At 73.9% G+C, this 44,480-nt stretch carries 41 protein-coding genes; 19 read left to right on the forward strand and 22 right to left on the reverse strand.

The features are described from left to right. Positions 1-33 precede the first annotated feature (33 nt). A complete protein-coding gene (locus ACFVHB_RS33295) occupies positions 34-1,044 on the reverse strand; it encodes a gluconolaconase (protein WP_380329661.1) in 1,011 nt (336 codons plus the stop codon). A 115-nt stretch (positions 1,045-1,159) separates the two neighbouring features. On the opposite strand from ACFVHB_RS33295, the gene ACFVHB_RS33300 reads away from it, so the two are divergent. Beyond that, a complete protein-coding gene (locus tag ACFVHB_RS33300; protein WP_380329662.1) occupies positions 1,160-2,008 on the forward strand; it encodes a helix-turn-helix transcriptional regulator in 849 nt (282 codons plus the stop codon). Positions 2,009-2,113: 105 nt separating this feature from the next. Here ACFVHB_RS33300 and ACFVHB_RS33305 read toward each other — a convergent pair whose 3' ends face one another. The 3 genes from ACFVHB_RS33305 to ACFVHB_RS33315 form a co-directional block, all read right to left on the reverse strand. Beyond that, positions 2,114-3,784 (reverse strand): DEAD/DEAH box helicase, encoded by a 1,671-nt coding sequence (locus ACFVHB_RS33305; protein WP_380329664.1) that lies wholly within the window; start codon positions 3,782-3,784, stop codon positions 2,114-2,116. A gap of 157 nt (positions 3,785-3,941) precedes the next feature. Continuing rightward, entirely contained in the window at positions 3,942-4,145 is a 204-nt protein-coding gene (locus ACFVHB_RS33310) for a cold-shock protein (protein WP_148645627.1), read from the reverse strand. A 298-nt stretch (positions 4,146-4,443) separates the two neighbouring features. Continuing rightward, positions 4,444-6,621 (reverse strand): MMPL family transporter, encoded by a 2,178-nt coding sequence (locus ACFVHB_RS33315; RefSeq protein WP_380329667.1) that lies wholly within the window; start codon positions 6,619-6,621, stop codon positions 4,444-4,446. Positions 6,622-7,172: 551 nt separating this feature from the next. On the opposite strand from ACFVHB_RS33315, the gene ACFVHB_RS33320 reads away from it, so the two are divergent. Both ACFVHB_RS33320 and ACFVHB_RS33325 read left to right on the forward strand, forming a co-directional pair. Next, the gene (locus tag ACFVHB_RS33320; protein WP_380329734.1) at positions 7,173-9,416 is read left to right on the forward strand and encodes an MMPL family transporter; all 2,244 of its coding nucleotides are present in this window, start codon (positions 7,173-7,175) and stop codon (positions 9,414-9,416) included. 67 nt (positions 9,417-9,483) lie between these two features. Next, positions 9,484-10,416 (forward strand): phosphotransferase enzyme family protein, encoded by a 933-nt coding sequence (locus ACFVHB_RS33325; RefSeq protein WP_380329736.1) that lies wholly within the window; start codon positions 9,484-9,486, stop codon positions 10,414-10,416. Positions 10,417-10,500: 84 nt separating this feature from the next. On the opposite strand, the gene ACFVHB_RS33330 is transcribed toward ACFVHB_RS33325, so the two are convergent. After that, complete coding sequence (locus ACFVHB_RS33330) at positions 10,501-11,019, reverse strand: hypothetical protein (RefSeq protein WP_380329668.1); 519 nt, start codon at positions 11,017-11,019, stop codon at positions 10,501-10,503. Between ACFVHB_RS33330 and ACFVHB_RS33335 the strand changes: the two genes are divergently transcribed. Next, the gene (locus ACFVHB_RS33335) at positions 11,012-11,614 is read left to right on the forward strand and encodes a polysaccharide deacetylase family protein (RefSeq protein WP_380329670.1); all 603 of its coding nucleotides are present in this window, start codon (positions 11,012-11,014) and stop codon (positions 11,612-11,614) included. The two genes, ACFVHB_RS33330 and ACFVHB_RS33335, sit on opposite strands and share 8 nt — an antisense overlap. Before the next feature lie 2 nt (positions 11,615-11,616). On the opposite strand, the gene ACFVHB_RS33340 is transcribed toward ACFVHB_RS33335, so the two are convergent. The 4 genes from ACFVHB_RS33340 to ACFVHB_RS33355 form a co-directional block, all read right to left on the reverse strand. Next, positions 11,617-11,790, reverse strand: a complete 174-nt coding sequence (locus ACFVHB_RS33340) for a hypothetical protein (protein WP_380329672.1) — start codon at positions 11,788-11,790, stop codon at positions 11,617-11,619. Positions 11,791-11,912: 122 nt separating this feature from the next. Further along, entirely contained in the window at positions 11,913-12,614 is a 702-nt protein-coding gene (locus tag ACFVHB_RS33345) for an exonuclease domain-containing protein (protein WP_380329674.1), read from the reverse strand. Positions 12,615-12,755: 141 nt separating this feature from the next. After that, positions 12,756-13,286: a GNAT family N-acetyltransferase gene (locus ACFVHB_RS33350; protein ID WP_380329676.1), complete on the reverse strand. Its 531-nt coding sequence runs from the start codon at positions 13,284-13,286 to the stop codon at positions 12,756-12,758. Between the two features lie 85 nt (positions 13,287-13,371). Beyond that, positions 13,372-14,652 (reverse strand): SAV2148 family HEPN domain-containing protein, encoded by a 1,281-nt coding sequence (locus ACFVHB_RS33355; RefSeq protein WP_380329678.1) that lies wholly within the window; start codon positions 14,650-14,652, stop codon positions 13,372-13,374. A gap of 384 nt (positions 14,653-15,036) precedes the next feature. Between ACFVHB_RS33355 and glgX the strand changes: the two genes are divergently transcribed. The 3 genes from glgX to treZ all read left to right on the forward strand — a co-directional run bounded on the left by glgX (position 15,037) and on the right by treZ (position 21,481). Then, on the forward strand, positions 15,037-17,187 hold the full coding sequence (gene glgX / locus ACFVHB_RS33360; protein ID WP_380329680.1) for a glycogen debranching protein GlgX: 2,151 nt from the start codon (positions 15,037-15,039) through the stop codon (positions 17,185-17,187). Positions 17,188-17,276: 89 nt separating this feature from the next. Continuing rightward, complete coding sequence (gene treY, locus ACFVHB_RS33365) at positions 17,277-19,739, forward strand: malto-oligosyltrehalose synthase (protein WP_380329682.1); 2,463 nt, start codon at positions 17,277-17,279, stop codon at positions 19,737-19,739. Continuing rightward, the gene (treZ, locus tag ACFVHB_RS33370; RefSeq protein WP_380329684.1) at positions 19,736-21,481 is read left to right on the forward strand and encodes a malto-oligosyltrehalose trehalohydrolase; all 1,746 of its coding nucleotides are present in this window, start codon (positions 19,736-19,738) and stop codon (positions 21,479-21,481) included. The genes treY and treZ overlap by 4 nt, the downstream gene beginning before the upstream one ends. Positions 21,482-21,520: 39 nt before the next feature. On the opposite strand, the gene ACFVHB_RS33375 is transcribed toward treZ, so the two are convergent. Beyond that, complete coding sequence (locus ACFVHB_RS33375; protein WP_380329686.1) at positions 21,521-22,414, reverse strand: transketolase family protein; 894 nt, start codon at positions 22,412-22,414, stop codon at positions 21,521-21,523. Positions 22,415-22,479: 65 nt separating this feature from the next. Continuing rightward, on the reverse strand, positions 22,480-23,190 hold the full coding sequence (locus ACFVHB_RS33380; RefSeq protein ID WP_380329688.1) for a transketolase: 711 nt from the start codon (positions 23,188-23,190) through the stop codon (positions 22,480-22,482). Between the two features lie 56 nt (positions 23,191-23,246). On the opposite strand from ACFVHB_RS33380, the gene soxR reads away from it, so the two are divergent. Beyond that, entirely contained in the window at positions 23,247-23,780 is a 534-nt protein-coding gene (gene soxR, locus ACFVHB_RS33385) for a redox-sensitive transcriptional activator SoxR (protein ID WP_380329690.1), read from the forward strand. Positions 23,781-24,118: 338 nt separating this feature from the next. Next, the gene (locus ACFVHB_RS33390; RefSeq protein ID WP_380329692.1) at positions 24,119-24,598 is read left to right on the forward strand and encodes a cupredoxin domain-containing protein; all 480 of its coding nucleotides are present in this window, start codon (positions 24,119-24,121) and stop codon (positions 24,596-24,598) included. Positions 24,599-24,616: 18 nt separating this feature from the next. On the opposite strand, the gene ACFVHB_RS33395 is transcribed toward ACFVHB_RS33390, so the two are convergent. Further along, on the reverse strand, positions 24,617-25,141 hold the full coding sequence (locus tag ACFVHB_RS33395) for a GNAT family N-acetyltransferase (protein ID WP_380329694.1): 525 nt from the start codon (positions 25,139-25,141) through the stop codon (positions 24,617-24,619). 38 nt (positions 25,142-25,179) lie between these two features. Then, the gene (locus ACFVHB_RS33400) at positions 25,180-25,620 is read right to left on the reverse strand and encodes a DoxX family protein (RefSeq protein WP_380329696.1); all 441 of its coding nucleotides are present in this window, start codon (positions 25,618-25,620) and stop codon (positions 25,180-25,182) included. A gap of 63 nt (positions 25,621-25,683) precedes the next feature. On the opposite strand from ACFVHB_RS33400, the gene ACFVHB_RS33405 reads away from it, so the two are divergent. After that, positions 25,684-26,298 carry a TetR/AcrR family transcriptional regulator gene (locus ACFVHB_RS33405; protein WP_380329698.1) on the forward strand — a complete coding sequence of 205 codons (615 nt, stop codon included), beginning with the start codon at positions 25,684-25,686 and terminating at the stop codon, positions 26,296-26,298. 111 nt (positions 26,299-26,409) lie between these two features. Here the strand turns inward: ACFVHB_RS33405 and ACFVHB_RS33410 are convergent, their stop codons facing one another. Next, positions 26,410-26,694: a hypothetical protein gene (locus tag ACFVHB_RS33410; protein WP_380329700.1), complete on the reverse strand. Its 285-nt coding sequence runs from the start codon at positions 26,692-26,694 to the stop codon at positions 26,410-26,412. After that, complete coding sequence (locus tag ACFVHB_RS33415; protein ID WP_380329702.1) at positions 26,691-27,134, reverse strand: ATP-binding protein; 444 nt, start codon at positions 27,132-27,134, stop codon at positions 26,691-26,693. The genes ACFVHB_RS33410 and ACFVHB_RS33415 overlap by 4 nt, the downstream gene beginning before the upstream one ends. A gap of 260 nt (positions 27,135-27,394) precedes the next feature. On the opposite strand from ACFVHB_RS33415, the gene ACFVHB_RS33420 reads away from it, so the two are divergent. From ACFVHB_RS33420 to ACFVHB_RS33435, 4 genes are all read left to right on the forward strand, one after another. After that, positions 27,395-28,246 (forward strand): helix-turn-helix domain-containing protein, encoded by an 852-nt coding sequence (locus tag ACFVHB_RS33420; protein ID WP_380329703.1) that lies wholly within the window; start codon positions 27,395-27,397, stop codon positions 28,244-28,246. Next, entirely contained in the window at positions 28,243-28,434 is a 192-nt protein-coding gene (locus ACFVHB_RS33425; protein ID WP_380329705.1) for a DUF397 domain-containing protein, read from the forward strand. The genes ACFVHB_RS33420 and ACFVHB_RS33425 overlap by 4 nt, the downstream gene beginning before the upstream one ends. A gap of 299 nt (positions 28,435-28,733) precedes the next feature. Further along, positions 28,734-29,471, forward strand: coding sequence for a class I SAM-dependent methyltransferase (locus tag ACFVHB_RS33430; protein ID WP_380329707.1), 738 nt, complete (start codon positions 28,734-28,736; stop codon positions 29,469-29,471). Positions 29,472-29,624: 153 nt separating this feature from the next. Beyond that, positions 29,625-30,041, forward strand: coding sequence for a hypothetical protein (locus ACFVHB_RS33435; RefSeq protein WP_380329709.1), 417 nt, complete (start codon positions 29,625-29,627; stop codon positions 30,039-30,041). Between the two features lie 25 nt (positions 30,042-30,066). On the opposite strand, the gene ACFVHB_RS33440 is transcribed toward ACFVHB_RS33435, so the two are convergent. Then, entirely contained in the window at positions 30,067-30,948 is an 882-nt protein-coding gene (locus tag ACFVHB_RS33440) for a LysR family transcriptional regulator (protein ID WP_380329711.1), read from the reverse strand. A gap of 76 nt (positions 30,949-31,024) precedes the next feature. Here ACFVHB_RS33440 and ACFVHB_RS33445 point away from each other — a divergent pair, with 76 nt between their 5' ends. Further along, positions 31,025-31,762, forward strand: a complete 738-nt coding sequence (locus tag ACFVHB_RS33445) for a hypothetical protein (RefSeq protein WP_380329713.1) — start codon at positions 31,025-31,027, stop codon at positions 31,760-31,762. 60 nt (positions 31,763-31,822) lie between these two features. Here the strand turns inward: ACFVHB_RS33445 and ACFVHB_RS33450 are convergent, their stop codons facing one another. The 3 genes from ACFVHB_RS33450 to ACFVHB_RS33460 form a co-directional block, all read right to left on the reverse strand. Next, complete coding sequence (locus tag ACFVHB_RS33450) at positions 31,823-32,362, reverse strand: GNAT family N-acetyltransferase (RefSeq protein WP_380329715.1); 540 nt, start codon at positions 32,360-32,362, stop codon at positions 31,823-31,825. A gap of 38 nt (positions 32,363-32,400) precedes the next feature. Continuing rightward, entirely contained in the window at positions 32,401-32,997 is a 597-nt protein-coding gene (gene coaE, locus ACFVHB_RS33455) for a dephospho-CoA kinase (RefSeq protein ID WP_380329716.1), read from the reverse strand. A gap of 94 nt (positions 32,998-33,091) precedes the next feature. Then, on the reverse strand, positions 33,092-33,733 hold the full coding sequence (locus ACFVHB_RS33460) for an MBL fold metallo-hydrolase (protein ID WP_380329718.1): 642 nt from the start codon (positions 33,731-33,733) through the stop codon (positions 33,092-33,094). A gap of 62 nt (positions 33,734-33,795) precedes the next feature. Between ACFVHB_RS33460 and ACFVHB_RS33465 the strand changes: the two genes are divergently transcribed. Together ACFVHB_RS33465 and zapE are read left to right on the forward strand one after the other, a co-directional pair. After that, positions 33,796-34,233 (forward strand): MarR family winged helix-turn-helix transcriptional regulator, encoded by a 438-nt coding sequence (locus tag ACFVHB_RS33465; protein WP_380329720.1) that lies wholly within the window; start codon positions 33,796-33,798, stop codon positions 34,231-34,233. A gap of 91 nt (positions 34,234-34,324) precedes the next feature. After that, positions 34,325-35,389, forward strand: a complete 1,065-nt coding sequence (gene zapE / locus ACFVHB_RS33470) for a cell division protein ZapE (RefSeq protein WP_380329722.1) — start codon at positions 34,325-34,327, stop codon at positions 35,387-35,389. 84 nt (positions 35,390-35,473) lie between these two features. Here the strand turns inward: zapE and ACFVHB_RS33475 are convergent, their stop codons facing one another. Together ACFVHB_RS33475 and rpsA are read right to left on the reverse strand one after the other, a co-directional pair. Continuing rightward, the gene (locus tag ACFVHB_RS33475; protein WP_380329724.1) at positions 35,474-37,693 is read right to left on the reverse strand and encodes an MMPL family transporter; all 2,220 of its coding nucleotides are present in this window, start codon (positions 37,691-37,693) and stop codon (positions 35,474-35,476) included. Positions 37,694-37,944: 251 nt separating this feature from the next. Continuing rightward, positions 37,945-39,435 (reverse strand): 30S ribosomal protein S1, encoded by a 1,491-nt coding sequence (gene rpsA, locus ACFVHB_RS33480; protein WP_380329726.1) that lies wholly within the window; start codon positions 39,433-39,435, stop codon positions 37,945-37,947. Between the two features lie 410 nt (positions 39,436-39,845). Between rpsA and ACFVHB_RS33485 the strand changes: the two genes are divergently transcribed. Both ACFVHB_RS33485 and hrpB read left to right on the forward strand, forming a co-directional pair. Further along, positions 39,846-40,700: a class I SAM-dependent methyltransferase gene (locus ACFVHB_RS33485; protein ID WP_380329728.1), complete on the forward strand. Its 855-nt coding sequence runs from the start codon at positions 39,846-39,848 to the stop codon at positions 40,698-40,700. A gap of 110 nt (positions 40,701-40,810) precedes the next feature. Then, positions 40,811-43,324, forward strand: a complete 2,514-nt coding sequence (hrpB, locus tag ACFVHB_RS33490; RefSeq protein ID WP_380329730.1) for an ATP-dependent helicase HrpB — start codon at positions 40,811-40,813, stop codon at positions 43,322-43,324. Between the two features lie 271 nt (positions 43,325-43,595). Here hrpB and ACFVHB_RS33495 read toward each other — a convergent pair whose 3' ends face one another. Further along, a complete protein-coding gene (locus tag ACFVHB_RS33495) occupies positions 43,596-44,357 on the reverse strand; it encodes a GNAT family N-acetyltransferase (RefSeq protein ID WP_380329732.1) in 762 nt (253 codons plus the stop codon). Positions 44,358-44,480: the final 123 nt, after the last annotated feature.

The following is a 44,480-nucleotide window of genomic DNA, read 5'->3' on the forward strand; positions in this document are numbered from 1 at the left end:
GGCGTGGTCCTCGGCCGGGCGCCGCGCCGCCGGTCAGATCCGGCGCAGGGTGAACGCGTCGGTGGGCTTGCCCCCCAGGGCCAGGTCGAGGCGGGCGGACAGCACGTAGGTGGCACCGGCGGGGCCGGGTGTCACCGCCGTGGGGGCGGGATCGGCGGAGGGACGGACCGCGGCCAGCCGGGCGGTGCGCCAGTGGTCGTCCGAGCGCAGCTCGACCTCCGCGTCCCGGCCGGCGCCGAGCAGGGCGTTGGTGACGCCGGCGATCCCGCCGTCCGGGCGGCCGGTCAGGCCGTCCAGGTGCAGCAGCGCTCCCGCGTCACCGCGCACCTCGACCTGCCGCAGCGCGTCCGGGCGGTGGACCGGGACCTGCCAGAGCGTGCCGTCGTCCCACTTGCCGATGACGAGCCGGCCGTCCCGGTGGACGATGCCGTTCAGGCCGTAGCCACCGGGCCGCGGGGCCAGCCGCTCGTCGCGGAGCAGCACGGAGGCCGTACCGTCCACCGCGACCCGGTAGACGATCGGCGCGAGCGAGTCGGTGACGTACGCGGTGCCGTCGGGGCCGAAGGCCACGTCGTTGGCGAAGTGCGGCCCGCCGTCGCCGGCCACCGCGGCCAGGTCGACGTAGAACAGCCGCCGGCCGGTCCCGGTGTCGTAGGCGCCGAGGCCGGCCAGCCGGCCGGCGGTCGCGGCGGACGTGCGCTCGCTGACGCCGTTGTCGCCGTTGGCGAGCAGGACCCGGCCGCGGGCCTGGTCCACGTGCAGGCCGATCACCGAGACCAGGGTGCCCGGCTCGTCGACCAGGGTGTGGACGGAGCCGTCGGTGCCCACGGCGGAGACGGTACCGTGCCGCAGCGACCCGAGCAGGAAGCGGTGGTGGGCCTGGTCCCAGGTGGCACCCTCCGGGACGAGCGTCGGGGCGTGGCCCTCGATCACCGCCGGAGCCCGGTACGCGGGGGCAGCCGCGGCGGGCAGGGCCGCGGTGGTACCGAGCAGGACGGCGGTCGCCGCGGCGGCGACCAGGGTGCGGCGGAACTGACGGTTCATCGGAAGTCCCCTCTGCGTGTGATCCGTTGACGGGATCAAGCCTCGCGGGGCCGGAAGAGCCGCAGCAGTGCGTGGGAATACTGGTAGTCCGACTACCAGGGAGGGACGGGGAACGATGAGCGACGCGGAGGTCCGCCGGAAGGCGCTGTCGAGCTTCCTGCGGAGCCGGCGGGCCCGGCTGACGCCGGAGGAGGTCGGCATGGCGCCGGGGGTGCGGCGACGCACACCCGGGCTGCGGCGCGAGGAGCTGGCGCTGCTCGCGGGGGTCGGGGTCACCTGGTACACGTGGCTCGAACAGGGGCGGGCGATCAACCCGTCTCCGGAGGTGTTGGCCTCGCTGGCGCGGACCCTGCGACTGGACCGGGCCGAGACCGCGTACCTGTTCCGGCTGGCCGGGAGCCACCCCCGGGAGGCCGGGATCGAGGTGCCCGAGGAGGTCCCGGCGCCGCTGCTGCGGCTGATGCACGCGCAGTGGCCGGCGCCGGCGTTCGTCATGGACGCGGACTGGGACATCCGGGCGTGGAACCCGGGCGCGGAGGCGCTGTTCCGGCTGTCCCGGAGGGAGCCGGCGGACTGCAACCTGGCCTGGGTGGTCTTCACCAACCCGGTCCACCGGGCCCGGACGGTGGACTGGGAGTACCACGCCCGCCGGATCCTGGCCCAGCTGCGGGCGGCCTACGCCGAGCGCGGCGGCGACGGCGGCCCGGCGGCGCAGCGGCTGGCCCGGCTGATCAAGCGGTTGCGTGCGGAGTTCCCGGAGGCGGACCGCTGGCTGGACGAGCACGAGGTGCAGGAACGCGCGGGCGCCGAAAAAGACCTACTGCACGAGGAGTTGGGCCTGCTGCGGCTCGATCAGGTGGTGCTCCAGGCCCCGGGCGGCCTGCAGTTGGTCGTCCTGTCCCCGCGCGATGCGGAGACCGGCGAGCGCCTGCGCCGGCTCGCCCCGGCCGCCGCGCACGCCTGAGGCAGGCGAAGCGGCGGACGCCCGAAGCGGCGGACGCCCGCAACGGTGAACGGCCCGGCCCCCTCGTGGCGAGGGGGCCGGGCCGCGTCACGTCACGACGTGCCGTCAGTCGGCCTTGCGGCGCTGGCGGCCGGTGCCGTAGTTGGAGCCGGACTTGGAGCCCGAGCCGGGCTTGGCCCGGCCCGAGGAGCGGCCGATGAACCCGGCGGCCTGACGGCGCCCGCCGTTCTCGCCGCCGCCGGCGCCACCGGCGCCGAGGCGCTGCTTGGGGCGGGGGCGGCGCGGGTTGCCGTTCATGTCGACGTCGGTGGGCAGTCCGGAGCGCTTGCCGGGGCGGCGGCGCGGGGCGGACCCGGCGGTCTTGGCCTCGGTCTTGGCCTCGGCGGGCGGGGCCGCGACCGGCACGGCGAGCGTGACGGGCACGCCGCTGGGGGTGCGGGCGCCGGTGATCCGGGTCAGCTCGGCGTCGCCCGGGCGGATCTTGGTGGTGGTCGGGCGGATGCCGGCCACCGTCATCAGCCGGTTGACCTCGCGCCGCTGGTCGGGCAGGACCAGGGTGACCACGGTGCCGGACTCGCCGGCCCGGGCGGTGCGGCCGCCGCGGTGCAGGTAGTCCTTGTGGTCGATCGGCGGGTCGACGTTCACGACCAGGTCGAGGCCGTCGATGTGGATGCCGCGGGCGGCGACGTTGGTCGCGATCAGCGCGGTCACGTGGCCGTCGCGGAACTGGTCGAGCACCCGGTTGCGCTGCGGCTGGGACTTGCCGCCGTGCAGCGCGGCCGCCTTCACGCCGTTGGCCAGCAGCTGCTTGGCGAGGCGGTCGGCGCCGTGCTTGGTGTGCACGAACATGATCAGCCGGCCGTCGCGGGAGGCGATGTGCGCGGTGGCGGACGCCTTGTCGGCCGGCTCCAGCTGGAGGACGTGGTGGTCCATGGTGGTGACCGCCCCGGCCGAGGGGTCGACCGAGTGGGTCACCGGGTCGGACAGGAAGCGCTTGACCAGCCGGTCGACGTTGCGGTCCAGGGTGGCGGAGAACAGCATCCGCTGCCCGCCCTCGGCGACCTGCTCCAGCAGCTTGGTGACCTGGGGCAGGAAGCCCATGTCGGCCATCTGGTCGGCCTCGTCCAGGACGGTGATCGCCACGTCGGAGAGCTGGACGTCGCCGCGGTTGATCAGGTCGTCCAGCCGGCCGGGGGTGGCGACCAGCACCTCGGCGCCGCGGCGCACCGCGTTGGCCTGCCGGGTGATGGACATGCCGCCGACGACGGTGGCGATCCGCAGGTTGACGGCGGTCGCGTAGGGCGTGAGCGCCTCGGTGACCTGCTGGGCCAGCTCGCGGGTGGGGGTGAGGACGAGCGCCAGCGGGTGCCGGGCGTCCGCGCGCTTGCCGGCGGTGCGGGCGAGCAGCGGCAGGCCGAAGGCGAGCGTCTTGCCGGAGCCGGTGCGGCCGCGGCCGAGCACGTCGCGGCCGGCGATGGAGTCCGGCAGGGTGGCGGCCTGGATCGGGAAGGGCTCGGTGACGCCCTCACGGGTGAGCGCGTTCAGGATGCCCTTGGGCAGCTCCAGCTCGGCGAAGCTCGCGGCCGGCGGCCGGGCCGGGGTGCCCTCGACGACGGTGAAGTCGGCGGGCGGCTGGGCGGCGGCACGCGGGGTGCCGCGGCGGGGGCCGCGGGGGCTTTCGGCGCGGGAGCCGGCGGTGCGGGCGGCGCCGCCGTTGCGGCTGCGGGGCTTGCGGGTGCGGTCGCCGTCGCGCGGCGGGCGGGCAGGGGTGGTCACGGAGTCTCCGTCCAGTGGGAGGCACAGCCCGTGCGGGGCTGGTCGGCCGTCGGGAAGGAGTTCGCCGCCCCGGCCGTTCGGCGGCATGGGCGAGGGCCCGCACCGTGCGGTGCGGGCCCTCGCTGCGCGAGATCGCGAGTCAGCTCGGAGGCTGGACTCAGATGACGCGGATGTTCTCGGCCTGCGGGCCCTTCTGGCCCTGGGTGACGTCGAACTCGACCTTCTGGCCCTCGACGAGCTCACGGAAGCCCTGGGCGTTGATGTTCGAGTAGTGGGCGAACACGTCGGCGCCGCCACCGTCCTGCTCGATGAAGCCGAAGCCCTTTTCGCTGTTGAACCACTTCACGGTGCCGGTAGCCATAACCGTCTCCTCATAAAACTGGGGCATCAGGGCCCACACGTCGTGGACCCCAAGTAGCCGCGATCCCCATCCGGAGACTGAAACACCGGACAAAACAAATGCGCCTGTTGGTTGGAACCAGCAGGCGCACACAAACGTTCATGGGAACCAAAACTGCAACTGCTTCGACTGTAGCACGGTGGCACCCCGATTGACCGGGGACTTTTTGCCCAGCACGTCACGTTTGGCTCCGCACCCGAAGGGGCAGGCGGCGCCCGCCGGGAGCGGACGCCGCCTGCCTGCCGTGGAACGGGGACGGTCAGTGCCGTCCGGCCGGCTCCGGCATGCCGTGCGCGCCGGCCAGCGGGGCCGCCGGGCCGCTGCTGTGGCCGCCGGTGTCCCCGTGGCCGGGCCACCAGGCGGCACGGCCGATCAGCGCGGTGAGCGCCGGGGTGAAGAACATCGCCATCACGAAGGCCGCCAGGAAGATGCCGAAGGCCATCGCGAAGCCGAACTCCAGCATGAAGATGTTGCCCGCGAGCATGAAGGTCGCGAACGACACCGCCAGGATGAAGCCGGCCGCCGCGACGGTCGGACCGCCGTGGCGCACGGCCTCGCGGGCCGCCTCGCGGGGGTTGCGGCCCTCGCGGGCCTCCTCGCGCAGGCGGGCGATGATCAGGATGTTGTAGTCGGTGCCGATCGCCACCACGAAGAGGTAGATGAGGATCGGCAGCATGAACATCATGCCGTGCTCGCCCTTGATGTTCTGGAACAGCAGGGTCGAGGAGCCGAGGGTGGCGCTGAAGCCGAGGCCGACCGACGCCATCAGGTACCACGGGGCGACCACGCTGCGCAGCTGGAGGCCCAGGATGAGCAGGATCAGCAGGCCCGCGACCGGGAACACCAGCTTGTAGTCGTGGCTCATCGCCAGGTTGATGTCCTTGTAGATCGCGGTCAGACCGCCGACCTTGGCCTCGGTGCCGGCCGGTGCCTGCGCGTGGGCGACCTCGCGCAGCTCGGTGACGGTGTCGATCGCGTCGTTGCTGGCCGGCTCGTTCTTGAGCAGGACGGTGAAGTCGGCGGTCGCGCCGTCCTGGCTGACCTGCGGCTTCGGCGCCGCGCTGGCCACGCCGGGGACGGCGCCGAGCTTGGCGACGAACCCGTCGAACTTGCCCTCGTCGAGCTTGCCGCCGCCGGTGGCGGACAGGTAGACGTGCGTCGGGTCGGCGGCGCCCGCGGAGAAGCCGTTGACCAGCCTGTCCTGGACGACCATCGACTCCTTGTCCTTGGGCATGGAGCTGCCCGCGAGGTCGAAGGTGCCGTTGTAGCCGAGGGCGCCGGCGGTCAGGGCCACCAGCACACCGCCGGAGGCGATGGCGACCAGGGCCGGGCGCTTCTGGACCATGCGGCCGAGCGCGGCGAAGCGGGCGTTGGCGGGCTCCGCCATCCACTTCTTGCCGGGCCAGAAGACGCCGCGCGCCGGGATGACCGCGAGGACGGCCGGGGCCAGGGTGACCGAGGCGAACGCCGTGACGACGACCGCGATGGCCAGCGCCGGGCCGAGCGCCTTGAACATGCCGAGGCTGGAGAGGATCAGCGCGGCGAAGGCGACGGTGACCGCGCCGGCGGCCGAGGCGATCGCCTCGCCGACCCGGCCGACCGCGTTGGCCACGGCCTCCTTGCGGTCGTCACCCGCGCGCAGCCGCTCGCGGTAGCGGAACGCCAGGAAGAGGAAGTAGTCGGTGCCGACACCGAGCACGACGACGATCAGGATGGCCGACAGGATCGGCGTGCTCTCCAGGTCGAAGGCCTTGGTGGCGTAGGCGATCAGGCCGTTGGACGTCGGCATGGCGACGACCAGCGAGAGCAGCACCGGCAGCAGGCCGGCGAGGATGCTCCGGAAGATGATGCCGACGATGATCGCGACCAGCAGCACGCTGCTGAGCGCGATGATGGCGTCGGCCGCGCCGGAGGCCTCCTTCTGGTCCAGCGCCTGGGCGGCGGCGCCACCGAGCTGGAACTTCAGGTCGGTGCCCGAGGTGAGCGCCTTGCCCTCCTCGCGGAGGTGCTTGGCGGTCTCGCCGAAGGCGTCGGACTGCTGGGTCGTCTTGTCGATGGCGATCGGCGCCAGCGCGTACTTGCCGTCCTTGGACGTCGTCTGCTCGCTGACCGGGATGATCTTCTCGACGTGCTCGATCTTCTTGTCCGTGAGGCCCTGGACGATCTTGGTCATCGCGGCCTTGTCGGCGTCGCCCATCGGGGCGCCGTCGTTGCGTTCGAACAGCGCGAGCGCCGAGGGCGTGAAGCTGGCCGGGAAGGCCTTCTCCTGGACCTGTGCGGCCTGGATCGATTCGTAGTGCTTGGGGAGGAAGGCGGCCTCGTCGGTCTGCGCGGCGATCTTCGGCGCGCTCGCGGCGATCGCGATCATCGCGACGACCCACGCCGCGATCACCCACCAGGCGCGGCGGACGACGAAGTGTCCTAGTCGGTGGAACATGCTCGTGATGCCTCCTGGGCATGGTTCACCGCAGCCCTTGGGGGACGGGACATCGGGCGACGGAGGACCGGCAGGGCATGGGCGAAGGAGCCCGCCCCTAGCCGGTCGGCAGGTAAGTGTTCTGAGGACGTCATCTTACGAGAACTTGCTAGCCGCCCGGCAAGCAGCCCCCGTGATCAAACCCCCTCGAAGGGACACCGCGAGGTGGCCCCGCACCATCTTGGCCCGCCGACAGGTCGATTGACCTCGTGCTCCGGGTGGAGACCGCTCCCCCTCAGGGTGGAGTTCGCACCCGCCGCAGGGAGGAGAAATCAGGGTTCTCCGGTAGGGAAAACCCCACCCCGCCCCCGAGGAGGACCCCCGGGAGAACTCCCCCGCCAGCTGGATACCCCGTCAACCTGCCGTTTTCTACTGTCGGTTGGGACGCCGGGCGCTCGACCGGCACCGGGCCGGCGGTCGACCGCCGCCCGCTCCCACCACCGCTCACCCGGCGACGACCGCCGCTCTCCCAGGGGGATTCCGTGAAGACCAAGCTCGGCACGGCTGCCGCCATGGGCGCCTGGAGCGCCCGGCACAGAAAGACCGCCGTCTTCGGCTGGCTGATCTTCGTCGTCCTCGCCGCCTTCCTCGGCGGCGTGCACGGCAGCACCGAGGTCAAGCAGTCCGAGGCGATGCCCGGCCAGGTCTCCCGGGCCGCCCGGATCCTGGACGACGCCGGGCTGAAGTCCCCCTCCAGCGAGACCGTCCTGGTCCAGAGCGCCACGCTCGCCGCCGACGCCCCGGCCTTCCGGGCCGCCGTCGACCAGGTGATCGCCGGCGTCAACGCCACCGGCAAGGCCACCGACGTCCGCTCCCCCTACGACACCAGGGCGGTCTCGGCGGACGGCCACTCGGCGCTGGTCCTGCTGAACGTCAAGGGTGAGGACAAGGAGGCCCTCGACAACGTCCCCGCCGTCCTGGACGCGGTCGCCGCCGTGCAGAAGCGGCACCCCGAGCTGACCGTGGTCGAGCTCGGCGACGCCAGCTCCGGCCGGTGGATCGAGGACCAGTTCTCGGACGACTTCGCCCGCGCCGAGTGGACGGCCGTCCCGCTCGCCCTCGGCATCCTGCTGGTCGCCTTCGGCGCCCTGGTCGCCGCCGTCCTGCCGGTGGTGCTCGCCATCACCGCCTTCGTCGCGGCCGGCGGACTGGTGGCGCTCAGCAGCGGTCTCCTGCACACCAGCAACAGCGCCAGCTCGGTGATGCTGCTGGTCGGCCTCGCCGTCGGCGTCGACTACTGCCTCTTCTACCTGCGCCGCGAGCGCGAGGAGCGGGCCGCCGGGCGCGACCCGGACACCGCGCTGCGGATCGCCGCCGCCACCAGCGGCCGGGCCGTCCTGGTCTCCGGCGTCACCGTGGTGGTCGCCATGGCCGGCATGTTCCTCACCGGCATCGCCGAGTTCCAGGCGATGTCCTACGCCACCATCGTGGTCGTGATCACCGCCGTGCTCGGCTCGCTCACCGTGCTGCCCGCACTGCTGTCGATGCTCGGCGACAAGGTCGAGAAGGGCCGCGTCCCGCTCCTCGCCAGGCTGCGCCGCCCCGACGCGTCCGCCACCGGCGGCCGGGTCTGGAACGCCGTCCTCACCCCGGTGCTGCGCCGTCCGCTGGCCTCGGCCGTGCTCGCCGGCGCGCTGCTGGTCGGACTGGCCGCGCCGCTGGTCACCATGCACACCGCCAACCTGACCTTCCAGCAGCAGCTGCCCGCGGGCAACGAGCTGGTCGCCGCCTCGCAGAAGATCGAGGCGGCCTTCCCCGGCAGCCCGGCCCCGGCCAGCGTGGTGATCAAGGCCACCGACATCGACTCCCCGGCGATGACCGCCGCCATCGCCGACCTCAAGGCGAAGGCGCTGGCCAGCGGCAAGATGCACGGGCCGGTGGACGTCACCGTCCACCGGGACGAGAACATCGCCACCGTCGACATCCCGCTCAACGGCACCGGCAACGACTCCGTCAGCAACGACGCGCTCAGGACCCTGCGCACCGAGCTCGTCCCGGCCACCGTGCTCAAGGTGCCCGGCACCGAGGCCCCGGTCACCGGGCGCACCGCCGGGTCGTACGACTTCAACCACAAGATGACCGGCTCGATGCCGCTGGTCCTCGGCTTCGTGGTGGCCTTCGCCTTCGTGCTGATGCTCGCCTCGTTCCGCTCGCTGGCCGTCGCCGCCACCGCCGTGGTGCTCAACCTGCTCTCGGTCGGCGCCGCGTACGGGGTGCTGACGCTGGTCTTCCAGCACGGCGTGGGCGCCTCGCTGCTGGGCACCGCCGGGGTCGGCGCGGTCGAGTCCTGGGTGCCGCTCTTCCTCTTCGTGATCCTCTTCGGCCTCTCGATGGACTACCACGTCTTCGTGGTCTCCCGGATCAAGGAGGGCCGCGACCGCGGCCTGCCGACCCGGGCCGCCATCGCGCACGGCATCCGCTCCACGGCCGGGGTGGTCACCAGCGCCGCGGTGATCATGGTGGCGGTGTTCGCGGTCTTCGGCACCCTCTCGATGCAGGCGATGAAGCAGATGGGCGTCGGCCTGGCGGTCGCCGTGCTGATCGACGCCACGGTCATCCGCGCGGTGCTGCTGCCCTCGGTGATGACCCTGCTCGGCGAGCGCAACTGGTACCTGCCGTCCTGGCTGCGCTGGCTGCCCGACCTCTCGCACGGCGAGTCCCTCCCGCCGGCCGGCCCCCACGGCGCGGCGGCCGTCCCGCCCCCCGTCCCCGTCCCCGCCCCCGACGGCGCCCGGCACCGCCGGATCGGGGTCTGACCCCCCGACAGCCCGCACACGCCCGCCGGGCCCCGCATCGCGCGGGGCCCGGCGGGCGTGCGTCATGATGATCACCGTCCCGGTCGCCGCACGGAACGGACTCCCCATGCTCCCCTTCGACGAGGGCCGCGCCCGACTGCTGCTCGCCCACGCCTGCGAGTCCGCCGGCCTGCCCGGCCCCGGCGACGCCCGGCTGCTCGCCCTCGGCGAGAACGCCGTCTTCGACCTCGGCGACCCGGCCGTGGTCGCCAAGGTCGGCCGCGGCCCCGAGCTGTACGACCGGGCGCACCGCGAACTCACCGTCGCCCACTGGCTGGCCGGCCAGGGCGCCCCGGCGGTCCGCCCCCACGACGGCGTGCCGCCCGAGCCGCAGCTCGCCCACGGACACCCCGTCACCTTCTGGCAACGGCTCGCGCCCGCCGTCCGCCCGGCCCGGCCCGCCGACCTCGCGCCGCTGCTGCGCGCCCTGCACCGGCTGCCGCTGCCACCGTTCCCGCTCGACCGGCGCGACCTGCTCGCCCCGGTCGAGCGCTGGCTCGCCTCCGCCGAGGGGCACGTCGACCCGGCCGACGTCGCCTTCCTGCGGCACCGCCGGGACGCCTTCGCCGCCGCGCTGCCCGACCTCGCCCCGCACCTGCCGACCGGGGTCATCCACGGCGACGCGCTGCCGCGCAACGTCCACGTCGGCCCGGACGGGCCCGTCCTGCTCGACCTGGAGAACGTCTCGCACGACCTGCGCGAGCACGACCTGGTGGTGCTGGCGCTCAGCCACGACCGGTACGGCGTCCCGGCCGAGGAGTACCGGGAGTTCACCGAGGCCTACGGCTGGGACGTCCGGGACTGGCCCGGCTTCGCGGTGCTGCGCGGGGCCCGGGAGACGGCCAGCGCCTCCTGGGTCGCGCAGCAGGCGCCGGGGAATCCGGCCGCGCTGGCCGAGTTCCGCCGCCGGGTGGAGTCGCTGCGCGCGGGGGCGACCGACGTGCGCTGGTACCCGTTCTGAGGCCGGTTCGACTCTTGGCCCGGCGCAACCGGATGTGGTCGGATCGGCGTCCTATCCGACAGTCGGACTGAACTCGGCCCGGGCTCAGTCCGCTTCAAGGACCGGCATCCACCTCCGCATCCGAGGAGTCGCAGCCATGTCCGTGCACGCCACCTCGCAGCGTCCCTCGTCGCCGCCCGCCCGGCGCCGCCGACGGCCTCTGGTCGCGGGCTGCGTCGCGGTGGTCGCCGCGCTGGGCCTGGCCGCCTGCGGCACCGCCAACGGCGCGCTCCAGCCGCAGCCCGGCGTCACCACCTCCACCCCGGCGACCCCCAACGGCCCTACCCCGTCAGCCGCTTCGCCGTCGTCGCCCTCGTCGCCGCCCTCGCCCTCGTCGCCGTCGTCGCCCTTGCCGTCGCCGTCGGCCGCGTCGCCCTCCTCACCCGGGAGCGCCACCCCGGCGCCCGGCACGACGACGCCGACCGGTCCGAAGCCGGCCACGCCCGGGCCCCCGGAACCGAGCACCGCCAAGCCGCCGGCGCACCCGCCCGTCACCCCGTCGGCCACCCAGCCGCCCGCGGCGACGCCGGCCCCGCCACCGCCGCCCGCCGGCGGGGTGTCCACCTCGATCGTCCGCTCCACCGCCTCCGGCGGCCGCACGGTCGCGCTCACCTTCGACGACGGCCCCGGCCCGGCGACCGGCCAGGTGCTCGACCTGCTCGCCCAGTACGGCGTCAAGGCGACGTTCTGCCAGGTCGGCAACCAGGCCGCGGCGAACCCGGCGATGGTCCGGCGGATCGTCGCGGCCGGCCACCGGCTCTGCGACCACAGCGTGGACCACCCGCAGCCGTTCGCCGCGCTCTCGCACGACCGGGCGGTGTACGAGATCGCCCACGCCGAGGAGCAGATCGTCCAGGCCGCCGGGCCGGGTGCCAAGGTGTCCTGGTTCCGCGCCCCCGGCGGCGGGTTCACCGCCGACAACCAGCGGGTCGCCGCCGGCCTCGGCCTGCGCCCGCTCGGCTGGTCGGTCGACCCGCGCGACTGGTCCCGCCCCGGCGTCGCGTCGATCGTCTCCACCGTGCAGAGCCAGCTCAAGCCCGGTGGCGTGGTCCTGCTGCACGACGGCGGGGGCGACCGCAGCCAGACCGTCGCGGCGCTGAAGCAGTTGCTGCCCTGGCTGGCCGCCCAGGGCTACCGCTTCGACTTCCCGGCGGCCTGAGCTCAGCCGGTCCGCGGCCGGCCGAGCCTGCGGTAGGTGAGGAACGCCTGCGCACCGGCCGCCGGCAGCAGGGCCGGCAGGAAGCCCCACGGCACGCCCCGGCCGATGAGCAGGACCGAGAGCAGCACGGGCAGGACGGCGAGCATGGCGACGGCGACGCGGACACGGCGGGTCACGGTGGCGTGACGAACCGGCCGCGATGTCCGGTGATCCGGCGGCCCCGGCCGGCGCCTGGCACCTGACGTCGCGTGAGGTGCACGCCCGGGCCCGCACCGCCCGCCGGAGGCGCCGGGCGCGCTCAGCGGAGCGGCCAGCGCGGGTCGATGACGGCCTGCGGGTCCTTGCCGCGGCGCAGCCAGGCCTGCAGCCCCTCGGCCCAGTCGCGGTACCAGTCGACCTGGCGGGCGTGCAGGCCGGCGAGCGGGACGGTGCCGACCTCGGCGGGGTAGCGCTCGGCGAGGGCGACGGCGACCCGGACGGCGGCCAGGGCGTCGCTGCCGGCCTCGTGGGCGTCGGTCAGCTCGACGCCGTAGACCTCGCAGACCCGCTGGAGCGTCCGCGACCCCTTGCGGTACTTGTCGACGGCCCGGTCGATGACGAGGGCGTCGAGCACCGGGGCGACCGGCCCGCCGAGCCGCTCGGCGAGCGGGGCCAGGCCGTGCCGGTGCAGCTCGGCGTCGAGCAGCGAGAGGTCGAAGGGGGCGTTGAAGGCGACGACGGGCCGGCCGGCGGCGAGCCGCTCGCAGAGGGCGGCGGCTATCTCGTCCACCGCCTCCTTGGCCGGTCGGCCCTTGCCGCGGGCGAGGTCGTCACCGATGCCGTGGATCGCGGTGGCCTCGGCGGGGATCGGGACGCCGGGGTCGAGCAGCCAGCCGGTGACGCTCAGCCGGCGGGCTCCGACGGTGTCCACGAGGGCGGCCGTGACGATGCGGTCCACGGCCGGGTCGGTGCCCGTGGTCTCCAGGTCGAAGCCGACCAGTGGCTGCTGCCACCAGCTCATAGGGGTGTGTCCTTCCGTCCTGCTGGTCGAAACAGCCCCTATCATCACCCGCCCCACCGACAACCCGGCCGGTGGGGCGCACGGACCACCGGCGCGCACCCCGGCGCGCACCCCCCGGCGCGCCCCCGGGAGGCCGCGGTGTCAGGCCCCGGTGACCGACCCCGCGACCGCCCCGGTCTCGGACCCCGCGACGGCTCCGGCGTCAGGCCGCGGCCCGGCCGGCCGGACCATGACCACGTCGATCCGGTCCTCGGACTCCCGGACGAAACCGTGCCGCTCGTAGAGGCGGCGGGCCGCGCTGCCCTGGACGACGACCAGCCGGACCGGTTCGCCGGCCGCGTCGGCCTCGGCCAGGACGTGGCGCAGCACGGCCGAGCCGAGTCCGCGGCCCTGCCGTCCGGTGGCGAGGTAGAAGTGCTCCAGCAGCCGGCCGCCCTGCTCGGCGGGACGGACGGTGACGGAGCCGGCGAGGACGCCGTCGACCTCCACCACCGAGGTGTACCGGTCGGAGCAGGTCTCCCGGAAGCGCCGGCGGACCCGGTCCTCGTCGTAGCGGCCGAGCCGGACGAGGTCGGGGCGCATGACCTCGGCGCGCAGCTCGGCGATCGGCTCGACGTCGGCCGGACGGATCGGCCGCAAGGTCCATGCGAGCGGGCTGGTGCGGTTCTCCACGGCCGCAGTCTTCCAGCCGCGGCACCGCCCGACCAGCGGTTTCCCTGAGCGGCAGGGGCGGCAGGGGCGCCAGCGGCGTCAGGGGTCAGGAGACCGGCCGGGAGTCCCCCCAGACCCCCTCGAACTCCTCGCGGTAGACCTCCAGCAGTCCGGGCTCGGTGCCGCCCGGCTGCTGGCCGGCCCCGCCGCGCAGCACCAGGGCGGGCGACTCCATGCCGCGGGAGCGGCGCAGGTAGGGCTGGACGACGCCGAGGTCGCGGGTCTGCCGGCGGGGGCCGCCGGTCTGGCCGGCCGGGCGCGGGCCCTCGACCAGGTAGGCGGTGAAGCGCGGGGTCTCGTCGAAGACGCGGATCTCGAAGCCGCCCTGGTCGCGCAGCCTCGCCCGGACCCGCCGCACGTGCATGATGTTCATCTCGATCGAGCGGGCCAGTTCGCCGCGTCCGAGACCGAGTTCGCGTTCGCGGCGGCGGACGGCGCTGCTGGCGGGGTTGAGGAAGAGCAGCCGGACCCGGCAGCCGTCGCCGGCGAGCCGGACGAGCCGCTTGCCGGTGTAGTTCTGGCAGAGCATGCCGAGGCCGATGCCGAGCGCGTCGAGCCGCCGGGCGCCGTCGAGCAGGTCCTCCACCGGCAGGTCGCGCTGGAGCCGGACCCGGTCGGCGTGCACGGCGACCACGTCGGCGTAGCGGCCGGCCACCAGGGACTCGACCACGTCGGCGGGGACGCCGCCGCTGCCGCCGTCCAGCAGGGCGAGCAGCCGGGCGGCGGCGCGCTCGGTCTGGGCGAGCACGGTCTGGGTGAGGACGCGGTTGCGGGAGACGACGTGCCGGGCGACCTCCAGCTCGTCGAGGGCCAGCTCGATGTCCCGCCGGTCGGCCAGGTACGGCTCGAAGCAGGGCCAGTGCTGGACCATCAGCTCGCGCAGCTGGGGCAGGGTGAGGAAGACCAGCGGGTCGTCGTCGGCGGGGTCGAGCAGGTAGCCCTTGCGGCGGCTGACCTCGCGGACGGCGCCGGCCCGGTGGGCCCACTCCTCGCCGGCCGGGCCGGCCGCGGCGGTGACCCAGTCCTCGCCGTGCGCGGGCGCGTAGATGGGGTGCAGGACCTCGTCGACGAGGGAGCGCAGCCGCTGCTCGACCAGGTTGAGCCAGACGTACGCCCGCCCGGTGAGCCGGACGCGCTGGTAGGCGTCCTCCCACTCGGCGCCGGACCAGGCGAGGGCCGGTACCTCGACCGGACCGCCCTGGGCGGGCACCAGCGCCCCGCGGCCGGTCAGGGTGGGGCGCATGACGACCGTCGGGGCCTCGCTGCGGGCGCTGCCCCGGTCGGGGCCGCCGGGCCCTCCGCCACGGCCGCCGGCGGGGAACACCATGCGCCACCTCACCTGGTTCCTGATGGAGCTCTTGCTGTCTGGTCTTCTGATGGATCGCCACGAGCGCGGGGGCGGCCGGACGATCAAGGGTACTGCCCGCCGCGAGCAACCCGCAGCCGGTTGACCGAGGGGATGCGCGACGCCCCTGGCGCCCCGGGCGTCCCACCCGTCCCGGGAGACCCGCCGGACACCCGTTCGGGCGAACACACGCCGAATGGCCCCGCTGTCGGGGAAAGCGTCGGGGAGTATGCGGACTGTGCCGTACATCACGGTGCGCGACCGCCGCACATGCCCGGCCACCCCGCCGGGAAGAGAGCGTCGAGGTCCGGGCTGATTGTCGGACTGTCTATCAGTTTCTGCTCGACGCAAGGAAGTTGAGGACTCATGCAGGTCTGGCCAGGGACGCCCTACCCCCTCGGTGCCACCTACGACGGGGCCGGCACCAACTTCGCGGTGTTCTCGGAGAGCGCCGACCGGATCGAGCTCTGCCTGCTCGACGAGGACGGTTCGGAGACCGCCGTCGAACTGCGCGAGACGGACGCCTTCGTCCGGCACGCCTACCTGCCCGGCGTCCAGCCGGGCCAGCGGTACGGCTTCCGCGTCCACGGCCCGTACAACCCGGGGCTCGGCCAGCGGCACAACAGCGCGAAACTGCTGCTGGACCCGTACGCCAAGGCGATGAGCGGCCACATCGACTGGGACGAGTCCGTCTACGGCTACCACTTCGGCGCCCCCGAGCGCCGCAACGACCTGGACTCCGCCCCGCACACCATGCACTCGGTGGTGATCAACCCGTACTTCGACTGGGGCACCGACCGGCCGCCGCGCACCGACTACCACCGCACCGTGCTCTACGAGGCCCACGTGAAGGGCTTGACCAGACTCCACCCGGGCATCCCCGAGGAGATCCGCGGCACGTACGCGGGCCTGGCCCACCCCGCCGTGATCGAGCACCTGGCCAAGCTCGGCGTCACCGCGATCGAGCTGATGCCGGTGCACCAGTTCGTCCGCGACCACCGGCTGCGCGACCTCGGCCTCGCCAACTACTGGGGCTACAACACCATCGGCTTCTTCGCCCCGCACTCCTCCTACTCCTCCACCGGCGACCGGGGCCAGCAGGTGCAGGAGTTCAAGTCGATGGTGAAGGCGCTGCACGCGGCCGGCATCGAGGTGATCCTGGACGTCGTCTACAACCACACCGCCGAGGGCAACCACCTCGGCCCCACGCTCTCGCTGCGCGGCCTGGACAACGTCTCCTACTACCGGCTCGCCCAGGACCAGCGGTTCTACGAGGACACCACCGGCACCGGCAACAGCCTGCTGATGCGCAGCCCGCACGTGCTCCAGCTGATCATGGACTCGCTGCGCTACTGGGTCACCGAGATGCACGTGGACGGCTTCCGATTCGACCTCGCCGCCACCCTGGCCCGGCAGTTCCACGAGGTGGACCGGCTCTCCTCCTTCTTCGACCTGGTCCAGCAGGACCCGGTGGTCTCCCAGGCCAAGCTGATCGCCGAGCCCTGGGACCTCGGCGAGGGCGGCTACCAGGTGGGCAACTTCCCGCCGCTGTGGACGGAGTGGAACGGCATGTACCGGGACACCGTCCGCGACCTGTGGCGCGGCGAGAACGCCACCCTCGCCGAGTTCGGCTCCCGGCTCACCGGCTCCTCCGACCTCTACCAGGACGACGGCCGCCGGCCGATCGCCTCGATCAACTTCGTCACCTGCCACGACGGCTTCACCCTGCGCGACCTGGTCTCCTACAACGAGAAGCACAACGCGGCCAACGGCGAGGACAACCGCGACGGCGAATCGTTCAACCGCTCCTGGAACTGCGGCGTCGAGGGCCCCAGCGAGGACCCGGCCGTCGAGGAGCTCCGGGCCCGCCAGCAGCGGAACCTGATCGCCACCCTGATGCTCTCCCAGGGCGTGCCGATGCTCTCGCACGGCGACGAACTCGGCCGCAGCCAGCAGGGCAACAACAACGCCTACTGCCAGGACAACGAACTCACCTGGGTGCACTGGCCCGAGGGGGACGGCCCGGCGGCCCGGCTGCTGGAGTTCACCCAGGGCATGATCTGGCTCCGCCGCGACCACCCGGTCTTCCGGCGCCGCCGCTTCTTCCACGGCCGCCCGGTCTCCGGCCGCCCCGCCTCCGGCCCGCACGCCCCCTCCGGCGGCTACGAGGACCTCACCGACATCGCCTGGTTCACCCCCGGCGGGGAGGAGATGACCAAGCGCAACTGGGGTGCCAGCTACGCCAAGTCGCTCACCGTCTTCCTCAACGGCTACGCCATCTCCGAGCCGGACAGACGCGGCGGGCGGATCGTCGACGACTCCTTCCTGCTGATGTTCAACGCGCACTTCGAACCGCTGGAGTTCACCGTCCCGGCCGGCCACGGCCAGGAGTGGCGGGTCGTCGTCGACACCGCCCTGCCCCGGCTGCCCGCCCCCGGCACCGGCTCCCGGGTCAAGGCCGGCGACACGCTCTGGCTCACCGACCGCTCGCTCATGGTGCTGCAACGGCCGGCCTAGCCCGGCGGCCCGCCCGGGCGACCCCCCGGTCACCTGTTCGGATCAGCAACGGGTCTTGGCGGCGGGCTCGCGCGGGTACTCATGGACACATGACCTCCGCCGCCGAGCCCGCGCAGCCCCGCCCGGCCGCCACCACCCCCACGCCCGGCCCCGCGTCCACCCCCACGGCCACCCCCACGGCCAGCTACCGGCTCCAGCTCCAGCCCGGCTTCACCCTCCGCGACGCCACCGCCGCCGTGCCCTACCTCGCCGCGCTCGGCGTCTCCCACCTGCACCTCTCGCCGCTGCTGGAGGCCGCCCCCGGCTCCACCCACGGGTACGACACCGTCGACCACGGCCGGATCAGCGAACAGCTCGGCGGCGAACCCGCGCTGCGCGCCCTGGCCGCCGAAGCCGGCCGGCACGGCCTGCGGCTGATCGCCGACGTGGTGCCCAACCACATGGCCGTCCCCGTCCCCGAGCAGCTCAACCAGCCGCTCTGGCAGGTGCTGCGGGACGGCCCCGACTCGCCGTACGCGCGCTGGTTCGACATCGACTGGGCCGCCCAGCCGGGGCCCGCGGACGCCCCCGACCGCGGCCGGGTGCTGCTGCCGCTGCTCGGCGACCGGCTCGGCGCCGTCCTCGACCAGCTCGTCGTGGACGGCGAGGTGCTGCGCTACCACGACCACGCCCTGCCGCTGCGCCCCGGCACCGCCGGCCTGCCGCTGCCCGAGCTGCTCGGCCGGCAGTGGTACCGGCTCGCCTGGTGGCGGCTGGCCCGGACGGAGCTCAACTACCGGCGCTTCTTCACCGTCAACGAGCTGATCGCCGTCCGGGTCGAGATCCCCGAGGTCTTCGAGGCCACCCACGGCGTGCTGCTGCGGCTGCACCGGGACGGCGTGCTCGACGGGTTCCGGATCGACCACCCCGACGGCCTCGCCGACCCGCGCGGCTACCTGCAGCGGCTCGCCGAGGCCACCGGCGGCGCGTACACCGTGGTCGAGAAGATCCTCACCGGCGAGGAGCGGCTGCCCGCCGACTGGCCCTGCGCCGGCACCACCGGGTACGACGCGCTGCGCCGGATCGACGGCGTGCTCACCGACCAGGCCGGCGCCCGGCGGCTGGCGGAGCGCTACGAGCACTTCGTGGGCGCGCCCGCCGGCCCGGACCCGGCCGGCGCCGCCGCCCGGCGCGGGCGGGCCGACATGACCGGGCCGCGCGGCGAGCTGGCCACCGAGGTCGGACGGCTGGTCCGGCTCGCCGTCCGGATCGGCGCCGCCGAACCCGCGCACGCCGACCACGCGCCCTGGCAGCTGCACGACGCCCTGCAACGGCTGCTCACCGGCTACCCCGCGTACCGCCCCTACGTCCGGCCGGGCGAACCGGCGCCGGCGGTCTCGGCGGAGCAGCTGCGGGCCGCGCTCGGCGACGGCTCCGCCGACCCGACCGAGCGGCTGGTCGCGGAGCTGGCCCTCGGCCGCCTCGGCCGCAGCCCCGAGAAGGACGAGTTCTGCGTGCGGTTCGCCCAGACCGCCGCCGCCGTCGCCGCGAAAGGCGTCGAGGACACCGCGTACTACCGCTGGAACGCGCTGCTGAGCCTGAACGAGGTCGGCGGCGAACCGGCCCGGCCGGGCCTGCACCCGGAGGAGTTCCACGCCTGGTGCCGGTACGCCGAGGCGCACTGGCCGGCCGGCATGACCGTGCTCTCCACCCACGACACCAAGCGCAGCGCCGACGCCCGCGCCCGCCTCGCCGTCCTCGCCGAGCAGCCGGACGTCTGGGCCGCGGTGGCCGCCGCCTGGTCCGCCGCCGCCGGCCCCGGCGACGACCCGGACGGCGACTGGGCGCTCTGGCAGACCCTCGTCGCTGCCTGGCCGATCACCCCGGACCGACTGGTCACCGCCCTGCTGAAGGCCGCCCGCGAGGCCAAGCTGCGCACCTCGTGGACCTCCCCGGACCCCGGGTACGAACAGGCCCTCGCCGACCGCGCCCGTGCCGTCTACGACGACCCCGCGCTGCTCTCCCGGATCGAGGAGTACGTGCGGGCGCTCGCGCCGTACGCCCGGGCCAACACCCTCGCGGCCGCCCTGCTGCACCTCACCGTGCCCGGCGTGCCCGACCTCTACCAGGGCAGCGAGGAGCCGCTGCACACCCTGGTGGACCCGGACAACCGGGGCGTGGTGGACCTCGGCGCGCTCGCCGTCCGGCTCACCGACGCGGCGACGCCCCGGCCCGGCGACCTCGCCCGGGAGAAGCTCCACCTCACCGCCACCGCCCTGCACCTGCGCCGCGACCGCCCGCTGGGCGCCTACCGGCCGCTGACCGTGACCGACCTCGCCGCCGAGCACCTGCTCGCCTTCGCGCGCGGGGACGACGTGGTCACCGCGGTCACCCGGCTGCCGTACGGCCTGGAGCGCTCCGGCGGCTGGCGGGACACCGTGGTGGAGCTGCCCTCCGGCCGCGAGTGGCGGGACGAACTGACCGGGCGCCGGTTCGCGGCGGGCCTCGTGCCGGCGGCCGAGCTGCTGGCCGGCTCCCCGGTGGCACTGCTGACCAGGAAGGGCGGGGCATGACGGCCCAGGACGCGCGGACGTACGAGGTCTGGGCCCCGGCGGCCGCCGAGCGGGTCGAGGTGGAGGTCCACGGCGACCGCCACCCGCTGGCCCGGGACACCGCGCGGGCCGGCTGGTGGCACGGCGAGGCGCCCGCCGGGGACTACGCGTTCCGGCTGGACGGCGGCCCGCCGCTGCCGGACCCGCGCTCCGCCCGGCAGCCGCACGGCCCGGACGGGCCCAGCCGCCCCGTCGACCACGCCGCGTTCCGCTGGTCGCAGAGCGGCTGGCGGGGCCGCCCGCTGCCCGGCGCCGTCCTGTACGAGCTGCACATCGGCACCTTCACCCCCGCCGGCACCTTCCGGGCCGCCACCGAACACCTCGACCACCTGGTCGAACTGGGCGTGGACTTCGTCGAGCTGATGCCGGTCTGCCCGTTCCCCGGCCGGCACGGCTGGGGGTACGACGGGGTCTCGCCGTGGGCCGTGCACGAGCCCTACGGCGGGCCGGAGGGGCTGAAGCGCTTCGTGGACGCCGCGCACCGCAAGGGCCTCGGCGTCGTGCTCGACGTGGTGCACAACCACCTCGGGCCGTCCGGCAACCACCTTCCGGCGTTCGGCCCGTACTTCACCGACCGGCACCACACCCCGTGGGGATCGGCGGTCAACCTGGACGCGCCGGGCTCGGACGAGGTGCGCGCCTACCTGATCGGCAGTGCGCTGGCCTGGCTGCGCGACTACCGGATCGACGGCCTGCGGCTGGACGCGGTGCACGCCCTCGCCGACGACCGGGCCGTCCACTTCCTGGAGGAACTCGCCTCAGAGGTCGAGAAGTTGGCGATCGCCACCAACCGGCCGCTGTTCCTCGTCGCCGAGTCCGACCTCAACTCGCCCCGCACCACCGCCCCGCGCGAGGCCGGCGGCCAGGGCCTCACCGCCCAGTGGAGCGACGACTTCCACCACGCCCTGCACACCGCGCTCACCGGCGAATCCCAGGGATACTACGGCGACTTCGCCCGCGCGCCGCTGGCCGCCGTGGCCAGGACGCTCACCCGGGGGTACTTCCACGACGGGACGTGGTCCTCCTTCCGCGGCCGCAGCCACGGCCGCCCGTTCCCGCCCGCCCACGGCCACCGGCTGCTCGGCTACCTGCAGACCCACGACCAGATCGGCAACCGGGCGCTCGGCGACCGGCTCTCCGCCCACCTGTCGGCCGGCCAACTCGCCTGCGGCGCCGCACTGGTGCTCACCTCGCCGTTCACCCCGATGCTGTTCATGGGCGAGGAGTGGGGCGCCACCACGCCCTGGCAGTACTTCACCGACCACACCGACCCCGGACTGGCCGAGGCCGTCCGGCAGGGCCGGCGGCGGGAGTTCGCCGAGCACGGCTGGCAGGCGGAGGACGTCCCCGACCCGCAGGCACCCGCCACCGTGCTGCGCTCCGTCCTCGACTGGACCGAGCCGAGGCGCGCCCCGCACGCCGGACTGCTCGCCTGGTACCGGACGTTGCTCCGGCTGCGGCGCGAACGGCCGGAGCTCGCCGACCCGGACCTCGCGGCCGTCCGGGTCGCGTACGACGAGGCGGCGCGCTGGCTGGTGGTGCACCGGGGGCCGTACCGGGTGGCGGTCAACCTGGCCGACGCCGCGGCCGTGCTGCCGCTGGGGGCGACGGGGCGGGAGGTGGTGGCGTCGTTCGGCGCGTGCGCGCTCGACCACGCGCAGCTGCGGCTCGGGGAGCACGCGGCGGCGGTCGTCCGGGTGTGACCGGCCGCCGGCGCGGTCGCCGGAGAGCCACCGGCGCCGTCACCAGAGGAAGGTGGCGATCCGCTCCCGCAGCGAGGCCGCGTCCAGGCCGTAGGCGGCCAGGTGCTCGGCGATCGAGCCGTAGTGCCGGTGCTCCTCGCGCGGCACGCCCAGGCCGAGCACCCGGTGCGGCCTGTCGTTCAGGGCCGCGTGCGCCTCGTCGGCGGACGTCCCGGCCAGGTACGGCTCGACCAGCACCACGTCCGCCCGGGCGCCGACGGCCGCCCGCAGCCCGGCCACGTCGAACGGGCGCACGGTGGCCGCGTACACCACGGTGACGTCCAGGCCCTCGGTGGCCGCCAGCACCGCGTCCAGCATCGGGCCGACCGCGAGCACCACGCCCTTGGCGCCCGTGCGCACGGTGGTGAACCGCCCGGCCTCGACCGGCACCGCGGCGGAGTTCCGGTGCTCGGAGAGCCGCACGTAGACGTTGCGGTCGCCGTCCGCCACCGCGTGGCGCAGCAGCCGTTCGGCCTCGTCCGGGTGCCCGGGCACGTGGACCGTCCAGTCCGGGAGGGTGTCCAGCAGGGCGACGTCGCCCGGGGACATGTGGGTGCGGCCGCCGGCCGGCCAGTCGTACGAGCCGGCCGCGCTCACCAGGACGGCACCGACGCCCTGGTGCACCAGGTCCAACTTCACCTGCTCGAAGGGGCGTTCGATCAGGAAGCTGGCGAAGGTGTGGGCGATCGGCCGCATCCCGGTCAGCGCGAGGCCGCCGGCGGCGCCGATCAGCAGCTGCTCGCGGATGCCGACGTTGATCACCCGGTCCGGGTGGCGCTCCGCGGCCCCGACGAAGCCGGCCGCGCTGATGTCGGCCAGCACCACGGCCAGTCGGGGGTCGTCGTCCAGCAGGCGGGTGGTGACGTCGAGGAAGCGCTCGCGCATCGTGTCCATCGGTGAAGCCCTTGGCCTTTCGGGTGTTCGCTGCGGTGGGTGGTCGGTCGCCGGGGGCGCGGCGGTCAGTGGGTCTTCGGCTCGACCCGGGCGACCACGGCGCGCGGGCGGCCCGGGTGCGCGGCCGTGAAGGCCGCGTACAGCGCCTCGTGGTCGCGCCCGTCCACGGTCTCGGCCGACCAGCCCTCCGCGGCGAAGCGCGCCGCGATGCCGCCCTGCCAGCCGTGCGTGGCCGAGGAGTTGTCGATGACGACGACGTGCAGCCGGTCCAGCCCGGTCGCGCCGGCGAAGGCGACCGCCTCGTGGTTGGAGCCCTCGTCGAACTCGGCGTCCCCGAGCAGCACCCAGACCGCCGGGTCGGTGAGGCCCTGGGCGCGCAGCCCGAGCGCGGTGCCGACGCCGAGCGGCAAGCCGTGGCCGAGCGAGCCCGAGGCGATCTCCACCCCGGGCACCAGCATCCGGTCCGGGTGGTGGCCGAGCGGCGAGTCGTACCCGCCGAAGCCGGGCAGCACCGCCGGGTCGAGGAAGCCCTTGGCGGCGAGCACGGCGTAGTACGCCATCGGGCCGTGGCCCTTGGAGAGCAGGAAGCGGTCGCGGCCCTGGTCCTCGGCGGTGGCCGGGGTGACCCGCAGCACGCGGTCGTAGAGCACCCAGAGGGCGTCCAGGGTGGAGGTGGCGGCCGGGCCGTGCTTCTCGTCGCCGGTCATCAGGCTCATCAGGCCCGGGAGGTCCGCGAACCCGGTCGCGGCAGGGGCGTTCTCCGTCTGCGTCGTCATGCCCACGATGCTGCAACTTGAAGTCGACTTGAAGTCAAGCCCGCTACAGTGAGCCCATGAGCGCACCCGAGCCCGCCATCGCACCGAACCGGCACGACCTGCTCACCATCGGCCAGCTCTCCGAGCGCAGCGGCCTCGCCACCTCGGCCCTGCGCTACTACGAGAAGCTCGGCCTGATCCACGCCGGCCGCACCACCGGCGGCCAGCGCCGCTACACCCGCGGCACCCTGCGCCGGGTCGCCTTCGTCCGCGCCGCCCAACGGGTCGGGCTCTCGCTGGAGGAGGCCAAGGCCGCCCTCGACCGCCTCCCCGAGCACCGCGCCCCCACCGGCACCGAGTGGGACGGCGTCGCCGCGTCCTGGCAGAACCGCATCGACGAGCAGATCGCCGGACTCGAACGCCTGAAGGCCAAGCTCAGCGGCTGCATCGGCTGCGGCTGCCTCTCCCTCAACCGCTGCGCCCTCTACAACGCCGGCGACCGCGCCGCCGACGGCGGCCCCGGCGCCCGCTACCTCCTCCCCGAGCCCGGCGCGGAGCCCGCCCGCGGGTCCGGCTCCTCCCCGGCCGCGCAGGGCGCCTGCGCCGGCTGAGGCACCCGTCGGCCGACCGCGCCGCCATCGGCGGACTCCGGCGTTCGGGTGATCCTCCGTCCGGGCTGACCGGCGGACGGCCCGGCAGGCTCTAGGGTCTGTCTTCAAGCTCCCGTCGTCCGCCCGGAGGGCGGGCGGGGCGGCGTCGGGGTGCGTGCATCGCAAGGCGGAGGAGGGAGCCACTGCGGTGGGGGCACCTCCCGGCCGAAGGCTGGGGGCCACTGGCGACCGACGACAACGCGGCGAGGTGCGTGCCCCGGCGTCGCCCCGCAGGCGGGAGCTTGAAGACAGACCCTAGCGTGGGCGGGTCGCCGCAGGTAGCGAAGCTGGAGCAGCTGATGACCTTCCGTTCTTCCCGTGCATGGCGGACCACCCTCGCCGTCGGTGCGGCCGTGTGGCTGCTGCTCGGCACCGCCGGCTGCTCCAGCGACGGCGGCGGGGGCGGGACCGCGAGCGCCTCGCCGTCGGCGCCGGCGTCGGCACCGTCTTCCCCGTCCGCGACCCCGTCCTCCCCGGTCTTCACCTCCGCGACGCCCGCCCCCGCGACGTCCGCCCCCGCGACCGCGGTGACCGTGACGATCAAGGACTTCCTGTTCCACCCCGACACCCTCACCGTGGCACCCGGCACGAAGATCACCGTCACCAACCAGGACAGCGCCGAACACACCCTGACCGCCGTCACCCCCGGCAAGGAGTTCGACACCGGGCTGCTCGCCAAAGGCCAGTCGGCGACGATCACCGCGCCGTCCACCCCCGGCTCGTACCCGTTCCACTGCGACGTCCACCCGAACATGAAGGGCACGCTCGTCGTCCGATGACGGCCGGCCGGCGCCGGCTCACTCCGGGCGCGGGTCGGAGCGGAGCAGGCTGTAGCGGACGATGTCGCGCCACTGGCCGTCGCGGAAGACCAGGCTGCGCTGCACGCCCTCGCGACTGAAGCCGCACTTCTCCAGGGCGCGTTGCTCGGCGAGGTTGGCGGTCTCGGTGTCCGCCTCCAGCCGGACCACCGGCGAATGCGCGAACAGGTAGTCCACGAGCAGGCGTTGGGCCCGCGTCCCGATGCCCCGGCCGCGCGCGTCCGGCGCCAGCTGGATGCCGATGTTCCAGTACGGCGCGGCCGGCACCACCGCCGCCCGCCGCCAGGCGACGAACCCGCGGAACTCGCCACCGGTGACCACCGCCAGCTGGGACTGCTCCGCGCCCAGCAGCCCGTTCTCCGCCCAGGTGCGCCGCAGTCGCCCGGGATCCGACCACCCGTACCACTGCAGCGGCCCGATCGCGGCGGGGTCGTGGACGAGCCGTTCGAGAGCCGTCAGATCGGCCTCGGATATCGGGCGCAGGAGCACCTGTTCGTCAGTCATGCGGCCACCGTAGAACGCCGGTTGGGGTGCCGGCGGGCTCAGAGCGCCGCGGCGACGGCCGCGGCGACGAAGACCACCTGCAGCGCGGTGCGGGCCGGCAGCGGGGTCACCGGCTTCCCGGCGAGGGTCAGCCCACTGCGGGCCGCGTGCACGTTGGCCGGGAACATCGCGAGCATGAGCAGCGCCAGACCCGCGGCGGCGAACGGCGCGAGCGGGGGGAGGAGCAGCCCGGCCGCGCCGGCCAGTTCCAGGACGCCGGTGAGCGTGATCAGCAGCTCGGGGCGCGGGAGCGCGGGCGGGACCATGGCGGCGAAGTCCCGCCGCCACGCCGGCAGGAAGTGCGGCACACCGGTGGTGACGAACATCAGCGCGAGGCCGCCGCGTAGGGCGGGCTGCCAGGCGTCGAGGCCGTCGACGGCGACCAGGCCGAGCACGCGCAGCACGGCGAAACCACCGACGAGAGCAATGAGCGGGACCATCCCGAACCTCCGATCGAGCCATCTTGTCACTGGCAAGATTGGCGTGGGCGGGTAATCTTGTCAATGCCTAGATACGGGTGGACTGCCACCCCGAGCGACTGGAGAGCAGCGGTGGGACAGACCGATCAGCCGAGTTATCACCACGGGAACCTGCGCCGCGCCGTACTGGACGCCGCCCTGGAGGCCATCGCCGAGTCCGGCCCGTCCGGGTGGAGCCTGCGCGAACTCGCCCGGCGCGCGGGCGTTTCGCACGCGGCGCCGGCGCATCACTTCGGGGACAAGACGGGCGTGCTGACGGCGGTGGCCGCGGAGGGCTTCGAGCTGTTCGCGGACAGTCTGGAGCGGGCGGCCGGCGACCCGTTCGGCTCGGGCGTGGCGTACGTGCGGTTCGCCGTCGACCACCGGCCGTATTTCGAGGTGATGTTCCGGCCCGAGCTGTACCGGGCCGACGACCCCACCATGGCGGCGGCCCGGGAACGCGCGGGCGCGGTGCTGGCCGCCAGCTCGCGCAAGCTGTCCCCGGGCGAGGGCACCGACCGCACGACGACGATCGCCGCTTGGTCGCTGGCCCACGGCTTCGCCGGCCTCTGGCTGAGCGGCGCCCTCCCCGAGAGCGCGGACGGCGACGTCGAGGAGCTCGCCCGCGCAGTGCTCCGGCTGGTGTTCGCCCGCGAGTGAGCACCGGCGCGCGACGGCCCCCGGAGCAGGAAGTCGGCCGGTCCGACTTCCTGCTCCGATTCCTGCTCCGAGCCGTGGGCGCTCAGCGGGGGTGGGAGCCGATGCGGCGGATCACCGGTCACCCTCCCCGGTGGTCCAGCGGATGCGCAGGTGGTGGGCGCTCCCGGGGAGGATGACCGGGAGGGAGAGCGGACCCGTGCGGTCGAGGTACTCGGCGACGAAGCGGTCGGCGGACGGGCCGGTGAGGTAGCGCTCGAACCACTGCCACTGGGGTCTGCCGAGCGGGTGGAACTGGAGGGCGGCCCAGAGGGAGTCGAGGGCCGTGCCGAGAAGCGGGTGGGTCGTCGGCGGCATGATCCCGGTGATCTCGACCGTGACGAGGCGGGCCTCCCTCACGCGGCACGCTCCCCGGCGGTGAGGTCGTCCGGGCCGATCTCCGCCCAGACGATCTTTCCGACGCCCACCCGGGGGCAGCAACCCCAGCGGCTGGACAGGGACTTGACGAGGATCAGGCCGCGTCCGCACTCGTCCTCGGCGCCGGCGGAACGGAGGACGGGCTCGCGGTCCGCCCGGGCGTCGTGGACCTCGATCCGGAGCCGGACCGGGGTGAGGTCGAGCACCAGCAGCACCCTGTTCCCGGGCGGCGTGCCGTGCGTGATGGCGTTGGTCACCAGCTCGGAGACGAGCAACAGCCCGGTGTCGGCGAACCGTTGACCGTCCGGCGCGTCGGCGAGCAGCTTTTCGAGCCGGCGCCGCGCCTCGACCGGCGAGCGATGGCTGCGCGGCAGCCAGCAGTCGGCCCGGGCGACGGGGGGCGGGGCGGTGATTTCGGACATGGGGGAGCCACCTTCCAGGCGCAGTGGAGTGAAGGCGAGTTGGCGGAGCAGGACGACCGGGAGAAGACAAAGGAATGCCCGGCGAGCAACCGCCCTTGATCACTCAGACGAACCGTCGAGCTACTCCCTGTAGCATGCTCCGCGATGGCGCCACTTCGCAAGCGCCAGTCTGCGCAATTGCGCGCCATCGCAAGACTCTTGTGATCACAGAGGGAGGTGGCAGACTGTGACTCGACGTCAACCAAGAGGGAGCTTCGACAGTGGACAGTCCGACTGTGCTGCGGCGTAGGCTCGGCTCTGAGCTGCGACGCCTACGCGAGCGCGCCGGACTCCAGGCCAAGACCGCAGCCGACACACTGCGGTTCAGCGCGACGAAGATCTCCCGAATCGAGTCCGGTCAGACGACGCTGAAGGAATCGGACGTTCGCGCCATGCTCGAACTGTATGGCGTCACTGACGAGGCGGAGTTGCGACAGTTCATCTCGCTGACCCGTCGGAGCACGCAGCGGGGCTGGTGGCACGACTACGGCGACGCCCTCCCAGACTGGTTCCAGACGTACGTCGGAATGGAAGCGGATGCCTCAGGCATTCGGGCCTATGAAACCGAGTTGGTTCCAGGGCTCTTCCAAACGCCTGACTACGCCCGCGCCTTGTTCCAGATCGCACCGTCCGGGCACACCGCGGAAGAGATCGAGCGCCGCGTCAAGCTTCGGATTCAGCGGCAAGAAGTATTCAAGCGGCCCGATCCACCCACAGTCCGAGCGATCCTCAACGAATCAGTCCTTCGCCGACCGGTCGGCGGGGCGGAGACCATGCGCGGACAGATCAAGCACCTCATCGAGCTCGCAGGGAATTCGAGCGTCACGGTCCAGATACTTCCGTTCAGTGCCGGGACTCACGCCTCCATGAGCATGGCGTTCCACATTCTCTCCTTCGCCGATGTGCCTGGCGACATCGTCTACGTCGAGGCCTTGACGAGCAGCCTCTACATCGAGAAGGAGTCGGACATCGCCCGCCATGAGCGTGTGTTCAACCAGCTCGCTGCAGCTGCGATGAGCGCCGACGATTCCCTGTCCTGGATGCACGAGCTAGTTACGGAGAGGCAAAAATGACAACTCACCCGGCATGGCGCAAGAGCAGCTACAGCGGCAGCGAGGGCGGAAACTGCATCGAGGTCGCCGATGGCGTGCCCAACGCCGTCCCCGTCCGGGACAGCAAGGACCCCGGTGGGCCCGTCCTCACCTTCGCCGCCGACGCCTGGCAAGCCTTCATCGACGCCATCCGCGCCGGCGAGCTCTGATCCGGCGCACAGCCCCCGCGCCTTGTTCGGCGCGGGGGCTGTAGTGAAAGCGTTATCCGGCCCCTCGAAAACAAGTCCTCGCCGCCCACCCAGAACGGCCCTTTGACGGCCCTTCAGTCGGGTCGCGCGGAGCGCACGGGGTGCCCCCGAGGAGACGGATCCGGCGCCGCGCAGGAGCGGCTTCTCGGCCCTCCACAGGCACCCCCACCACCACCCCTGACCAGGGATTTCCCCCTCCCCACTCACTAAAATTCACAGCAGCGGACAACCACGCGTCCGCCCGTGCAAGGGGGCTGTGAATGCATCGCGACATCCGTACCACCGAAGACGTCCTGCGCCTGCTGGACCGGCTCTTCCTCCCCGAGGCCGACCGCTGGACGGCCGACGCCTCCGGCTGGTGGGACACCTTCTACTCCGACCGCACCGCCGACCGCCCCTTCTTCGTCCCCAAGCCCGACGAGAACCTCGTCTCCTACCTCGATCGCGGCCTGCTCGCCGCTCCCGGCCGCGTCCTCGACCTCGGGTCGGGCCCCGGCCGCAACGCCATCCACCTCGCCTCGCTCGGCTTCGACGTCGACGCCGTCGACCTCTCCCCCACGGCCGTCGCCTGGGCCGAGGAGCGGGCCAAGGAGGCAGGCGCCGACGTCCGGTTCCACTGCGGCAACATCTTCGACGTCGAACTCCCGCACGCGCAGTACGACCTGGTGTACGACTCGGGCTGTCTGCACCACCTGCCGCCGCACCGCCGGGTCAGCTACCTCGCCCTGCTGGACCGCGTGCTGGCGCCCGGCGGCCACTTCGTGGTGAACGCCTTCGCCGCCGGCCGGATGGGCTCCGAACTCCCGGACGAGGAGCTGTACCGCAACGGCCGGCTGGACGGCGGGCTCGCCTACAGCCCGGACGAACTGCGCCACCTCTTCTCGGACTTCACCGAGGTCGAGCTCCGCCCGATGGAGCCGCAGCCCGCCGAGTCGCCACTGTTCGGCATCCCGGTGCTGCTCACCGCCCTCTTCCGGCGCCCCACCGCCGCCGACTGATGCCCGGCACCCTCCCAAGCCCCACCTCAAGGACGGCACCGTCATGGCCCTGGTCCGGGGCGTCCCGGCGGGCGCGGCTGATCACGCGGCGCCACCGCCCCGCTGCTTCCACTCGCGGTGATGCCCTAGCGTGATCCACGAAAGGGGGCCGCCATGACGATCGAACAGATACCGAACCCCGTCGCGCCCACCGGCAATTCCCTCCTCCTCGACCCCGCCCTGCCGTTCCCCGAGCGGGTCGCCGCGGCGGCCCGCGCCTGGGTGGACGGGGGCCGTGGCACGGCCGGGCTGGTGGACGGGCGGGCCTTCTTCGCCCTCCGCTGCTGGCAGGTGGCCGGGGTGGACCGGGGCGAGACGTTCGGCGAACCGACCCTGTCCTACCTGAAGCACGCCTACGACGCCCTCGGCGGCCGCTTCGGCTGGGACCTGATGCTGCGACAGCGGGTCGTCTGCGCCTGCCACGGCGACACCTGGCGGCTGGAGAACATCGAGGTCTGCCTCGGGTGCCTGCGCTTCCTCTGCTACCAGCTCGACGGCCCGTGCTGCGCGGGCGCCGAGATCGTCGGCTGAGGCCCGCCCGCCGGCCGGCCGGTCGTCAGCCGGCCAGCAGCCGCGCCAGCAGCGCCGCCGGCCCCTCCGGGAGGCTGCCGTGCACCAGCTCCGTGCGGTGGACCAGCCGCGGCTCCCGGACCGGGACCGCCGCGACGCCCGCCGCGCCGTCGAGCGCCGTCGCGGGCAGCACCGCCAGCCCGTGGCCGGCCGCGACCAGCGCGAGCAGCCCCCGGACGTCGGTGCCCAGGTAGCGGGCGGCGGGCCGGAAGCCGTCGACCCCGGTGGCCGCGCGCAGCCGGGCGGCGGTGGGGGCGAGGTCGGGGGCGTCCAGCCAGCGGGCGGCGGAGAGGTCGGCCAGGGCCAGTCCGCGGTGGCCGGCCAGCGGGTGGCCGGCCGGGAGGGCGACGGCGAGCGGCTGCTCGCCCACCGCGACCGTGCCGAGCGGGCCGACGTCCGGGAGCGGCAGCGGGTCGCTGGGGGCGGCGAGGCCGTCGATCAGGGCGAGGTCCACCTCACCGGTGGCGACCAGGGCGGGCAGCACCTCCTGCGCCACCACCCGGACCACGAGCTCCACCCGCGGGTACTCCCGGCGCACCTCGGCGAGCACGCGCCCGAGTTCCGCACCGACCGCCAGCGGGGTGGCGCCGAGCAGCAGACGGGCGCTCGGGGCACCGGCCAGGCGGGCGACGTCCGCGCGCGCCGCGTCCAGTCGCACCAGCAGCGGGCCGGCGTGCTCCAGCAGGCGCGCGCCGGCCTCGGTCGGGCCGACCGGCCGGCGGACCAGCAGGCTCGTACCGAGGTCCGCCTCCAGCGCCGCGATCTGCTGCGAGACGGCGGACTGGGTGTAGCCGAGCTCGCGGGCCGCCTCGGAGAAGGAGCCTAGCCGGACCACGGTGACGAAGGTGCGCAGCTGCTGCGGATCCACGGTTATCAGAACCTCTGATCGACGAGTCAGAAATCATCGTTGGCGCTGATGCCCAGCGCGGGGCCAGGATAGCCGCATGACCTACCAGACCCCCCGCATCGCCCTCGTCGGCGACCGCTCTCCCGCCGTCCGCTCGCACGCCCGCATCCCCGGTCTGCTCGACGCGCTCGCCACCCGCGACCAGCTCGTGCTGGACGCCTACTGGATCCCCACCGAGGACGCGGAGACGCCCGGCGTCCTCGACGGCTTCGACGCGATCTGGCTGCTCCCCGGCAGCCCGTACCGCAGCGAGGCGGGCGCGCTGGCCGCCGTCCGGACGGCCCGCGAGCGCGGCATCCCGTTCCTCGGCACCTGCGCCGGCTTCCAGCACGCGGTGGTGGAGTACGCGCGCAACGTCTGCGGCATCGACGGCGCCGCGCACGGCGAGAACCAGCCCGAGGAGGACGACCTGGTGATCGTGCCGCTCAGCTGCTCGCTGGTGGGGCACGAGGGCGCGGTGGAGATCGCGCCGGGCACGCTCGCCGAGCGCGTCCTCGGGACGACCCGCACGCAGGAGCGGTACCACTGCGCGTACGGGCTGAACTCCGCGTACCTGGACCGGCTGCGCGAGGGCGGCCTGCGGTTCAGCGGCGCGGACGACGCGGGCGACCTGCGGGTGCTCGAACTCCCGGGGCACCCCTTCTTCCTCGCCTCGCTGTTCCAGCCCGAGCTGGCCGGGGACGGCACCCGCGTCCACCCCGTCATCCGCGCCCTCGCCGCGGCGGCGGTCGAGTACGCGACCGCCCGGCAGGCTCCCGTGGCCGCCGGAGCCTGACCGCCGGGGCCGGGCCGCCGGTCTTGCGCGGCGAGGCCCGGCCGCCGCGGCCCGCCCGGCTCACATCGGCAGCGAGCGCAGCCGCACCGGCCCTTCCGGCCACGAGGCGCCGTCGTGCAGCGGCGTCCACATCGTGCGCAGCGGCATGACCACGACCCGCCCCTCGGGCTGTTCCACGTGGACGTCCACCGCCAGCTCCCGGAAACCGAGCCGCCGGTAGAGGCCGACCAGCTGCGGTCGGCAGAACAGCAGCGCGAACCGCGGGCCGAGCGTCCGTGCGTGGTCCAGCGCCGCGCCGACCACCGCGCGCGCCAGGCCGCGGCCGCGGACGTCCGGGGCGACGGCCACCCCGCCGACGCCCATCACCTCCAGGTCCACGCCGCCGACCGTGAACGGCAGCCGGAGCAGGCCGGAGTGGGCGATCAGGCGGCCGTCCCCGTCGCGGACGCCGAAGTGGATGTCCTTCGGCAACCAGCTGAGACCGGTGTGCGCGACACCGAAGTGGTCGTCGCCGACGCCGAAGATCTCCTCGATGTCGGCCGGGCCGTAGTCGGCGAGGGGCACCACGGCGGGGGGTTCGGAAGCTATGTGATCGGCCATCCCCCCATGATCACCGCTGCACCCGGTATCTGACCAGATCAGACCTGACGGCTCTTCAGCTGCTCCCAGACCTCGGCGACCCGGGGTACGAGCCGCTCCAGCGGGCCGCTGTTGTCGATCACCACGTCGGCGATCGCGAGCCGGTCGGCCCGGGTGGCCTGGGCGGCCATCCGGGCGCGGGCCTCGTCCTCGGCCATGCCGCGCAGCCGGACCAGCCGGTCGATCCGCACGTCGTCCTCGGCGTCGACCACCACCACCAGGTCGTACAGCGGTGCCAACCCGTTCTCGGCGAGCAGCGGGACGTCGTGCACCACGACCGCGTCCGGGGCGGCCGCGTCCTCCAGCTCGGCGGAGCGGGCCCGGACCAGCGGGTGGACGATCGCGTTCAGCGCCCGGAGCCGCTCGGGGTCGGCGAAGACGATCGCGCCGAGCGCCGGGCGGTCCAGCGAGCCGTCCGTCCGGAGCACCTGCGGACCGAACTCGGCGACCACGGCCTTCAGCCCGTCCGTCCCCGGGGCGACCACCTCGCGGGCGATCACGTCCGAGTCCACGATCACCGCGCCGTGGGCGGCGAGCAGCCGCGACACCTCGCTCTTGCCGGCGCCGATGCCGCCCGTCAGTCCGATCTTCAGCATGGCGTCAGGCTACCGGCGCCGCCCGCCCGCGTCAGCCCGCGGCCGGCCCCGCCTCCGCCTCCACCCCTGCCCCCGACGGCCCGCGCGTTCCCCGTCAGCCCAGGTCGAGGCCCTCGCCCTCCCCCAGGGTCCGCAGCTCCGCCCCCGTCCCGGGGCCGCCCGGGCCGACCAGCCGGGTGTGCACCGCCAGCCCGGCCGGGCTGAGCACCGCGTCGTGCACCGGCACCGCCTGCCGCGGGCCGGCCTCCCGGACGTAGTCGATCAACTCGGAGACCTTGGTCCACGGCCCGGCGATCGGCAGCAGCAGCGTCTCCACCGGGTGCGGCGGCACGGTCAGCGCGTCGCCGGGGTGGAAGAGCCGGCCGTCGAAGAGGAAGCCGACGTTCTTCACCCGCGGGATCTCCGGGTGGATCACGGCGTGCCACTCGCCGTGCACCGACACCCCGATGCCGCCCACCTCGAAGGCGTCGCCCTCGCCGACCGCCGTCACCCGCTGGGCCACCCCGTCCAGCCGGGCGGCGACCGCGCTGTTGGTCCACACCCGCAGCGCCGGGTCGGCCGCGAGGGCCTCGCGCAGCCGGGCCTCCTCGAAGTGGTCGACGTGCTCGTGGGTGATCAGCACCGCGTCCGCGCCGGCGAGGGCGGCGGGGTCGGTGAACATCCCCGGGTCGACGACGACGGTGGTGCCGTCGTGCTCCAGGCGTACGCAGGCGTGTCCGTATTTGGTGATTCGCACGGGGAAAAACATACAGCAAGACTGCACAGTTTCGCTGCACATCTCGCCGGTAGGATTCTCCTGTGAACAGCCCGCTGAACAACCCGCACCCCGAGACCCTCGAACTCGCCGCCGACCTGCGCAGCGCCATCGGCGAGCTGGTCCGCGCCCTGCGCCCCGGCGACGAGCTGCCGCAGAACCAGGCCGGCGTCCTCGGCCTGCTGGTCCGCGACGACCGCGCGTACACCGTCGCCGAACTGGCCGCCCGGCAGCGCGTCCGGCACCAGTCGATGGCCCGCACGGTCGCCCTGCTCACCGAGGCCGGCCTGGTCACCCAGCAACCGCACGCCACCGACCGCCGCAAACTGCTGGTCACCGCCACCGAGGAGGGCCGCACCGCCCTGTACGAGCAGCGCGCCCGCCGCGAGGCGCGGATCGCCACCGCCATCGAGGCCCACCTCACCCCCGAGGACCGGGAGACCCTGCGCACCGCCGTCACCCTGCTCCGCCGCCTGGCCTGACCACCCCCGCCCGGCCGCGACCCCGGCCGGCTGGCCCCCTCCCCCGGCCCGGTGATCATGGAATCCACGGTGACCCCTAGACTTCCGAGCCATGACAAACCGGGTGGGGAGAGAGTACGAGGCGATGCGCGCGCACTTCTTGCGCGCCGCCGCGGACCGGGGATTCACGCTGGACCCGGCCCAGGAGGCCCCGGTCGAGCGGCTGAGCCGGCTCGCCGGGGAGCTGGCGCACCCGGCCTGGCGACTACGGCGCCCGCCGCGTCACCTCTATCTGTGGGGCCCGGTCGGCCGGGGCAAGAGCTGGCTGGTGGACACCTTCCTCGACGGCCTCCCCACCCCGCGCAAGCGGCGTCTGCACTTCCACGACTTCTTCCGCCGGCTGCACGGAGGCGTCGCCCGGCACGCCGACGACCACCAGGGCGGCGCGGCGGTGGACCGGGCCGTGGACGAGCTGCGCGGTGACTGCCGGGTCCTGGTCTTCGACGAGTTCCACGCCCACGACGCCGGCGACGCGATGCTGGTCGCCCGGCTCTTCCACACCCTGCTGGAGCGCCGGATCACCCTCGTGACCACCTCCAACTACCCGCCGGCCGGGTTGATGCCGAACCCGCTGTACCACCACCTCTTCGAGCCGACGATCCGGCTGATCGAGGAGCGGATGGACGTCCTCGACGTCTCCGGGCCGGAGGACTTCCGCCGGCGCTCCCGGCCCGGCCACAGGCCCCGGTTCGCGCAGGGCGCCCGGCTGGACCCGGGCGGGGAGGCCGCGGCCGGACTCGTCCCGCCCGGGCCCGGCGAGGCCGGCCCGGTCGCCGCCCACCACCGCGAGCTGCCGGCCCGGGCGGTCCGTGACGGCTTGGTCTGGTTCGGCTTCGAAGAGCTGTGCGAGGGCCGCACCGCCGTGCCCGACTACCTGGCGCTCGCCGAGCGCTTCCCCACCCTCGTCCTCGACGGCGTCCCGCCGCTCACCGGGGCGTCCCCCGAGGCCCGGCAACGCTTCGCCAACCTGGTCGACGTCTGCTGCGACCGCGACGTCCGGCTGCTCCTGATCGGCACCGACCCGATGGCCGGCCTCTCCCCGGAGGCGCCCCTGCTGCGCGACCTCGACCGCACCGCCAGCCGCCTCGCCCTGCTGCGCGGACCCGAAACCGGGTGACCCAAGCCGGCCGACCGCGACCGGACGGACGACGCGTCGCCCCGGCGGAATCCCGCCGGGGCGACGCGTGACGTCCGCACGACCCTAGGAAGCCGCGGCCACCAGGTCCTTCGCCGGGCGCTGCGCCGGCAGGACGGCCGGCTCGATCGCCGGGAGCTCGACGTGCTCGCTCAGGCCGAAGCGGTTGTGCAGGCGGCGCAGCGGGGCGGGGGCCCACCAGTTGAACTCGTTGAAGAAGCTCATCGTGGCCGGCACGAGCAGACAGCGGACCAGCGTGGCGTCGACGGCCACGGCGACGGCCAGCGCGATGCCCATCTGCTTGACCATCAGCATGTCGCCGAGCGCGAACCCGGCGAAGACGATCACCATCAGCAGCGCCGCCGAGGTGATGATCTTCCCGCTGCGCTGGACGCCCAGCTCCACCGACCGGGCGTTGCCGTGGCCCCGGTCGCGCAGCTCCTTGATCCGGGCGAGCAGGAAGACCTCGTAGTCCATCGACAGCCCGAACGCGAACGCGAAGACCAGCACCGGGATGAAGGTCTCCAGCCCGCCCGCGGGGCTGAAGCCGAGCAGTCCGCTGAACCACCCGTCCTGGAAGACCAGGGTGAGCGCGCCGAGCGAGGCGCCCAGCGAGAGCAGGTTCATCAGCAGGGCCTTGACCGGCATCACCACCGAGCCGGTCATCAGGAAGAGCAGCACCAGCGTGCCGAGCGCGACCAGGCCGAGGGCGATCGGGCCCCTGGTGAGCAGCTCGTGCTGGAAGTCGACCACCGAGGCCGCGCCGCCGGTGACATGGGTGGTGAGCCCGCCGCGGTCGGCCCGCAGCTCCTTCACCACCTGCTTGGCCTGCCCGCCCTGCGGGTCGCCGTGCACCAGCACGTCGACGGTGGAGACCGTGTCGCTCACCGGGGTCACCGCCCGGACGCCGCTGACGCCGGGGAGCTTGGCGACCACCTCGTCCGCGTACGCCTGGGCGACGGCGGCGCCGCCCTCGACCACCACGGTGATCGGGGCCGCCGAGGCCTGCGGGAAGCGCTGGTCGATGGTGTCGGCGACCTGTCGGCCGGCCGAGGTGGCGGGCAGCACGGCGGCGCCCGAGCTGCGCATGTCGGCGTGCAGGAACGGCGCGCCGGCGGCCATCAGCAGGGCGACGCAGGCGAGCGCGACGGGCACCGCGCGCTTGCGCACCCGGCGGACGGTGCGGCTGAAGAAGCCCTCGTCGGGGACGGGCGCGGTGGGGGTCTTGATCCGGTTGCCGGCGAAGCCGAGCAGGGCGGGTACGAGGGTGATCGCGGCGGCGACGGCGATGACCACCACGCTGACCCCGGCGGCGGCCACCGCGCCGAGGACGGGGCTGGTGAAGACGAAGAGGCCGGAGAGCGCGACGGCGACGGTCAGCCCGGAGAAGGCGACCGTCCGGCCGGCGGTGGCGGCGGTCCGTTCGACGGCCGCGGCGATGCCCGCGCCGTGGCCGCGTTCCTCGCGGAAACGGTTCACCATGAGCAGCGCGTAGTCGATCGAGAGGCCGAGCCCGAGCACGGTGGCGATCGGCAGCACGCTGGTGTCGATGTCCATGATCTTGCTGAAGCCGAACATGGCCAGCAGCGCGCCGCCGACCGAGGCGACGGCGCCGATCACCGGCAGGCTGGCCGCGGCGAGGCCGCCGAAGACCAGCACCATGACGATCAGGGTGAGCGGCAGGGTGACGATCTCGCCGAAGCGGGTGTCCTTCTCGGTCTGCTTCTTGACCTCGTCCTGGAGGACCAGGTCGCCGCCGACCTTCACCTGGGCGCCGTCGGCCTCGATGTCCGCGAGCCGCTCGGTGACCGCCGCGGTCTGGGCGTCGGTGCTGCCGTCGGCCATCCGGACGGAGACCAGGCTCGCGTTGCCGTCGGCGGAGCGCAGCGCGGCGGCCCCCGGGCCGGGCGCGTAGGCGTCGGTGGCCGAGGAGACCCCCGGCAGCGCGGCGATCTCGGCGGTGGCCCGGGTGACGGCGTCCCGGACGGCCGGGTCGTCGACGGGTTTGCCGTCCACCACGGCGGTCACGGTGCCGCGGGCCGGGTCGGCGGCGGTGACCACCGCGCTCCCCCGGTCGGCCTCGGAGCTGGCCGAGGAGGCGCCGGCCACCGAGCCGGCGAAGACCCGCCCGCCGATCAGCACGCCTATGACGAGGATGACCGCCCAGAAGCCCAGCACCCAGCGCCGGTGCCGGAAGCAGAACCGGCCGATGGCGGCAAGGCGTCCGTCGACCTTCGGGTCGGCGGACGTGCGGGAGGGGGAGGTCACTGCGGTGCTACGGCGCATGTGCGGGGGGTGCCTAGCTTTCGGGGCCGGGTGAGCGGCCCATCGGGCAACTCCCCCCAAGGTAGGGCCTTGGTCCCGAAACGCCCATAGCGATCCGATGAGCCCCTAATCACAAAAATTGGTCCGATAAGGAACAAATAAGTGAACGGGAAAAACAATGAACCCCACTCGGAATACCGAGTGGGGTTCATCGGTGACGCTACGCGCTATCCAGCGCGCCGGGCGCTGTGCGCACCAGCGGGGTCAGAGCTTCAGCTCTGGCCACCGGCCAGCTTCTCGCGCAGGGCGGCCAGGGCCTCGTCCGAAGCGAGAGCGCCGGAGCCCTCGTCGCTGCTGGAGGAGTACGAGCCACCGGCGGCGGCGGCGACGGCGTCGCCACCCTCGGCAGCGGCCTCGGCGTCGGCCTCACGGCTCTTGATGACCTGGGCCTGGTGCTGCTCGAAGCGGGCCTGCGCCTCGGCGTACTGGCGCTCCCACTCCTCACGCTGCTTCTCGAAGCCGGGCAGCCAGTCGTTCGCCTCGGGGTCGAAGCCCTCCGGGTAGATGTAGTTGCCCTGGTCGTCGTACGAAGCGGCCATGCCGTACAGGGTCGGGTCGAACTCGACCTCGGCCGGGTTGGCACCGAGGGCCTCGTTGGCCTGCTTCAGCGAGAGGCTGATGCGACGACGCTCGAGGTCGATGTCGATGACCTTGACGAAGATCTCGTCGCCGACCTGGACGACCTGCTCCGGGATCTCGACGTGGCGCTCGGCCAGCTCGGAGATGTGGACCAGACCCTCGATGCCCTCGTCCACGCGGACGAACGCACCGAACGGAACCAGCTTGGTGACCTTACCCGGAACGACCTGGCCGATCTGGTGGGTACGGGCGAACTGCTGCCACGGGTCCTCCTGGGTCGCCTTCAGCGACAGGGAGACGCGCTCGCGGTCCATGTCGACGTCGAGAACCTCGACGGTGACCTCCTGGCCGACCTCGACGACCTCGGACGGGTGGTCGATGTGCTTCCAGGACAGCTCGGAGACGTGCACCAGACCGTCCACGCCACCCAGGTCCACGAAGGCACCGAAGTTGACGATGGAGGAGACGACGCCGGAGCGCACCTGGCCCTTCTGCAGGGTGGTGAGGAAGGTCTGGCGGACCTCGCTCTGGGTCTGCTCCAGCCAGGCACGGCGGGACAGCACCACGTTGTTGCGGTTCTTGTCCAGCTCGATGATCTTGGCCTCGAGCTCCTTGCCCACGTAGGGCTGGAGGTCGCGGACACGACGCATCTCGACGAGCGAGGCCGGCAGGAAGCCACGGAGGCCGATGTCGAGGATGAGACCACCCTTGACGACCTCGATGACGGTACCGGTGACGATGCCGTCCTCTTCCTTGATCTTCTCGATCGTGCCCCAGGCACGCTCGTACTGAGCGCGCTTCTTGGACAGGATGAGACGACCCTCCTTGTCCTCCTTCTGGAGAACCAGGGCCTCGATGTTGTCACCGACGGAGACGACCTCGTGCGGGTCAACGTCGTGCTTGATCGAGAGCTCACGGGACGGGATGACGCCCTCGGTCTTGTAACCGATGTCGAGGAGCACCTCGTCACGGTCGACCTTCACGATGACGCCCTCGACGATGTCGCCATCGTTGAAGTACTTGATGGTCTCGTCGATCGCGGCGAGGAACGCGTCCGCGTCGCCGATGTCGTTGACCGCGACCTGCGGGGTGGTGCTGGTGGAGGAGTCGGTGGGGCTCGTCATTAGGAAAAGGGCTCCGGTACGGACATGAAGTCGTAGGTAATGCCACGCGGAGGGCCCGTATCGCTCCCACCGAAAGCCGGACAGCCAAGAACACGGCGCACCGTCCGTTCCCGAGTACCGGGAACCGGCGTCCGTCTTGCGACCGTGGGGTCTTCGACAGATGCGAGCGCGACCTGCTCCGTCCGAGGCGCGCAGGCCCGCAGCGCAACTTGTAGCATACGGGGACGGCCAGGCACGGTCAACGCCAAGAGAGGCAAGACGGTGGAGGCCGGTATGGATCAGGCCATATCCTCCGATTGCGCACCTCACGGTGGCGGCCGCAGGGACCTTTCCCCGGATGCCACCGCCCGATCCGGGCCCTCACGGGCCGGGTCGCGGCAGCGGCGCTTCCGCAGACCACACCCTACGCGATGGGCATTATCACCGTGGCCACCACCCCCCTCCCCGACGCCCACGATCTTGACGACGACGGCGACGACGCGGTACGGCGCGACGCCGAGGCCGGCGAGAGCAGCCGGGCCAGCCGGCACTGGTGGGACCGCAACGCCGACGAGTACCAGGACGAGCACGGCGAGTTCCTCGGCGACGACCGGTTCACCTGGTGCCCCGAGGGCCTGGACGAGGCCGAGGCCCGGCTGCTCGGCGAGGTCGAGGGCCGGACGGTGCTGGAGATCGGCGCCGGCGCCGCCCAGTGCTCGCGCTGGCTCGCCCGGCAGGGCGCCCGGCCGGTGGCCCTGGACATCTCCTTCCGTCAGCTCCAGCACTCCCTCCGGATCGACCTCGCCCGCGACACCCCGCCGGTCCCGGTGGTCCAGGCCGACGCGGCCGTCCTGCCGTTCGCCGACGGCTCCTTCGACCTGGCCTGCTCCGCCTACGGAGCGGTGCCGTTCAGCGCCGACACCGCCGCCCTGATGCGCGAGGTCCACCGGGTGCTGCGGCCCGGCGGGCGCTGGGTCTTCTCGGTGACCCACCCGATCCGGTGGGCCTTCCCCGACGAGCCGGGCGTCGAGGGCCTGACCGCCGTCGCCTCGTACTTCGACCGCACCCCGTACGTCGAGCAGGACGAGCAGGGGCGGGCCACCTACGTCGAGCACCACCGCACGATCGGGGACCGGGTGCGCGAGCTGGTCGGCGCCGGGTTCCGGCTGCTCGACCTGGTCGAGCCGGAGTGGCCCGCCGGGCACGAGCAGGAGTGGGGCGGCTGGTCCCCGCTGCGCGGCCGGCTGATCCCCGGGACGGCGATCTTCGTCGCCGAGCGGGACTGAGCCGAGCGGGACCGAGCCGGACGGAACCGAGCGGGGCGGGACGGGGGCGCCGGGACGGGGTGCCGGGGGCGGGGCCGCGGGACGCCGCGGAGCTGGAGGACACTACTGCGGTGAACCCCGCCTGGCGCGACCTGCCCGTCCGAACCGCCCTGCCCGCCCTGCACCGCGCGCTCGACGCGGACGGCGTCGCCGTGCTGGCCGCCCCGCCCGGCACCGGCAAGACCACGCTGGTCCCGCTCGCCCTGGCCGGCCTGCTCGGGGACGGCCGCCCGGTGCGCCGCGTCCTGGTCGCCGAGCCGCGCCGGCTGGCCGTGCGCGCCGCGGCCCGGCGGATGGCCTGGCTGCTCGGCTCGACCGTCGGCGCCCAGGTCGGCCTCACCGTGCGCGGCGAGCGCAGGGCCGGGCCGGACACCGTGGTCGAGGTGGTCACCACCGGCGTACTGCTGCAGCGGCTCCAGCGCGACCAGGAGCTGACCGGCGTGGACGTGGTCGTGCTGGACGAGTGCCACGAACGTCACCTCGACGCCGACACCGCGCTCGCCTTCCTGCTGGACGTCCGGGCCGCGCTCCGCCCGGACCTGGGCATCGTCTGCGCCTCGGCCACCTCCGACACCGCGGCCTGGGCCGAGCTGCTCGGCGGCGCCCCCGTCGTCGAGGCGCACGGCGTCGCCCACCCCGTCGAGACGGTCTGGGCGCCGCCGCCGCGCGCCGTCCGGCCCGCCCACGGCACCCGGGTCGACCCGGCGCTGCTGGAACACGTCGCCGCCACCGTCCGGCGGGCGCTCGCCGAGAGGGACGGGGACGTGCTCTGCTTCCTGCCCGGCGTCGGCGAGATCACCCGGGTGGCCGGGCTGCTCGGCGGCGTGCCGGCCGAGGTGCTCCAACTGCACGGCCGGGCCCCGCAGGCCGTCCAGGACGCCGCCCTCGCCGCCTCCACGGCGCGCCGCGTCGTACTCGCCACCGCCGTCGCCGAGTCCTCGCTCACCGTGCCGGGAGTACGGATCGTGGTCGACGCCGGTCTGGCCCGCGAGCCGCGCACCGACCACGCCCGCGGCCTGGCCGGCCTGGTCACCGTCCGCGCCTCGCTGGCCGCCGCCCGCCAGCGGGCCGGCCGCGCCGGCCGCGAGGCCCCCGGCACCGTCTACCGCTGCTGGGCCGAGGCCGAGGACGCCCTCGCCGCCCGCTACCCCACGCCCGAGATCGCTCTCGCCGACCTCACCCCGTTCACCCTCCAGGCCGCCTGCTGGGGCGACCCGGACGCCACCGGCCTCACCCTGCCCGACCGCCCCCCGGCCGGCGCGATGGCCGCCGCCCGGCAGACCCTGCGGGCGCTCGGCGCCGTCGACGCCGACGGACGGGCCACCCCGCGCGGCGTCCGGCTCGCCCGCACCGGGCTGCACCCCCGGCTCGCCCGCGCCCTGGCCGACGGCGCCCCGGCGGTCGGCGCCCGGCGGGCCGCCGAGGTGGTGGCCCTGCTGTCCGAGGAACCTCCGCGCGCCCTCGGCGACGACCTCGGCGCGGTGTGGCGGCTGGTCCGTTCGGGCAACGACCCCTACGCGGGCCGCTGGCGCGAGGAAGTCCGCCGCCTCCTGCGCGCCACCGGTTCCGAAGCCGTCACCGACCTCCCCGACTCCACCGCGGTCGGCCTCGTCGTCGCCCTGGCCTTCCCCGAGCGGATCGCCCGCGCCCGGGTGGAGCGACCGGCCCCCGGCGAGCGCAGCCCCTACCTGATGGCCTCCGGCACCGCCGCCGAACTCGCCCCCGGCACCGCCCTCGGCGCCCTGCCCTGGCTGGCCGTCGCCGTCGCCGACCGCCCCGCCGGCTCCCCGTCCGCGCGCGTCCTGCACGCCGCCGCCCTCGACGAGGACACCGCCCGCCGGGCGGGCGCACCGCTGCTCACCGACCGCGCCGAAGTGCACTGGGACACCCGCCGCGCCGAAGTCGTCTCCCGCCGGGTCGAATCCCTCGGTGCGATCGAACTCGCCGAGCAGCCACTCGACCGCCCCGCTCCCGCCCTCGTCCGGGCCGCCCTCCTCGAAGGCCTCACCCGCGAGGGCGTGAGCACCCTGCTGACCTGGCCCACCCCCGGCCTGCGCGAACGCCTCGCCTTCCTCCGCACCGCGATCGGCGACCCGTGGCCGGACGTCTCCGACGCCGCGCTCCTCGACCGCGCCGAGGAGTGGCTGGAACCCGAACTCTCCCGCGCCCGCCGCCGCGCCGACCTCGCCCGGATCGACACCACCGCCGCCCTGCAACGCCTCCTCCCCTGGTCCACCGGCGACGCCGCCCGCCTGGACGAACTCGCCCCCGAACGCATCACCGTCCCCAGCGGCTCGAAGATCCGCGTCGACTACAGCACCGAACGCCCGGTCCTGGCCGTCAAGTTGCAGGAACTCTTCGGCTGGACCACCGCCCCCGCCCTGGCCGGCGGCCGCGTCCCGCTGACCATCCACCTGCTCTCCCCCGCCGGCCGCCCCGCCGCCGTCACCGGCGACCTGGAGAGCTTCTGGCGCAACGGCTACCACGCCGTCCGCGCCGACCTCCGCGGCCGTTACCCCCGCCACCCCTGGCCCGAGGACCCGACCACCGCCGAACCCACCCGCCGCACCAACGCCCGGAAGTAGCGCCCCCGTTCGGCAGCGAGCACGGGAGGCCCCGCTCCCCGTCGACGGGAGCAGGGCCTCGGACACGTGCGGGATTCGTCAGACGTCGCCGAACTCGCCGAAACGGACGGCCGTCACGAGCGGCCAGGCATCCGCCCCCGTGCGGTCATCGACGGAAGCGCTGCCGGCCGCGCGCGTGGGAAGTCGGCCCCACCGACTTCCCACGCGGCACGAGCCCCGGTCGGCGCATCACGGGGGTGCGGACCGGCCGGCTTCGGCGCCACGCTGTCGCTCAGGAGGAGGCCCACCAGGTCGAGGGCGTCGCGACCGTGTAGCCCAGCGACTCGTACAGCGGCCTGCCGAGCTTCGAGGCGGTGAGCGTGGCCGGCAGGTCCGCCAGGTGGGCGAGGGCGCCGAGCATGACGGCCCGGCCCACGCCGCGCGACCGGAACGCCGACGACGTACTGACCCAGTAGTGGCTGCCGACGCCGTCGGCCAGGACGCTGACACAGGCTCCCGCGGCCACGCTGTCGACGGTGGCGATGAACACGTCCACGCCCGGCTGTTCGATCAGTGCCGTCGGGAAGAGTTCGCCGGGGCGGTAGGGCTCGAATCCGTCCAGTTCGAAGCCCTCGATCACGACCCGCTCGGCCGTCTGGAGGTCCTCGGACCGCCGCACCCGGATCACGTCCAGGGCCGGTTCGCCGACGGGCCCGGGCAGGCGCAGCATGATCGGCATCTGCCAGTTGCGCAGGCCCAGGTGGCTCAGATCGGTCGAGCTGAACGGGTCCTCGACGTTGGCCGCCCCCGCGGCCCCGCGTACCAGCTCGCTCACCTCGGCCAGTTCACCCGGGTCGAGGTCGGGTTCCTGGATCAGGATCCGCAGACCCGCTCGCTCGTCGCCGTCGACGGCGACGAATCCGCGGCGCCGGATCACCTCGTGCCCCCGGCTTCGGCCGGTGGCGGTCCAGAAGGCGGCGGAGTTGCGGGCCTGACGCATCGGCGCCTCGGCCAAGGACAGGGGCTGTTCGGTCGAAGTGGATCCCGTTGTCATTGTGCCTACGCTAGTACGGAATTGACCGACCACCTGGGCCAATTCCGTGCGAGCCACCGGGCCGGGCCGCTTGGCGGACCGGCGGAGCGTAGCGGCGGGCCCGGGCGCCGAAGCGCCCGGGCC

The sequence above is a fragment of the Kitasatospora sp. NPDC127111 genome (assembly GCF_042677465.1).
Classification (GTDB): Bacteria; Actinomycetota; Actinomycetes; order Streptomycetales; family Streptomycetaceae; genus Kitasatospora.

Coding starts and splice junctions, on each gene's coding strand:
- ACFVHB_RS33295 (WP_380329661.1), bottom strand. CDS start 1,044: ATGAACCGTCAGTTCCGCCGCACCCTGGTCGCCGCCGCGGCGACCGCC.
- ACFVHB_RS33300 (WP_380329662.1), top strand. CDS start 1,160: ATGAGCGACGCGGAGGTCCGCCGGAAGGCGCTGTCGAGCTTCCTGCGG.
- ACFVHB_RS33310 (WP_148645627.1), bottom strand. CDS start 4,145: ATGGCTACCGGCACCGTGAAGTGGTTCAACAGCGAAAAGGGCTTCGGC.
- ACFVHB_RS33315 (WP_380329667.1), bottom strand. CDS start 6,621: ATGTTCCACCGACTAGGACACTTCGTCGTCCGCCGCGCCTGGTGGGTG.
- ACFVHB_RS33320 (WP_380329734.1), top strand. CDS start 7,173: ATGGGCGCCTGGAGCGCCCGGCACAGAAAGACCGCCGTCTTCGGCTGG.
- ACFVHB_RS33325 (WP_380329736.1), top strand. CDS start 9,484: ATGATCACCGTCCCGGTCGCCGCACGGAACGGACTCCCCATGCTCCCC.
- ACFVHB_RS33345 (WP_380329674.1), bottom strand. CDS start 12,614: ATGAGCTGGTGGCAGCAGCCACTGGTCGGCTTCGACCTGGAGACCACG.
- ACFVHB_RS33355 (WP_380329678.1), bottom strand. CDS start 14,652: ATGGTGTTCCCCGCCGGCGGCCGTGGCGGAGGGCCCGGCGGCCCCGAC.
- glgX (WP_380329680.1), top strand. CDS start 15,037: ATGCAGGTCTGGCCAGGGACGCCCTACCCCCTCGGTGCCACCTACGAC.
- treY (WP_380329682.1), top strand. CDS start 17,277: ATGACCTCCGCCGCCGAGCCCGCGCAGCCCCGCCCGGCCGCCACCACC.
- treZ (WP_380329684.1), top strand. CDS start 19,736: ATGACGGCCCAGGACGCGCGGACGTACGAGGTCTGGGCCCCGGCGGCC.
- ACFVHB_RS33375 (WP_380329686.1), bottom strand. CDS start 22,414: ATGGACACGATGCGCGAGCGCTTCCTCGACGTCACCACCCGCCTGCTG.
- ACFVHB_RS33380 (WP_380329688.1), bottom strand. CDS start 23,190: ATGACGACGCAGACGGAGAACGCCCCTGCCGCGACCGGGTTCGCGGAC.
- soxR (WP_380329690.1), top strand. CDS start 23,247: ATGAGCGCACCCGAGCCCGCCATCGCACCGAACCGGCACGACCTGCTC.
- ACFVHB_RS33390 (WP_380329692.1), top strand. CDS start 24,119: ATGACCTTCCGTTCTTCCCGTGCATGGCGGACCACCCTCGCCGTCGGT.
- ACFVHB_RS33395 (WP_380329694.1), bottom strand. CDS start 25,141: ATGACTGACGAACAGGTGCTCCTGCGCCCGATATCCGAGGCCGATCTG.
- ACFVHB_RS33400 (WP_380329696.1), bottom strand. CDS start 25,620: ATGGTCCCGCTCATTGCTCTCGTCGGTGGTTTCGCCGTGCTGCGCGTG.
- ACFVHB_RS33405 (WP_380329698.1), top strand. CDS start 25,684: ATGCCTAGATACGGGTGGACTGCCACCCCGAGCGACTGGAGAGCAGCG.
- ACFVHB_RS33415 (WP_380329702.1), bottom strand. CDS start 27,134: ATGTCCGAAATCACCGCCCCGCCCCCCGTCGCCCGGGCCGACTGCTGG.
- ACFVHB_RS33425 (WP_380329705.1), top strand. CDS start 28,243: ATGACAACTCACCCGGCATGGCGCAAGAGCAGCTACAGCGGCAGCGAG.
- ACFVHB_RS33430 (WP_380329707.1), top strand. CDS start 28,734: ATGCATCGCGACATCCGTACCACCGAAGACGTCCTGCGCCTGCTGGAC.
- ACFVHB_RS33435 (WP_380329709.1), top strand. CDS start 29,625: ATGACGATCGAACAGATACCGAACCCCGTCGCGCCCACCGGCAATTCC.
- ACFVHB_RS33445 (WP_380329713.1), top strand. CDS start 31,025: ATGACCTACCAGACCCCCCGCATCGCCCTCGTCGGCGACCGCTCTCCC.
- ACFVHB_RS33450 (WP_380329715.1), bottom strand. CDS start 32,362: ATGGCCGATCACATAGCTTCCGAACCCCCCGCCGTGGTGCCCCTCGCC.
- coaE (WP_380329716.1), bottom strand. CDS start 32,997: ATGCTGAAGATCGGACTGACGGGCGGCATCGGCGCCGGCAAGAGCGAG.
- zapE (WP_380329722.1), top strand. CDS start 34,325: ATGACAAACCGGGTGGGGAGAGAGTACGAGGCGATGCGCGCGCACTTC.
- ACFVHB_RS33475 (WP_380329724.1), bottom strand. CDS start 37,693: ATGCGCCGTAGCACCGCAGTGACCTCCCCCTCCCGCACGTCCGCCGAC.
- rpsA (WP_380329726.1), bottom strand. CDS start 39,435: ATGACGAGCCCCACCGACTCCTCCACCAGCACCACCCCGCAGGTCGCG.
- ACFVHB_RS33485 (WP_380329728.1), top strand. CDS start 39,846: ATGGGCATTATCACCGTGGCCACCACCCCCCTCCCCGACGCCCACGAT.
- ACFVHB_RS33495 (WP_380329732.1), bottom strand. CDS start 44,357: ATGACAACGGGATCCACTTCGACCGAACAGCCCCTGTCCTTGGCCGAG.